The organism is Enhygromyxa salina (assembly GCF_002994615.1).
Lineage (GTDB): Bacteria > Myxococcota_A > Polyangia > Nannocystales > Nannocystaceae > Plesiocystis > Plesiocystis salina_A.
In genome coordinates, this window is sequence record NZ_PVNK01000005.1 from 113,854 (window position 1) to 169,040 (window position 55,187).

Sequence of the window (55,187 nt, forward strand, 5' to 3'; positions counted from 1 at the left end):
GGGCGCCCCTCGACGCCGTGGGCCATCTCGACTCGATCGCTGAGCGCGGGGATCAGGTAGCTGCTCAGCTGGTGGAGGGCGAGCAGGCGCGAGAGATCGAGGGCCGGCTCGGCTTCGAGGCCGGCGAGGGGCGCGAGGACCTGGGTCGAGGGGCTCGGCTCGCCGCGCCAACGCGGCAGGAACACTTGGCTCGGCACAGCGTCGACTCGACGCGCGCGCTGGTCGAAGAAGCTCGCCCACCAAAGCGGGCTGGCCGGATCACGATCGAGGGCGTCGTCGAGCAAACCGACGCCGAGCTTCGCGGGGGCCGCCGGATCGGGCGCGGCGGCGCGATCGACCGCGCGCGCGCGCCAGCGAGCCTCGGTCATGAACCAGGGGTAACCAGCGAAGAGCTCGTCGCTGCCCTCCCCGCTCAGCACGACCTTGACGCCCCGCTCGCGGACGTGACGCGCGAGCAAGTAGCGGGCGACCGCGTGAGCGTTGACGGGCGGAAACTCGAGCGCGCGGATCGTCTGAGGGAGCGCCGCCGCGAGCTCCTCGCTCCCGACCCGGACCAGGTCGAGCTCGAGGTCGAGGCTGCGCGCGTGCGCCTGCGCGAGCGCGGACTCATCGTGGCTCGGATCATCGAAGGCGAGGGTGAACGCGGGCAGGTCCCGCTCGCGTCGGGCGAGGGCCGCGACGAGGGCCGAGTCGAGGCCGCCCGAGAACAGCAGGCCGATCGGCGCGTCGGCCCGGAGGCGACGGCTCACGGCGCGTTCGAGCTGCTCGCGTAAGTCCTGGGGTTCGGGCGGCTGGCGCCGGCTCCGAGCCTGACTCGGGCGCGCGCCCGGCCCCGCCAACCACCGCCAAAACACCCTGCGGCGGCGCTGCCCGAGCTCCCAGCTGTGCACGGTCGCGGGCGCCAGCGACTCGACGCCCTCGAACGCGCACGCGCTGCCCGAGTACGCGCCCAGGAAGTGGCCGGACAAAAAGCGCGCGCGCAGCCGGGGCTCGTCGACGAGGGGCAGCAGCGCCTTGGCCTCGGACGCGAGCGCGACCGAGCGATCGGGGCCCTCGAGCACGAACAGCGGCCGGACCCCGACCCGATCCCGCGCCGCGATCAGTCGCTCGCGCCGGGCATCCCACACGATGACCGCGAAGTCGCCGTCGAGCTCGTCGACGAACTCGAGGCCGCGCTCTTCGTAGAGGTGGGCGATGAGCTCGGCGTCGCAGCGCGTGCGCAGCTGATGACCCCGCCCGCGCAGCTCATCCCCGAGCTCGAGGTGATCGTAGAGCTCACCGTTGACGACGACCGCCACGCTGCGGTCTTCGTTGAAGTAAGGCTGCGGCCCGGCCGAGGGGTCCACGATCGCTAGCCGCGTGGCGATCAGCCCGAGGCGGCCGCGATCGAGGATCGCGTGACCGCGCTCGTCGGGCCCGCGGTGATCCAAGGCGGCGCCGAGCTGCTCCAGCTGCTCGGTGACGATCGAGGGCCCACGCGGGCGCCACAGCGCGACGACGCCACACATGCTCAGAGCTCGACCGTCTGCCCGTCGACGCGGCGGACCCGGCGACACCCGAGCCGCAGCCCGGCGCCGCGATCGCAGCGCCCGTCGTCGAGGCTGAAGCGGTAGTCGTGCCACGGGCAGCGCAGGCGGCCCTCGCCGTCGAGCTCGGCCCGGTGCAGCGGGCCGCCCATGTGCGGGCAGACGAGCTCGTGAACAAACAGCTCGCCGTCGCGCTCGACGAGGCCGAGGCGCCGCTGGCCGTCCTCGACGGTGTTGGCGTCGAGGATGCGCAGGCGACCGCCAGCCGCAGGCCGCCACGGCTCGAGGCGATCGGCCGCGAGCATGTCCGTGATCATGGCCTGGTCCTCGTCCCACAGCCGCGCGTAGAGCTTGAGGTAGCCTCGGCCCTTGAGCCTCGCGACCGTCTCGGTCTCGGCGGGTGCCCAAAACTCGACCTCGATGTCCGTCTGCTCGTGGGCGCGGGCCTCGCTCGCGGGGACCGGCGAGAGCTGGGTGAGGATGTACGCGCCCGCGCTCACGCCTTCGAGGGTCCGGGTGACATAGCGCAGCCGCTCGCGGTCGACGCTCAGCTCGAGGACCATGGTCTTGGCCAGGCTCGCGGGCGCGATCGTCACGCACGCGCGCCACCAATCGCGGCCGGCCTCGAGCAGCTCGATCGCGGCGAACGAGCTGCGGTGGACCCACGGCAGGTGGGCGTGATCCAAGACGTTGCGCCAGACCCCGTCGACGCTCGAGTCGAGGCGGCGGCGATAGCTCGCGAGCATGCGCAGGTGCTCGGGTCGCGCGGGCCAGTCATGCCGGGGCGGTCCGGCGGGAAGTTGGGGCTCGGTCATGCGTCGCCGCGGAGGTCGAGGTGAGGGTCGAGGTGAGGGTCGGGGTCGGGCTGTGCGAACGCGCGCTGGACCAGGGCGACGAAGGCCGCCTCGGCCTCGAACCATATCGCGTGGCCCGAGGGCAACTCGGCGAAGGTGGCCGCGGGCGCGGCGTCGGCCAGGCGCCTGACCTCGCTGGCGGGGAACAGCCAGTCCTGATCCCCCGCGATGACCGTGTGCAGCGCGGTCATCGTGGGGACCGACGCGCGGAGGTCATGGCTCGCGAGGCGCGCGAGCTGGGCTGCCCACTGGGGCCGCGAGGTCGAGAGCTGGCCGAGGTGCATGGCGAGGGTCGCAAACACCCCTGGCCGATGGAGAAAGCCGGGGCTGAACAACATCGGGACCATGCCCTCGATCAGGGTGCGCTCGTCGATCGCCGCGTCGAGCACGCCCTGCACCAGCCGAAACAAAGCGCGCTCGCGGGCCCGAAAGTGCGCGCAGGTCACGGCCACGACCGCTCGCCGGACCCGCGCAGGATGACGCGCGAGCAGCTGCAGGGCCCAGGCGCCACCGAAGGACCAGCCGAGCAGATCGAAGCGCTCGAAGCCCTGGCTGAGCGCGCACGCTTCGAGCCAGGCGACGAGCTCGTCCCAGCCGATCGACGAGCTCGCGCTCGCGCCGGGCCCGGTCGGCGTGACCGCCAGCAGCGGCCTCGGCCCGGCGATCGCCTCGAGCAAGCGACGGCTGCTCTCGAGCCGCGACGGGAGGCCGAGCAGGACCACGAGCGGCACGTGCCCGGGCTGACCCGGGAGCCGAAGATGGGGCAATTCGAGGGTCACGCGGAGTCGCTTCGAGTTGGGCTCGGGCCCGCGAGCGTGACCACGCCCCGGACCCAGGTTTGGGCGCCGTCGAGGGTCCCGACCGAGAGCTCGAATTGTTGGAGATGCATGACCCGACGAGCGCGAAGGACCCGAAACACTGGCGCGCGGATCGTGGCCTCCGGCGCGTAGACCAGGCGCTCGTAGGCCGCGACGTACACGGGCTTGGCCTCGGCCTGGGTCTGGGCGCGAAAGCACAGCCCGGCCGCCTGGGCGGCGCCGTCGAGCAGCTCGGTCCAGTGCCACGAGGGCCGCTCGACGGCGCTGAAGATGCCGCCGTCGACCAAGTTGGCGCCCGCGCTGACGGACATCCGATCGACGAAGAGCGCCGCCGGACCGTGACGCAGCGACGCGCGAACGTGGGCGGGCTCGCACAGCGGCCCTCGGGCAGGCCGCGGATCGGGGATCTCGATCGGCGCGAGCGCGGGGCCGACCCCGTGGCGGATGTCGATCGTCGCGGCCTCGAGGATCCTGGCCCGGCTGCGATCAGGCTTGCGAGGATCTCGGCTGACGCGCACGAGGGCGGGACCCGGAGCCGCGTGTTCGTGGCCTTCGGGACGCAGCGGCGCTCGGAGGGCGGCGCGTCGGATCTGGGCGACGGGCCCGGCGAGGCGGCGCGCGGCCTCGACCGCGAGGCCGATCAGGTACGCGCCGGGGACCAGCGGGTCCCCCTCGAAGTGGTCGCGGCAAAGATGGGCCGTGATCGCGGGCGGGACCTCGAGCTCGACGCTCGGCCGTCCGCTCGCGCTGGTCGTGTCGACGTGGGTGAGACCGGCGAACAGGCTTCCCACCCGCGAGGTCTGCTGCTTGAGCGACACGTATGCCTATGATAACAGCGAGCCCTGTCGAGTCACGGCCCACGAGCTGCCCGCGAGCGTGATGTCCTCGTGACGGGTATCGGCGCATGGACCCCGTTCGGCGTCGGCTGGGACGCGCTGTGGGCTGCACTGATCGAGGGCCGCACGGCCTTCGCCCCCGTCGGTGAGGGCTTTGGTCCCGACCCGACGCTGCTCGCCGGGCGGATCAGCGACTGGAAACCATTTCGGGCCGAGTTCCCCGAGGTCCGCCCGCCCCTGCCGATCCCGGTCACCCGACTCGCGCTCGTCGCGGCGAGGCGCGCGTGCGAGGCCGCGGGCCTCGCAAAGATCGACGCGGAGCACGAGCGGCTCGGCTTTGGCGTGATGCTCAATCGCAACCGCGGACCGGCGCAAGTCGTGGCCAAGATCATGAAGCCCGTCCTCGCCAAGGGCGTGCGCAAGACCAGCCCCTTGCTGTTCTCGCAGAGCGTGGCCAACGCTCCGCTCGGTGCGGTCGCCACGGCCCTCGGGCTGCGTGGTCCTCACCTGCTGACCATGGGCGGCGGCGCGATCATGACCGCCCACGACGCGATCCAGCGCGGCGACGCGCCGGGCGTCCTCGTCGGCGGCTTCGAAGAGCTGGTCTCGGAGCTGTTCACCGCCGACCTCGACAACGGCGTGATCGAGGGCATCCGCAGCCTCGATCAGCTCGGCCGCGGCCCGGTCATGTCGGAGGGCTGCGTGTGCGTCTTGCTCGAGTCCCGGGCCAGCGCCGAGGCCCGGGGCGCTCGAGCCCTCGCAAGGCTGGCGAGCGTCGAGCGCGGCCTGTCCCTCGCGAGCCGAGCGGAGCCCGCCGAGCGCGAGCAAAACACAGACGGCCGCGGCGAGCGCGGCTGGGATCCGCTCTCGCGCTGGGGCGCGCCCGATCCCGACGGCTTCGCTCGCCTCGCCGCGCGCGCGCTCGCTCGCGCTGGCGTCGAGCCAAAGACGATCGGCTACCACGCTGGCAACGGCGCGGCGGTGCCAGCGTTCGCGTCGGCCGAGCAGCGCATGCGGGCGACCCTCGGGCTCGACGGGCTCGGCCCCGCCGGGCGAGTGGGCTCGCTCAAGGCGCTGCTCGGCGAGGGCATGGGCATGGGGGCGATCGCCAACCTCGCGTGGGCCGCGACGATGGTCGCCCGCGGCGAGATCACCCACTCGACCCGCTCGGGGCCCACCAAAGATCCTGTGCCCGGCGCCGGCGCGTCGGCCCTCGGCCTCGCGCACAATGTCCTCGTCACCCACCTCGACGCTCACGCCAGCCAATTCGCTGCGCTAGTGTCGCCAGCCTCATGAGCACCCAAGTCGCCCTCGTCACAGGAGCGTCGCGCGGCATCGGCCGCGCGATCGCGTTGGGCCTGGCCCGGCGCGGCCTCCACGTTGCGATCAACTACCGGTCCCGGCGTGAGGCGGCCGAGGCCGTCGAGGCCGAGCTCGCGGCCGAAGGCCTGGCCTGCTCCCTGTGGGAGGCCGACGTCTCCGACAAGGCGGCGACCAAGCAGATGATCGCCGGCATCAAGGCCAAGCTCGGTCGCCTCGACGTGCTGGTCAACAACGCGGGCGTGCTCCACGAGGGGCTGTTCTTCTTCACGCCGATCGACAAGTTCTGGGAGATCATGCAGGTCAACCTCGGCGGCGTCGTCAACTGCTCGCGCTACGCGATCCCGATGCTCGGTCGGCACAAGGCCGGGCGGATCATCAACATGGCCTCGATCGCGGCGATGCACGGGAGCGCGGGCCTGTCGGCCTACGCGAGCTCGAAGGGCGCCGTGATCAGCCTGTCCAAGGTCCTCGCCCGCGAGCTCGCCAAGTCCGGGGTCACCGTCAACGTCGTCGCGCCCGGCCTCGTCGCCAGCGACATGACCGACTCCCTCGCCAGCCCCGAAGCCCACGCGCGCTCGGTCGCGATGCAGCCGGTCGCCCGCATGGGTGAGCCCGATGAGATCGCGCGCCTCGTCGTGTTCCTGGCCTGCGACGCCCCCGGCTACCTCACGGGCGAGGTCATCCGTGTCGACGGTGGCTCGATGATCAGCTGAGGTGAGCATGGGCGTGGGCATCTGTGGACTCTCGGTCTGGACCTGCTTTGGCCGCGGCCCCGCGGCGCTGAGCGAGGCCATGGCCCAGTCGGACCGGCGCTTCGAGCAGGTCGCGGTCGCGGCCGACATCGAAGACCCATGGTTCAAGACCAAGCGCGGCATGCAGCTGCCGATCCCGGCCTCGATCGTGTCGTCGTGGCGTGGCCGCGAGCTGCCCGTCACGCCCTTTGACTGGCCGGCCCAGTTTGCGATCGAGACCGCCCTCGACGCGGTCGTCGACGCGGGGCGGGTCACGCAGCGCTACCCCAGCGAGCGCATCGCCGTGTGCAACGGGACCTCGCACGGCTCGAACCACGGCCTGCTCGAGTACCTGCGCCAGACCCAGGCCGGCGAGCCAAACGACCCGAGCCTGCTGCTGGATCTGCCCTCGATCATCGCGGCCAGGATCGCCCAAGTCGTCGGCGCGAGCGGCCCGAGCCTGACCTTCAACACCGCCTGCTCGGCGGGCCTCAACGCGATCGGTCAGGGCCTGCGCCTGATCGAGTCGGGCCGAGCGGACTGCGTGATCGCCGGGGGCCACGACACCTTCTCACTGCTCAGCTTCGCCGGCTTCACCAGCCTCAAGGCGCTCGACCCTCGCGGCGCGCGCCCCTTCGACCTCGAGCGCGACGGCCTCTCGCTCGGCGACGGCGCGGCCTATGTCGTGCTCGAGCGCGAAGCCGCGATCCGAGCGCGCGGCGCCCGAGCGCGGGCATGGATCGGCGGCTACGGCTACCTCGGCGAGGCCTACCACCCAACGGCGCCCGACCCCGAGGGCCGCGGCGTCGAGCTCGCGATGCGTCGGGCCCTGGCCGAGGTCTCGGGCCCCGAGCGCCTGGCCCTGGTCTCGGCCCACGGCACCGGCACGCCCGCCAACGACGAGGCCGAGCTGCGCGCGATCGATCGCGTCGCCGAGGCGATCGGCGTGACCGAGCCCGTCGACGTGGTCTCGCTCAAGTCCCAGACCGGTCATAGCCTCGGGGCCGCAGGCGCGGTCCAGTCGGTGGCCGCAATCTTGAACATGGAGCGCGGCCTGGTGCCCGCCAACATCACCCTCGACCAGCCCGTCGCGCACGGGCCCAAGCTGCGCCTGCCGACCCAGCCTGCAGCCCGCGAGATCCCCGTCGCCGTCTGCAACGGCCTCGGATTTGGTGGCAGCGTCGCCGCCCTCGCCCTCGTCCACCCGGAGCATCAGCCATGAACCAACCAACCGACGCCGTCGCCACACGCATCTCCGCGATCATCATCGAGCGCCTCGAGCTCGAGGACTTCACCGTCGAGGACTTTCCGCGCGACGCGATCTTGTTCGCGCCCGACACCGAGGGCGGCCTCGACCTCGACTCGATCGCCTCACTCGAGATCGTCTCGGCCCTCGCAGACGAGTACGACCTCGACTTCGATGAGATCGCGCGCGAGGACTTCATGAGCGTCGAGACCCTGGCCGCCTACATCATCCGCGAGCTCGCCGCGCTCGGGAGGCAGCCAAATTGAGGGTCGAGATGCTCGGCCACGCCAACCTCCTGATCCGCACGGACGGGGGCGCGGTGCTGTTCGACCCGCTGTTTCACGACGAGCATCACGAGGGCGTCTACGACGTCTATCCTCCGCGTCGCGTCGACATCCAGGCGCTGCCGGACTTCGACGTGGTCGTGCTCTCGCACGCCCACGCGGACCACTTTGATCTGCCGAGCATCTCGCTGCTGCCGCGCCGGATCCCCGTGCTCGTGCCCGCGGACCCCGACATGATCGCGTGCTTGCGTGGGCTCGGCTTCGCGCAGGTCGTGCCGGTCGAGGACCTCGAGCCCGTGACGATCGGCGAGCTCGAGCTCGTGCCCACGCCCGCGAGCGCCGGCGCCCGCGAGCACGGCTTCTTGGTTCGCCACGGCGGCGTCACGGTGTGGAACATGGTCGACACCTTCCCGAGCCTCAGCGCGATCGACGGGGTGCTGCGCGCGTTCGGAGCGATCGACGTGTTGCTCGCGCCGTGGCAGCCGCTCCACGACACCGGCGTATCGAGCGGGATCGGGCCGCAATTTCCCCATCGGATGTACAGCCGGATCTTGGCCATGATCGGGCGCATCAACCCGAGGGTGCTGGTCCCCGGCGCGTGTGGGTTTTGGGCGATCGGTGTCGCCGCGTGGACCAACGCTGCGCTGTTTCCGCTGACGCGCGAGCGCTTCGTCTCGGACCTCGCGGGCCTCGATCCCGACCTGGCACAGCGCGTCTTGACCCTCGAGCCCGGGGACGCGATTACCGCCTCGCCACGAGGGATTTCACACGAGCAAGGCTTGCTCAACTACGTCTCGACCACCCGCGACTACGACTGGCGAGATCGGGCGTTTCGGCCGCTCGATCTCCTCGGGCCCCCGCTCCAAGAGCACCGCGGCGAGACCGCGTCCGTCGGCGAGTGCGAGGCGGCGATTCAGAGCCTGTTCGAAGACGTGCTGCCCGAGTTCATCGCCGAGAACTCGGGCGCGTTCTCGCTCCATCAGCGCTGGCAGCTCGTCCGACAGTACGAGGTCGTGTTCGACGCAGGTGAGCGTCGCTACTGGACCACCCGCTTCGAAGATGGGGGCCTGGTGGCTGCACCCGGAGAGGACCCCCTGCGGACTGCCTATACTGTTATTAGTGCAGGTCTACTGATTGGGTTGATTGCTGGATCCGTGTCGTGGGAGTACGCGGAGATGAGCGGGGAGCTGCGGCGCTTCGACTTCAGCTACATCGTCGACGAACGCGGTCTGCACGTCCCCCAGCTTGGCCTCGCGGACCCGCTCGCGGCGCTGTTGGGCTCTCAGTCAAGCCTCGAGCAGTTTCGCGCCAACAAAATCGAAGCGCTCGACGGTGAATATCGCGAGGCACTCGCCAAGATGGGCATCGATCCCGACGAGCTATTGGCGTCTCCCGACGACGTGCCGCGCTCGCGCACTCCATTGATTGATCCGACCGCAATCGCGGCATCTGTCATGGAACGAATCAACATTGTCCCGAAAGACCTTGACACCAAAAAATCCGAGGGGTACGGTTCGGCAGGGAAATCCGCGCAAGATGAAAAACTCGACCCGTCGTAATTTGTTGGCCAAGCTTGGCGTGGGGGCAGCTGCCGCCGCCGCGCTCGCCGTCTCTGGGACCTCCTCCACCGCGAACGCCGGGGCCGTCCCGATCAACCCCAAGCGCGTCGTCGAGATGCAGGTCGAGGGCACCAAGCTGCAGGTCGCCGTCCGCATCGACCCCAAGCAGGGCGGCTTCGTGATGCAGGCCTCCCCCCTCGAGGGCGAGCCCAAGCTCGGTCTCACCAAGACCGGCCACACGCTGAACCTCGGCGTGTCGGTCAAAAATAATGGCGTGTCGATCGCCGGCCTCGACGCGGTGCTCAACCGGGCCGCGTCCGCGAACAGCGGGCGCTGCTGGTTCGACGACGTCGACGTCGCCGTCAAGATGTAGTCCGTTGGGTGTTTTGGGCCGCTCGCTCAAGCTCCACCCGCACTTCGAGCGCGTGCCAGGTTCTCCTCGGCACGCGTTCTTGCGATCCGAGCCGGACCAGATCCTCGAGCTCACGCCAGACGCGCTGGTGGTCCTCGAGCGCTTCGCTACGCCGGCGCGGGTCGATGAGGTGTTGCCCGGCGCATCCGCCGAAATGCTGGCGTTCATCGAGACCCTGGTCGAGCTCGAGCTGCTCGTCGGCCCCGAGCTTCAGCCTCCGCCCTACGGCTGGGAGGCCCCGCTGCAGCCGATGTTTCGCTTGCCCGTGTGGCCCAACGTGCTGCCTGGTTCCTCGCCACCCATCGTCGTGCTCGGCGCGCGCTTCGACGACGCGACCTCCAGCGCCTACCCGCGCGGAGCCAGGGATGGACCCACAGCCCTGCGCCGAGCCGGGAGCAGCTTTCCCCTGCGCGTCCGTGTCGGGGTCGAGGCGGCTGGCTTGCCCCACGTCGAGCTCGGTGAGCGCATGTTGGTCGGGGCCGTGATGGCGGACGCCGGCGATCTCGTCACCGATCCGGGCTGCGCGTGGCCGGTGTTCGCGGCGGCCCTCGAGGCGCGGATGCGGCTGCTCGGCGAGCGCGCTCGCTGCTTGCTGCTCGGCGGCGATCACAGCGTGACCCTGCCGGCGCTGCGGGCTCTGGCCGAGGTCCACCCCGGCGGGTTTGGCGTGCTGCACTTCGACGCGCACGGCGACCTCGGGCCAGTCGACGAGCCGGCCACGGTCACGCACGCCAACGTCATGCGGCACGCGCTCGCGCTGCCGCAGGTCGCCAAGTTGGTTCAAGTGGGTGTGCGTGGGTTCCAGGCCCTGCCCCCAGAGCGTGACGCCTACCGCCGCTTCACGGCCGCCGACGTCGAGCGCGACCCCGAGTCGATCGTCGCCGCCGTCGACCCGCAGCTGCCGTGGTACGTCAGCGTCGATGTCGACGTGCTCGACCCCTCGGTCGCGCCCGGCACCGGCGCGCCCGAGCCCGACGGCCTGCGCTTGCGCCAGCTGCGAGAGGCGCTGCGGGCCTGCCTGCTCGGGCGTCGCGTCGTCGGAGCCGATCTCGTCGAGTGTCACGACCAGCCAGGGGATCGCCTGACCGGCCGGGTCGGCGCGCAGATCGTGCTCGAGCTCGCAGATCTCATGGACCGGGGTCGACCATGAGCGAGGCCGATCCGAACCATTCGAGCCCCGGATTCGAGGCCCGCCGTCGGGTCGAGACCTTGCGCGCGATCTATCCTTTGCTGTCCGAGCTCGACATCGGGCGGCCCGAGGCCCTCCACCTCGCCGCACGGGTCGCGTCGTGGCCCCGCCTCCTGATGAGCCGGTGGATGGACGCCGGGACCTGGCCCAAGATCGAGTGCCTCGGCGCCGAGCACCTCCACGCCGCCCGCGCGGAGGGCCGCGGCGTGATCGTCGTCCCCGCCCACTTCGGCGGCTATCACTGGACCTCGCTGGCCTTGCTCCACGCGGGCGTCCCGGTCTCGCTGCTCGTCGACGCCCGCAACCAGGCCTTCCTCAACTCCGACGTCGCCCAGCGCATGTTGCCGATGTACATGGACGCCGGGACCTTCGACGCCCACGGGCTCGGGGCCTTCGAGACCATCGACAGCGAGGACGCGATGTCGCTGTGGCGGCTGCGCAAGGCCGTCGTGGCCGGTCGCGCCGCCGTCATGTTCATCGACGGCAACAGCGGCATCGACGGACGGCTCGTCGCCAAGGGCTCGGTGCGCGCGAGCTTGTTCGGCCGCGACGTGTGGGTCCGGCCAGGGATCGCGGCCCTCGCCCAGGCGACCGGCGCGGCCATCGTCCCGGTCGTCACGCACTTCGATCAGCGCACAGACACGGCCCGCTTCACCTTTGAGGCCCCCGTTGAAGCGGCGGCAGGGCTGACGCGCAAACAGGCCCGGGCCGAGCTGATGCGCACGCTCTTTGCCTGGCTCGAAGCCCAGATCCTCGCCCGGCCCGAGCAGTGGGAAGAGTGGTGGCTGCTGACCAAATGGTGGGTCGAGCCGCCTGGCCCAGCGTCCCCGTCGGGCTCGGGACTGGGCTCGGATCGGCCCGCGTCGATCCGCCTGCCAGCGCTCGCGGGCCGGCGACTGCAGGTCGCGCGACCGAGCCTGTGGCGGGTGACGGTCGAGGGCAGCGAGGCCGTCGTCGATCTCGAGCACGACCTCGCGCTGACGGCCGAGCCCGCGCTGCTCGATCTGTTCGGCGCGGCCGAGCGCGGCGACAAGGTCTTGGCCTGGGTCCGCGACCAAGACGACAACGACAGCGCCAAGCGAGCGCTGGCGTCGGCCCTGGACCTGGGCCTGATCCGCTACCAGTAGCAGGCACCGCGGCGATCGGAGCGACACCTTCATGACCACAGACCTCTTGAACGACGGCGTCTACTACCAGCTCTACCGCCAATCCGAGCGCGGGCGCTGGAACATGTCGGACATCCCCTTTGATGAGATCGACGACAGCTTGGTCAACGACTTCTGGCTCGCGATGGTCCGCGAGATCGCCCGCTCGGAGCTGACGACCTTCGACGCCGTTCGTCAGTTCTTCGAGCTCGGGTTCGTGGACGACCCGGACTTTGGCCAGTGGCTCGCTACATGGTTCTTCGAGGAGACCCGCCACCCACAGGCGCTGATGCAGTGGCTAGACCATTTTGGCGTCAAATTCGAGCCGGCGTTCATGACCGAGGGGCGCCAGACCTTTCCGTTCATGAAGGCTCGGATGGGCACGCTGACCATGAACATCATCTCGGAGATGATGGCCTCGTTCGGCTACGGCAACCTGGCCAAGTACGCGCCCGAGCCGGTCTTGGCCACGATCGCCCGCTTGCTCGCCCGCGATGAGGCCCGCCACGCCACACACTTCTTGGCCTACGCCAAGCGTCACCTCGAGCGCGCCTCGGACAAGGACGCCGAGCGCAAGATCGCCGTGCAGGTCCTGTTCGTGTGGCGCTATGGGCGGAAGAAGGTTCAGCACCCGATCGGGATGTTGGTCTCGGAGTTTGAGGATCATCCGGACTTCAAAGCGGTCTACGACCGGATGGGCTTCGATGATGAGAAGCTGCTTGGTGGGATCTGCCGGGTGATCGAGAACCTCGTTGAGCTCCCGCTCTCGACGAAAGCCGAGGTCAGCGCTGCGCTGCGCAAGCTCTCGCGAGGGTCAAAAGAAGCGAGCTCCTCGAGCTAGCAGCCCGGGGTGCAATACCTCGCGCCGCCTCGCTTGGCCTTTTCGCCGAGGGCTTTGTCGCCAAAACTTGCAGTACGCCCGGTACAGCCGCGTTTTGGCTTCGCGCCCTCGGCGAAAATTCCGGCGCGAGGCGACACGATGCATTGCACCCCGGGCTGCTAGGCTAGTCCTAAATCAAGCGCTGAATTCAAAAAGCTGAATGATTTAGGGGTGAGCGGAGGGGACTTCGCCGCCGCAGCGAGGGGCCTTATTGAAAGGCCCCTTGAAGGCTAGGGCGCCGGCTGCATCTGCGCCGGGCTGAGCGCCCCCTCGCTGAAGCGCAGCTCATCGATGATCCCGTTGAAGCCGCCGAAGCCCGAAGGCACCCCGCCAATCTGAATGAACTGAAGGTTCGGATCGAGAAAGCCAATGACCAGCGGGTCCACGGCGTCGAGGAGGTGATCAACGTAGAGCCGCACCCCCTGGCCGTCGAAGGTCATCGCGACGTGATGCCATTGATTGTCGGCCAGACCGCTGCCTCCGACCAGCCCCGTCGCCTCGTTGGCGGTCGTCCACACCACCCGCCCGCTCTCTTGCGGGGCGACGGAGTACTCGATGTAGGCCGTCAGGTTCGGCTTCGCGGTGGTGTCGCTCTCGTCGCCGTAGTAGACCAGGAACTGCCGCGGTAGGGTCACCTCCGAGACGAACAGATAGAACTCGATGGTGAACGCCGTACGCCCGGCGAGCACCGCGAGCGGCACGATCACGCGATCGAGCTTGTCGAAGCTCAAGCCCTCGCCAACGATCGCCGGCGCGGTTGACTGCGCGTTGCCCATTGCGGCGTGGTAGTCGTTGCCCGTGTCATCGAAGATGGTGGGCACCGCGATGTCATCGAAGCTGTAGTGGGCGATCGCCGTGTCGGGGATCATCCCGCCGGTCGTCTCGGTCTCCGTGTCGGTCACGTCGGTCGAGCCCGACTCGCTGTCGCCCGACTCGGTCTCGCCCGACTCGCTGTCGCCCGACTCGCCGTCGCCTGACTCGCCGTCGCCCGACTCGCCGCTGCCCGTGCCATCTGAAGTCGAGGCCCCGGTCTCGCGCGTGCTTTCCTCGTCCGAGCCGTCTTGATCCGCGACGCCCGTATCGACCGGAACGCACATGCCCGCGAGCTGCTCGGACGACAGGGCGCCATACTTGAGCCCGCTGAAGCAGTCGTCACTGGGGAACGCGCAGCCCCCCGCGATGCAGAGGCCGGCGCCGCACTGGCTCTCGTCGATGCACACGAAGCTCGTCGGCACCGAGCAGGCCGGCGCGCTCGGGCCCACGAGCGCGAGGGCGAGCAAGCCCAGGACCGGGGCCACGCGCCGGGTCATGGCCAGCTCCCGATCGTCAGCGCCACGCCGACTCGATCTCGACTCAGGACTGGCGCGAACGCGACGGGTCGCTGCTGCCTCGACCGCTTCATGCGGACGATGCCGACGATCAACGTCGTCAGGCCAGCGGCCGCGATCGCGCCGCCGCTGGCGTACAAGGCCACCGATCCGCGGCCCCGACCGGTGCGCGGATCATAGGCGGCTTCAAACTCGGGGTAGGTCTGAGCCCCGCGCGCGCGGCCGTCGGCGACCGCGGCTCCGATCAGCAGCCCCCCCGCGATCACCGTCATCCCGACGCCGACGCCAACGAGCGCCCCGCCGCCCTTGGCCGCCGCCGGGTCGTGGCCGGGATCCTGGCTGGGCGCCGGGCCGGAGCCCTCACTGGGCGCCGTCGTGGGCTCGACTGGCTCGGGCTCGCTCGCCGCCGGCTCGGGTTGGGCGATCTCCAGCTCGCCCCTGACCTGAAAGCGCAAGGTCTGGACCGCCTCGCGTTGGCTGGCCGAGAGCTCGCCCTCGAGCAGGCGCTCGTAGAGCTTCAGCGCCTCGGTGTAGTGCTCGGCGAGGCGTTCGGCTTGGGCCCAGGCGAACAGCGTGTCGACCTGGGGATCCAAGGCGTAGGCGATCGCGAACTCGCTCGCGGCCGCTGCGTAGTCTTCGCGCGCGTAGAGCTCGGCGGCCGCCTCAAAGTGCGCCCTCGCGTCCTCGGGCGCGGCCGGGGCCGCCCACGCCGAGGTCAGCGGTACGCAGGTCACGACAGCGATCGTCAGCAAGGAGATGAGGGGGCGACGCGGCATGGTCAGTCAGGGAGCGCCAACGAGTTCTTGTTCCAATTGGTCTTGGGCTTGGGCTTGGCCTTGGCCTTGGTTGGCTTCTTCTGGGGGGTGCGGCGCTTGTTGGGGGTCGGTTTGGGCTCGGCGAGCGCGGGCTCGGGCTCCTCCCCTGCCCCGCTGGCCGCCGCAGCATCGGCGGCGTCCTCGACGGGAGCCGGCGAAGCTGCCGGGCTGGGGTCCGCTCGCGGCGGAGGGGCTGCGCTCGGCGCTGCAGACACGGCTGGCGTGGGGGTCACAGGCTCGGGGTCGGACGCCTCGCTCCCCGCGACCTTCCACAGCCCCGCGACGACCAACGCACCCGCCACCGCACCACCGACCCACGGCCACGCCTGCCGACGGCGCGGGCCGGGCTCGGGCTCGGGCTCGGGCTCATTGTTGTCGACGGGCCGCGCGGGCGCGGGCGCGGGCGCGGGCGCGGGCGCGGGAGCTGGCTCCGGCTCCGGCTCCGGCTCCGGCGTGCACACGGAGACGCGCGTGGGCGCGTCGAGCTCGTCGTCGATCACGCCGGTCTCTGGGTCGGGATCGGGCTCCCAGTTGTTCGTGAACACCTCGGAGTCCGTGATCTCGCGCGGGACCGACTCGAGCTCGACGCGCTCCGTTTCGAGCTCCTCGGCGAACAGCCCGGCGATGCGCTCGGCGATCCGCGAGCCCGACACGACCAGCTGGAGGTCGAGCGCGAACAGCTCGAGCGCGCGCTGGAGCTCGAAGGCGTCGGCGTAGCGCCGCTCGCGGTCCCGGGCCAGGGCCCGAAGCACGATCGCCTCGAGCGCGGGCGGGTAGTCTTTGCGCACGCTCGACGGCGGCGGGGCCGGTGCACGCGTGATCTGACGGATGGTCTCCATCGGGCTGTCGCGGCGGTACAGCCGGCGCAGCGTGGTCAGCTCCCACAGCATCACGCCGAGGGAGAACACGTCGCTGCGCCCATCGAGCGCCACCTTGCAGTCGATCTGCTCGGGCGACATGTAGGGCAGCTTGCCCTTGAGCACGCCCACGGCCGTGCTCTCGCGGCCCTCGAGCTTGGCCTTCGCAACCCCAAAGTCGAGCAGCTTGGCCACGCCAGCGTAGGTCACGACCACGTTCGCCGGGGTCACGTCACGGTGGACGATCGCCAGCTCGCGGCCGGCCTCGTCCCGGGCGGTGTGGGCGTAGTGCAGCCCGGCCGCCACGCCGATGCACACGCCGACCGCGAGATCCAGCGGCGGCTCCCCGCCCAGCGCTTCGAGGCGCTTGACGACGGCGCGCAGATCCGGGCCGTGGACGTACTCCATCGCGTAGTAGACCCGCTCATCGGTCTCGCCGATGTCGAACACCTGCGCGATGTTGGGATGACTCAGGCGCGCGGCCAGGCGCGCCTCATCCAGGAACATCCGGACGAAGCTGGGATCCTCGCACAGATGCGGCAGCAAGCGCTTGAGGACGACTTGCTTGGTGAAGCCATGCGCCGCCTCGAGCTGGGCGAGGAAGATCTCCGCCATGCCACCGACAGCGAGCTTGCGGATGATCCGATAGCCGCCGACGCGACTGTGTGCGGACTCGGCCACCACGTCCACGCTATCCGATGCCGCGCCGAGTTTCACGGGATTCGGAGAAATCCACGCGGGGCCGCAGCGCAATTCACGCCTGGCGAGTCGAACAACCGAACGGGCTGCTAGAACACCCCTGGCAGCATCCGCCAGCGAACGCGCCGACGGTACTCCGCCCACGCCGGGCCATACTTACGCGCGCAGCGTTCGTCATCCCGCAGCGAGCGGTGAACCAACAGGATCGCCAAGAACATCGGATAGAACCACGGCAACAGGCGCTCGGTCCCGACCGGCAGGGTCCAGGCCAGCGCGAGCCCGAGCTCGGGCAGGTAGTGGAAGTGCCGGGCGACCCCCCACCAGCCCGAGACCAACAGCTGGTTTTGGCGCGGCTGGCCGTCGGCGGGCACGTAGGTCGCGACGATGATCTCGGGCTTTCGCCCCCAGATCTTGGTCTCGCCCCCGGTCGCCCGGACGCGCTGACGCTGCTCGTCGGCCGCGTAGTTGACCCGGATCGCAAGCAGCCCGAACGCGGTGATGGCCAGGGCGACGGCCGGCGACAGCGCGATCGGGTGGTTCACGAGGTAGAGCCCCGCGATCGTGTAGACGATCGGCAGCCACGCGCACACGCCCCAGCAGATGTAGAAGCCAAAGCGGTCGTGCATGATGTCGAGGGAGTTGAAGTAGCCGCCCTCCCACAAGAAGAACTTGAACACGTAGACGACCTGCAGCCCGACGCAGACCGCCATCGAGGTGCTCAGGTGACCGTGGAGCTCGACCTGGGCCGCGGCGTAGCTGAGCACGATGATGCTCCAGCCCATCATCGCGAAGCGACAGTTGAACAGCTGCTTGAGCTCGACGCCGAGCAGCCGCGGGTGCAGCTCCGTGCCCCAATAAAAGTCCCACAAGAGGTTGCCGGTCCCGCCCGCGTCGCTCGTCGACGGGGCGCGCAGGCCCTTGACGTAGAGCCACGCGCACAACACCAGGGCCAGCAAGCTCGAGGTCACCAGCAGCGCGCCGAAGTGGTGGTAGACCGCCGCGCCCGAGAACAGCCCGAGCGGGCCGGTCGCCGCGAACCACGCGACGTGGGTGATCACGAAGGCCGCGATGCCGTTGAGGCGGTAGGTGGGTCGGTTGCCCCGCGGCGTCACGGGCCCGAGGTGGCGCTTGCCCGGCAGCCCGCGCAAGAGCAGGAGCTGAAAGCCCAGCCACCCGAGGAGCATCGCGAGCGCGGTCCAGCTCGGCTCGGGGATGTGGCCGAGGAGCTCCCTCGCCGGGCTGCGCGCGGCCAACACGATGCTGCCGTCGTAGAAGGTCATCACGACCCACAGCAGCGCGGCCACGGGCGGGGTCGAGATGACCAGCAGCAGCGGCACGAGCGAGGTCGTCAGCCAGCTACCGTTGCCTGCGAGCCAGTCGCCCAGGCCCCATTCATTCCTCGATTCATCACGCACGCCCCGCACAGTCCACGCTCGACCATGACCTCGGCAATCGACGGGGCGTCGCACGGTGACGGGCGTCACCGTCGCCCCTCGGGCGCGACAATCGCCCCTTCGCGGGCGCGTGTGGCCGCTCAGCGCCCATTGACCCTGAGCGTAGGTCGTCCCAGGCCCGCAGACCCGGGCTCGGGGCGCGAAAAGCTTGCTCCGTGTCACACCCCGCGCGGGCGCGTCATCGCCCCACGAAGATCACCATGACCAGGCCCTGGTCGGCCCCGGCCTGGGCGACGCCGACCCCAACCCTGGCGTCGGCGGCCAGCGCTGCCCACAGATCGAGCGCGAGCAGATCCTCGAAGCTCCCCGCCCCAACCTGGTGCTGCTCGAGCGCCCCGAGCCCGAGCGAGGACAGCTGCTCGCGCAGCTCATCGTCGTCGAGCCCGGGCCCGAGGCCCGCGGCCCCGTCGGCCCGGCGCTGGGCCAGCTTGTTCATCTTTGCGTCCCACCGAAGCGCGGGCAGGCCCGCGGCCTCGCGCTGATCGTCGACCCGATCGCGCAGCGCCGAGCTCGGCTTGCTCGGCACGTCGGCGCCGGCCTTGGCGTAGAAATTTTGGGTCAGGAACACCGGCCGCGGCGCGTCGGCGGCCGTCGACTCGGGCTCGCCAAAGACCACGCCGATCCCGACGTGGGTCACGTCGGCCGCGACGAGGTTGGCGCGGTGGCCGGGGCTGTTCATCAGGCTCTCGTGGATGCCCTTGGGCCCGTAGCCCCGCGCGACGTTCTCGCGCACGACGGTCCCAACGATCCCCGCGCGTGAGAAGCGGGCGCTGGCGTCCCCGGTCTTGGGTGAGACGTGGCCGACGAAGCCGTTGGCCGCCATGTCCTCGCTGTGGGCCTTGGCGACCATGGCCGCGCCCTCGTCCCACGCGAGGATCGGCAGGCCCCGGGCCTCGCGGAGCTCGTTGAGCAGATCGAAGTTGCTGCGCACGATGTCGGCGCTGGTGACCTGCGGCCCGAGGCGCTCGTAGCCAAAGCGGATCTCGCTCGGTCGCTCGACGCCACAAAACACCCGGAAGTTGGCCACGACCTCGGGCCCGAGCTTGCCGTCGGCGAGGACCTCGACCTGGTAGGCGCCGTCTCCGGCGTCGCAGGGGACCACCGCCTGGATCGAGCCGTCGCTCCCGACCACGGAGGGCAGCCGCGCCCAGCCGCCCTTGGGGTCGACCCGCTCGATCCGCGGCTTGGCGCGCCTGCCCAGGAGCTTGCCGCGGACCTCGATCTGAGCGCCGCCGCCGACGGTCACGGGGATCGGCTCGAGCTCGATCGCCCGCTCGACGAGCGCGACCATCATCCGGGTCCTGGCCCCGCCCTCGACGGCCTCGACGCCCACGCCGACGCGCCAGCGGCCCTTGCCGAGGGCGCTGAGGACCTCGTCGACGAGCGCGTCGAGGGCCTCCTGGCAGTCGGGCTTGGCCGCGCGGTCGCAGCCGTGATCGCTGCCTTGGAGCTCGACGACGACGACCGCGGGCTGGGGGTCGGGGACGCCGTGCCAGGCCAGCAGCGCGTCGAGCAGCGTCGGGGGCATGTCGAAGCGGCTGGGGCTGGCGAGGGCGAGGTCGCCGACCATGGCCGAGAGCGCGGGGTCGTGGGTCAGGTCGCCGCGAAACCCGTCCTCGATCGCGCTGAGGATCGCCTGCTCGACCTCGCTGAGCGGGTGCGCCCGATCGACGCCGTAGGTCTGGGCCGGGCTGCCGCTCGCGTGGGCGACGGCCTCGATCTCGCGGATGTGCCGGGTGTTGCCCTGGCTCGGGCTCGGGGCCGCGGTCGGGGTGTGGGGGCCGCCGTCGCACCCGAGCGCGGCACAGATCAGCAAGGCCAGGCTCGCGCCCGCGAGCCGCCACGGGCGAGGACGCCGCGTCACGACCCCGCCCCCGGCTCGACCAAGATCAGCTCGGCCGCGTTGCCCCAGGCGTGAAAATCAGGCTCGAGGGTCGGGCTGAGGGCGAGGCCAACCTGGCGCTTGCGATCGGGCTTGTCGAGGCGAAACACGTTGATGCGCAGCTCCTGTCCGGGCGCGGGGGGGCAGCTGACCGTGGTCTCGGCGCACAGCTCGGCCCACGAAAACGCGAGCTCGACGGTCCAGCCCCGATCGCCGCCACGGCGCTCGAGCTCGCCGTCGAGGGCCACGGCGCTGCGCCAGCCGCCGTTCCAGGCCTCGTCGCCCGCGCGATACTTGGGGAAGCGCGCGTCGAATTTGACGTTGCGGGCCGAGACCTGGTGCTCGAGGTAGCGGGCGCCGGAATTGTCGCCCGCGATGAAGACCTCGAAGGCCTCGTCACGGTAGAGCGGCTGATCGCGCTCGCGATGCTTGGCGTAGAGGTCGGGATCGGGCAGCGAGCCCGCGACGTAGAGGTGGGCCTCATCCCACGCGAACCACACCTCGCTCGGGCCGCCGAGCCGCGCGTCGAGCTCGGTGCTCGGCTCGCCCGTGCGGCTGTGCACGAGCCGCGCGGGTCGGCCGGCCCAGGCGGGCTCGTCGAGCACGCCGTCGAGGGTGATCGCGTCGGGCGAGGACAGGCCGAGGGCCTCGACCCGCGTGGGCCGGGGCTCGACGGGGACCAGGCCCAGGATCAAGCGCCCGCCCGGCGAGCGGGTCTGGTCCGAGAGCATCTCGGAGCGCGGACCCTCGACGGCCGAGAGGAGCGTGCGCCCGCGGCTGAGCTCGAGCGCGACCACGGCCCACTCGGCGTGCCACCTGGGCCCCGGCGGCGGGAGCTCGAAGCGCTGCGGGCCGTCGTCTTCGATCGTGATCTCGACCCACTCGCTGCGTGGATCCGCGGGCTGGCCAGGCATGTCGTGGGCGACCTCCTGGCGGGCCGCGCCGCGCGGGGGCAGGAGGCCGAGCTTGCCCTTCGCGCCGCGCAGACCGGTGGTCTCGAACTCGACGATCACGGCCTGGCCCGAAGCTCCGATCCGCGCGGGGATCAGCGGCGTCGGGCCGATCCGGCGCCCGTCGATGGTCGCGAGCGGCAGCGCGATCTCGCCCAAGAAGCGCTCGCCCTCGCCCTCGTCTTCGAAGGGCTCGACGACCTCCGCGCGCCGATCAGGCGGCGCAGCGTCGGCCCCGGCGCAGGCCCCCAGCCACGGGCAGACCCACGAACACAGCATGCAGGCGTGGATCTGGCGACGCAGCAAAGGAGCACCTCAGAAGCGAAACACGACGCCGCCCGCAGGCGTCGGCCTGCGCGCCGCGCCCGTGGCGGTGTCTTGGCTGTCCTCGACCGCAGACGCGACCGCGATCCCGACGATCGCCCCCGCCGAAGCCACGATCGCCCCGAGCGTGACCCAAAAGTACCACTTCTTGACGATCGGCTCGGGCGCGGGCGTGTCGACGACCTCGGGCGGGGGCGGCAGCTTCGGGGCCAGGGCCGCGAGGCGATCGGCGCGCTCACGGTCGAGGCGCTCGCGGTGCGAGGACTCGGGCTCGTCGGCCCGGGTCCCCCGCGACGCGGCCTCGAGCTCGGCGATCTTGGCTCGAATTTCCTCGCGCTCGTCGGCGCCCTCGGGCAGGGCCTCGAGCGCCTGGCCGTAGGCTCGCTTGGCGTTGGCGTAGTCGCCGAGCGCCTCCCAGACCTCGGCCTCGAGCTGGAAGTTGGCCGCGCTGGGCTCGGCCTCGCTGCGGGCGAGCGCGAGCTCGCGAGCCGTCGTCAGATCGCCGTCTTCGAGGGCCGCGCGGATCAGCGCCGCGTCCGGGGCCGACTCGGGCGCGGGCGCCTCGGACAATTCCTGGCGCGGCGCCTCGACCTCGGCAGGCGCGGCGTGGATCGTCGTCGGCGCCATCGAGCCGAGCGCCAACGCTACGGCCCCCGCGCACACGCGATGTCCGGTCCTGTTGCGCACGAGCCTAGTCATACACGTCGTCTTTGATGGTGGGCAGCTCCGGATCTGGTTTTGTGTCGGGCGGCGGAGGATCGGGCGTGCTCGGTGGGGGATCTGCCGGGGCCGGCTCGGGCTCCGCCGGGCTCGGCTCGGTCTTCTTGGGCTTGGGCTTCGGCTTCGGCTTCGGCTTGGCCCCGGAGCCGCGCTTGGAGCGCGAGCCCTCTGAGCTGCGTGAGTCGCCCGCAGGCGGCTTGGCCTCCGTCTCATCGGCGGGCGCCGCTTCGGACGGCGCGAGCTCGGGAGCTTCGGGGCTGAGCGCGACCGGGTCTTCCACGTCCGGCGTCGGCGTCGGCGTGGGCGTGGGCGTGGGCGTGGATGCGGGCGAGTCGACCGGCTCCGCGAGCACCGCTGAGTTCGCGGCCCCCTTCTCATCGGCACCTGGGCCTCGGTCTTCACCCGACACCCACAGGCCCGCCGCAGCTGCGCTCCCGAGCAGGACCACCGCGCCGATGGCGATCGCCACGCGCCGCCCCGCTAGCGAACGCCCCCTCGCCACCGCGGGCTCGGGCCGGAGTTCGTTCGGGGTCGCGGCCGCGGTGTGTCCGATCGCCCTGCCTTCGCGGCCCCCCGTGGCGACGCTGCTGCCCGTGGCGAAGCTGTCCATCAAAGGCGGCGCCGTCGGCCGCTCGGCGACCGGCTGCCCTCCCCCACCCTCGGCCAACACCTGGGTGTCTTCGCCCGGACCCGAGGCGCCATCGCGCAGGCCCGTGACGACCCGCGCGAGCGTCGACTGGTGGCGCGAACGCAGCGATCGCAGCGTGGCGGCGAGGCCCTCGGCCGAGGGGCGCGCGGCCGGATCCTTGGCGAGCAAGGTCATGCACAAGCTGGCGACCTCGTCGGGGATCGGCCGCTCGGGCGCGGCCTGACGCGGGTCGAGGGGCTCGTCGTGGACGTGGCGGGCGAGGATCCCCATGAAGCTCTCGGCCACGAAGGGCACGTTGCCGGTCAGCATCTCGTAGAGGATCACGCCGACGCTGTAGAGATCGGCGGCGGGGGTCAGCTGCGCGCCCATGACCCGCTCGGGCGCGAGGTAGTAGGGCGTGCCCAGGAGCGAGCCCTGCTGGGTCACGAAGCCCTGGCACTCGGCGGTGATCTTGGCGAGGCCGAAGTCGAGGATCTTGATCTGCGCCGGGCCGAGCGCTGGGTCGCCGCGGCCTCGCTCGCTCGCGCGGGTCGGATCCGGCGCGCAGCAAAACACGTTGGCTGGCTTGATGTCGCGGTGGATCACGCTGGCTCGGTGGGCGGCCGCGAGCCCCTCGCACAGCTGCGCGAGCAGCTCGAGGCCGACGTCGAGGGTCGCGCCCCGGTCCATCCACGCCTCGAGGCTCTCGCCGTCGAGCAGCTCCATGACCATGTAGGTCTGCTGTCCGCCCGGGCCCGCGTGGCTGGCGAAGTCCACGACCGTGACGATCTGCGGCGTGCCGACGCGGCTGGCCGCGAGCGCCTCTTGTTGGAAGCGCGCGAGGTTCTCGGCCTCGCGCGCCGCGTCGCGCCGCAGCAGCTTGAGCGCCACCCGACGCTGGAGCACGGTGTGCTCGGCCTCGTAGACCCGACCCATGCCGCCCTCGCCGAGCAAGCGCACGACCCGGTAGCGCTCGCCGACCCTCGCGCCGGGCTCGAGCGCGGGATCGGGATCGGTACGATCCTCGCTGCCGAAGCGAAAGGGTCGAGTCGCGCGCCCGCCTCCGCCCTCCGCGATCTGGGTCGGGCGATCGCGCTCGGTGACGGCCCGCCGAAACCGCGGCCCGCTGACCGAGGCAGGCGCCTGCTCCGGCTGCTTCGGCATCCACGCGGCCGTTCCCGAGCCCGACACGGGAGCCACGTTAGCACTGTCGCCGGGCCCTCGCCGATCCCGGGTCAAATACGCTACAACTCCGGGCCGTGTCCAAGAGTGCCCGAAAGCTCGACGCCCTCGCGGCCCTGCTCGAGCGCACCGGCGGCGATCCCAAGCGGATCGAGGCCGTGCGCCGCGCCCAAAACTTCCGCCGATCGTGGGTCGACCTCGCCGAGATCCTCGTCCAGGTCCGGACCCACAACCTGTACGAGAAGTGGGGCTACAGCGATCTGTACGCCTACGCCCAAGACGAGCTCACGCTCAAGCGCGGGACCGTGGACAAGCTGACGATCAGCTACAACACCCTCGAGCGCCACGCCCCCCACGTGCTCGAGCGTGACGGCGTCGCGACCACGATCCCGTCCTACGATTCGCTCGACTACTACCACCGCACGGTCGGCGAGCTCGAGGCCGTGGCCCCGCCCACCGAAGAGGCCGCCAACGAGGATCCCGAGCTCCCGCGGCGCCGCGGCCGGGTCCCGCAGCTGCCCGGGCCGGAGCTGCGCCAGGAGCTCGAGGACGCGGTCTTCAACGAGGGCCAGGCCCTCGGCGAGCTGCGCCGCCGCTTCGACCCCCACTTCTTCCCCAAGCCCAAGGGCGCCGACGAGCTCGACCGGCTCAAGAAGGCCAGCTCGACCGCGCGCAAGCTCGCCGAGCTCCTCACCGAGATCGACGGGCTGCCCGACACCCAGGTCCGCAAGCTCGAGGCCGAGCTCGGCAAGCTCCGCACGAAGCTCGACGAGCTCGCCGCGCCGATGAAGGAGCAGGTCCTCGCGGCCACGACCCGCGCCAACAAGCGCGCGCTCAAGGCCCGGGCCAAGCTCGCCGAGCAGCTCGCGGGCGAGGCCAGCGAGTCGGCCCCGCCAAAGGCCAGCGCCAAGACGGCCAAGAAGCGCAAGAGCTCGTAAAGGGGGTCGCGGCCGCGGGCTCGGACCGCGGCGCGCTCACGGCCCGCGCGCGAGCTTCAGCCAGTCACGGAGCTGGGGGTCGTCGCGCTCGCGGGCCGCGTCGGCGGACAGCGCCATGATCGCCTCGGCGACCTCACCGAGCCGAGGCACCACCGCGAACGCGGCCGCGCGCACGCGAGGCTCGGGGTCGCGCTCGATGATCGCAAGCAGCGGGGCCCGGAGCTGGCCCGCGTCCTCGCCGTGGTCCAGGAGGCGCTCGAGCGCGCCGAGCCGATCCGCGGGCTCGGGGCTCGCCAGCGCCCGGCCGAGCGCCGTCCGGCGTCGCGCGGTCCAGGGTTGATCGCTCCCGACGGCCACCCGATCGAAGGGCAGCGCCAGCGAGACGCCATCGATGTCGAGGCCGAACAAGCTCGGCAGCCCCTCGCCGAGGCCCTGCGCGCGCTCGCGGAGCTCGGCGCCCAGCGCCCGACCGGCGCCGAGATCGGGCTCATCGCCCGCGTCGACGAGCTCGAGCCCGAGCTCGCGCAAGCTCCGACCCGGCGAGGAGCCGGGGGCCAGCAACAGCTCCACGCATCCACGCAGCGCCTCAATCTCCCCGCGCAGGCGCAGGCGCAGCACGAAGGCCGCGTCGGGCCGGTCGAGCAGGAGCCCGAGCCGTTCGGGCGTCGCCTGGCCAACGCTGAGGTCGGCGATCTGCCCGTGGTCGCGGACCACGTAGGGCCGACCGAGGCGCGAATCCTGGGCCAGGATCACCCGGGGACCGAGGCGGTCACGCAGGGCCCGCGCGCGCCTCCGCAGGGTCTTGCGCTCGGGTCGAGCGACCCCGCCCCGATCGAGGCGCATCCGGATCGCAAGCCACTCGCCGAGCAGATCGCCCTCGGCCTGGAGCCGGTCCGCGATCACGGGGATCTCGGCCAGCTGATCGGGATCCCACACGATGACGACAATAGCTCAGCGCGGCGAGGCTATGCGAGACTCCGCCCATGCGCCGCTCGAGCCTTGCATTGCCATCTGTGCTCCTCCTCGCCCTCAGCGTTGGTTTGGGCCCGGCCGGATGCAGCGATGACGCGCCCGCCGAGGACACCAGCGGCGAGACCGGCGACGGCGACGGCGACACGGGCGACGGCGACTCCGGCGACAGCGAGACCGGCGACGGCGACGGCGACGGCGACGGCGACCCCGGCGACGGCGACGGCGACGGCGACTTCCCGGGCACGCCACCCGAGAACTTCTGCCCCGGCGACCCCGACGGCAACTGCGACGAGGTCCCCGACGCGCCCCTGCGAGCTGGCACCGCCGTCGTCGATCTGGTCCCCGAGTGCTTCGAGAGCTGGACCGACGTGGCCCAAAACGGCGACTTCGACGAGGGCGAGGACGACTTCCTCGACTGCGGCTGCGACCGCCTGTGCCCGATGGACCCGGGCTACGTCGCGCCCGACGAGGGCGAGAACGACGGCGTGTTCCAGGCCATCTACATGGCGGGGTTCCAGAACAACCGCCCGGCCACCGGCGTGCGCGACGACAGCGTCGGGCTCGTCGGCGAGGGCGACGGAATTTGGTGCAAGGCCGTCGTCCTCGACCAGGGCAACACCCGGGTCGCGATCGTCACCCTCGACACGATCGGCTACTTCTACGACGAGGTCGTGGCGATCCGCGAGACCCTCGGCGACCAGGACATCGACTGGCTCGTCGTCCACTCGATCCACAACCATGAGGGCCCCGACACCATGGGCCTGTGGGGCGAGAGCATGTTCAGCGGCGGCTTCGACCCCGACTACCGCGCCCAGATCCGCCTGGCCGTGGCGAGCGCGGTGACCGACGCGGTCGCCGATCTCGAGGAGGTCGCAACCTTGACCGTCGGCCGCGGCGACGCCTCGACCGCCCACCAGGGCGACCCAGCCAAGGGCATCCGCAACGTCAGCAACGACACCCGCGCCCCCTTCATCGTCGACGAGGCCGTCGACGTGCTCAACTTCAAGAACGGCGAGGGCGAGTCAATCGTCACGCTGATCAACTTCGCCAGCCACCCCGAGTCGCTCGCCAGCGAGCAGACCCTGCTGACGGCCGACTACGTCCACGCCCTGCGCAAGACCGTCGAGCAGGGCTCGCAGTGGCAGGCCGCGCCCGCCACGGCCGGGCTCGGCGGCGAGGCGATCTTCATCAGCGGCGCGCTCGGCGGGATGATGACCCCGCTGCGGATCTCGACGACCACGCCCGACGGCGACACCTGGAACACCGGTGAGTTCGAGAAGGCCGACGCGATCGGCCAGCTGCTCGGCGAGATCGCAATCGACGCGATCCACAACGGCGAGGTCATCGAGAACCCGCGGCTCGAGTTCGCCAGCCAGACCTACCTGGCCGAGGTCATCAACGACGGGTTCAAGCTCCTGTTCATGCAGAGCATCTTCGACCGCGAGGTCATCGAGAGGGACAACAAGATGTACGTCCGGACCGAGATGGGCGCGCTCGAGCTCGGCCCGGTCCGGATGCTCACGATCCCCGGCGAGCTCCTGCCCGAGCTCGCCGTCGGCGGCTACGACGGCTCGCAGATGTTCACGACCGAGGTCGAGCTCATCGAGCCCGACAACCCCAACCCGCCCGACCTCGACGCCGCGCCCGAGGGCCCCTACCTCAAGGAGCGGATGGCCGCCGACTACACCTGGCTGATCGGCCTCGGCAACGACGAGCTCGGCTACATCGTGCCCAAGTACAACTTCGAGCTCGGCGACCTGCCCTACCTCAGCGAGGCCGAGGGCGACCACTACGAAGAGACCAACTCCCTCGGCCCGCACATGGCCGACTTCGTGAACGACAACGGCGACTCGCTGATCGAATTCATCGACTGGCTCTGACACGCTGACGTCGTCGGCGAGCTCCCGGCCAAGCGGCTCGAGTTTCGTGGCTGGGACCGCTCTTGGCGACGGGCTCCCCGTGGCCGCCGAGCTCGTCGCGACGAGCTGGCGGCGGCCTTGGTGGTTGCGAGGCGACCCGACCGCCGCGCCTCACCACGGCAGGCGCGAGCCGTCCTGGTGCCAGAACCCGCCGCTGGTCTCGAGCGTGAGCGCGTCGATGCGGGCGATCAAGCCCCGGGCCGACTCCTGGGCCGTGATGTGCCCGGTCCCGCCGGTCATCTCGGTCTGGACCCAGCCCGGGTGAAGCAGCGCCACCGCGACCCCCTCGGGTCGCAGGTCATGAGCCAGCGAGACCCCGGCCATGTTCACCGCGGCCTTGGACATCCGGTAGCCGTAGCTGCCGCCCGAGCTGTTGTCGGCGAGCGAGCCCATCCGACTGGTCACGATCGCGATCTTCGAGCCCGAGCCGAGGCGAGCGCGCAGACTCGAGACGACCCGCAGCGGCCCCATGGCGTTGACCTCGAACTGCCTGCGAATCGCGTCGAAGTCGAGGGCGTCGAGGGTCGAGGGCTGGAGGATGCCCGCGTTGTTGATCAGCACGTCGATCGACAGGTCGCCGAGGCGGCGATCGAGCTCCGCGAGGCTCTCGCCGTCGGTCACGTCGATCCCAGCTTCGACGCGCACGCCGAGCTCGTCGAGGGCCGAATTCGATCGCCGACAGGTCGCGATGACCTCGTCTGTGCGCGCGCTCAGTTGCCGCGCGAGCTCGAGACCGATCCCGCGGCTGGCTCCGGTGATGAGGATGGTGGCCATGGCCACGGAGGGTACACTCGCGACCCCCGATGCCGGACTCCTACGACAGCGTCCCCTACACGAGCTTCGCCTACGGCTACACACACCCCGACGCGCTGGGTGTGCTCGGGCGGCTGTTCGGCCTCGCGCCCGCGCCGCCGACCGCCTGTCGGGTGCTCGAGCTCGGCTGCGCGACCGGCGGCAACCTGATCCCGATGGCCGAGCTCCTGCCCGACAGCGAGTTCGTCGGCATCGATCGATCGCGGGTCCAGGTCGATCGCGGGCGCGCGCTGATCGGCGAGCTCGGCCTGACCAACGTCCGGCTCGAGCACGGCGACATCCTCCGCGTCGACCCCCAGACGATCGGCAGCTTCGACTACGTGGTCTGCCACGGCGTGCTCAGCTGGGTCCCGCGCCAGGTCCAAGATCGCCTGCTCGGGTTGACCGCCGCGGTCCTGCGCCCGCGCGGGCTCGCCTTCATCAGCTACAACGTCTACCCGGGCTGGCACATGCGCGAGGTCGTCCGCGACATGATGCTCTTTCACCTGCGCCGCTTCGAGGGCCCGCAAAAGCAGCTCGAGCAGGCCCGGGGGCTCGTCGACTTCGTGGCCAGCTCGGTCAAGCAGCGCGCGGCCGAGGACGATCCCTACGCGCTGCTCTTGGCCAAGGAGCTCGACACGATCAAGGGCATGTCGGACGCCTACCTGTTTCACGAGCACCTCGAGCGCGACAACTCGCCGCTGTACTTTCACGAGTTCATCGACCGCCTCCGCGGGGTCCCGCTGCGCTACGTCTGCGACACGGATCTGCACCTCATGGTCGCGCGCGACATGCCCGACGAGGTCCGCGAGACCCTCGCCCGGGTCGCCGATGATCAGGTCAGCATGGAGCAGTACCTCGACTTCGTGCGCAACCGGCAATTCCGCACGAGCGTGCTGTGTCGGACCGAGGCCGCGCCGGTCCGGCGGATCGAGCCCGGGCGGGTCGAGTCGCTGCGCTTCACCTTGCCCGGCGGGCCAACGAGCACGCCGGCCTCGCTCGAGCCCGGCGTCGAGCTTGGGTTTTTGAGCGCCTCGGGGGCGCGGATCAGCTCCCCCGAGCCGCTGACCAAGGCCGCGCTGATCGAGCTCGGCGAGCGCTGGCCGGCGACGCTCGACTTCGACACCCTGCTCGAGGCCGCGGCCGCCCGCGTGCGCGAGGCCGGCGTCGCGCCCAACGGCGACGGCGGCGACAACGGCGAGCCCGAGCCCGAGCCCGACCGCGAGCGCCTCGCCGCCGACCTCATCGAGTGTCTGCTGCGCAAGGCCGTGCTCGCGCGGGTCTGGGAGCCGCCGCTCGCGACCGAGCTCGGCGACAAGCCCCGAGTCAGCGCGTTCAACCGGATCGCCGCCGATCGCGAGGGCTGGGTCGCGACGCTGCACCACAACCGCAGCAAGCTCGCCGCCCCGCTCCAGCGCCTCGTCCCGCTCCTCGATGGGACCCGCGACCGCGCCCAGCTGATCGCCGAGGTCACGGCCCTGGTCAACACCAAGCAGATGAGCATTCGAACCCAGGACGGCGCGCCGATCGAAGACGGGCCCGAGCTCGAGGCCGCGTGCGCCGAGTTTCTCGACGAGCAGCTCGCCAAGCTGCTCGATCTCCCCGTCTTGCTCAGCTGAGCGCGGCCCGATCGAGGCGCCGACGGAGCCCGCGCCAACCTCACGATGGCTCGGCGCCCTCGATCTTCGCCCCGTCCGGACCGAAGGCCTGGATCGGATACTCACTCTCCCGGTCTGCATCGAAGACAATGACAGCACACCGTGGGTCACCCTCTTGGTTCACGGCGACGAGCCGCGCGCCGGGGTCCGACGCGGGCGGGGGTACTGGCACCGCGCCGATGTGTCGGAGCAGCTCGTGGAGCGCGCGCTTGTTGTGTGAACAAAAGTCATGAAGCGCCGCGACCGCTTCGTCGAAGGTCTTGGGGCTCCACGTGAAGGTCGCCATCGACGGAGCATACACGAGCCCCCGGGCCCGGCCTCGCGCCTACTGGGGGAAGACCACGGCGTTGAGCCCACCGCCGGTCATGTCTGAGTAGGTGTAGTGATTGCCCGGGATCGCGAGGAGCTCCTTGTCGTAGCTCTCGGGGTCGATCTTCCAGGCCCAGCCGTCCTGGTCGACCATCCACACGAAGCCCTCGGCGTCGATGCTGACGCCGACCGGGGTCGAGCACTGATCGTCGAACTCGGGCGGCGTATGGATCCGGATGAGCTGCTTGGTCTGGCGGTCGACCTGCGCGAGCCCGCACGGGGCGTTCATGGCGATCCAGGCGTTGCCGAGGCGATCGCTTGCGACCCCCCGGTTGCAGCCCTCGGTCCCGGGGATCGTGGTGAAGGTGTCGGTCTCGGGCTCGAGCACGGTCACCGGGCCGCCGCAGCCGGCGAACCATACCTTGCCCTCGGGGTCGACGGTCATGCCGTAGGCCTGGGTCTGCTCGGGCACGACCCAGCGTTCGACGCTCAGCTCCTTGGTGTCGAGGCGAAACGCGTCGCCGCGCAGGGCCGTGAACCACACGCCGCCGTGACCGTCGTAGGCGGCGCCATAGGGCGGGTAGTCGGCCCAGCCCCGATCCCAGTCTTGGATGTCGACGACCTCTTCGATCGCGCCGTCGCTGGGGTTGAGCCGCGCCATGTGGACCTCGTTGGCGAGGCTGCCGTGCCAGCCGACCCAGATCTTGGGGTTTGAGTAGGCGCAGGTGTTGGGGTCGAGATCGCCCGGATCAAAGGTCATCCCGCGCGGCCCCGACTCGATCCCCGGCCCGACGTCTGGGAGCGCGGTCGACCACAGCACGCACTCGTCGTCGCCCCAGTCGAGCAGGTCGTCGGGGCCCTGCGAGGTGGTGATCGTGTCGTCGACGTTCTCGTCGATGCAGTCGCCCGGGTGCGCGGCGACCAGCGTGACGCTGCCCGACGCGCGGTTGCCAACGAGGGCGAAGCGACCGTCGAGGCTCACGGTCGTGCGCGAGGGGCTGTGCTCGACGTTGGCGGGGCCCGTGCGATAGCGGGCGAGCTCGGTCACCGACTGGGTGTCGATCTTCGACACGCTGCCCTGATCGGTGTTTGCGACCCACAGGTAGCTGAAGTCGACCGCGGAGCCACCGCTTGCGCAGGGATCACCGTCGCCGCCCCCGTCGTCGTTGGGGCTCTCGTCCCCGCCCGTCTCCGCGCCGTCGCCCGCGCTCGCGCTCGCGCTGCTGCCCTGACCCGAGGTGTTCAGCGCTCCCGCGGTCTGCGACCCGCCCGCGTGGGGGAGCTCGAGTTCGGGCTCACCACACGCCGTCACCAACACGCAGGAGAGACCGAGGACCACCAACGTGATCCGACCATCGAGGTCCATACAAAGCAGGATACCCGAGGCGAGGGCCGACGCCACGCTCGATCTTTCAACCAACGCCGACGAAGATCGTCACTCGCCACCGCAATTTGCGTCACTCACCTTCCTCGAAGATGAGCTCCTTAGTTTTGAGCCAACCACGCTTGCACCGCAGCTAGCTCGCGAGCCGACTTTGGACCGAGGGCGGCATAGGCGGCCCGCGCGAGCTCGGCGAGCTCGCGCGCCCGCGCGCGGTCTCGCCGAGACGCGCCCGCCACGACCCGGGCCAGGGCGAAGCGAGTCTTGGCCAGGTTGGACGCGTCGCCCTCGCTGGCCCCGGTGGCGTAGATCGCCAGCGCGCGCTCGAGCGAGGCCCGGGCCTCGGCCTCGTCGCCGCGCGCGAGCAGCACGAGCCCGCGATCGGTCAGGGCGTCCGCGACCGAGGGGTGCCTCGACCCGAGCGAGCGCTCGTAGATCGCCAGCGCGCGCTCGTCATGGGCGAGGGCCTGGTCGAGCTCGCCCTCGCGCTCGGCCAGGCGAGCGAGGCTCGCGAGGGTGTCGGCGACCAGGGTGTGCTCGGGACCGAGCGCCTGCTCGCGGATCGCCAGCGCCCGCGTGTGGTAGTCGCGCGCGTCCTCGTAGCGACCCTGCTCGAGCGCGACGCGGCCGAGGTGGTTGAGCGAGTAGGAGGTCTGGGGGTGGGCCGGGCCGAGGGCCTGGGTCCAGATCGCCAGCGCGCGCTCGTGGTACCCGCGGGCCCGCTCGAAGTCGCCCTCGGCGTGGGCGAGGACGCCGAGGTTGTTGAGCGATCCGGCGACCTTGGGGTGGTCGGCGCCGAAGGCTCGCTCGCGGATCGTCAGGGCCTGCTCCCACTGCTCGCGGGCGCCGGGGTAGTCGCCCTCGCCGTAGGCGACGGCCCCGAGGTTGTTGAGGAACAGCGCCTCGGCCTCGTCGGTCCCGGCCGCGCGCGCGAGCGGCTTGGCGTGGATCGCCCAGCGCCGGCCGTCTTCGTGCCGCGCGAGCCGATAGCCGACGACGAACACCAGCGAGGCCGAGGCCTCGGCCGCCTCGGCGGTCATCCGCAGCCCGCCCGCGAGCTCGTAGGCCTCGACCAGCGCGGCCTCGGACGCCTCGAAGTCCCCGGCCCGGCGCTGGAGGATGCCCTCGCGCAGGCGCGCGCGGGCCAGGAGTCGATCGTGCTCGAGCGTGATCGCGGCGCGGGTCACCGCGGCCGTCAGCGCGAGGCCGTCGCGGTAGTTGCCGGCCTTCTCGAGCGCCTCGGCCTCGGCGAGCTGCTGCTCGAGCGCGGCGACCCGCGCGACGAGGTGCGCGTCCTCGGGCGGCGGCGCGTCGATCGCGAGGGCCGCGACGTCGGTGCAGCGCTCGAGTCGAGGCAGGTCGGCGACCATCTCGACCGCGCGCGCGACCGTGGTCGCGTCGGCCGCGGCGAGCACGTCGATCGTCGCGCGGAGGTGCGAGAGCCGCTGGTCGAGGCAGGCCACGCGCAGGCGCAGCTCCTCGCTCGACTGCTGGGCGCGGCGCCGGGCCTCGCAGACCTCGGCCCGCGCCGCCTGCCACCGCTGGGCGTAGTCGTCGAGGCCGCGCTCGGCTCGCTGCCACGCGTCCGCGGCGTAGCTGAGCTCGCTGCGCTCGAAGCGGGCCCCGAGCTCGGCCCGGCGCGCGTCGTTCCAGACCGCGCCGAGCTCCGCGTCGACGCCCTCGCACATCCGCGCGTCCTCGACCGCGACCGCTGCCGCCCAGACGCCGCCGATCAGCGCAGCGCTCAGCCCGACCGCCGCCCACACGCGCCGACGCCGACGCTTTGGGCCCTCGGCCAGGGTGTCGAGCAGGTCCTGCATCGACGGCCAGCGGGCGTAGGCCTGGTCCGAGAGCCCGCGCAAGATCACCGCGCGCAGCCACGCCGGGACCCCCGAGCCGCGCGGGGCCGGGCTGATCCGACCCTCGCGGACCGCCCGGATCAGCTCGGCGAGGGTCCGCCCCGGGAAGGGTCGCTCCTCGTAGAGCGCCTCGTAGAGCGTCACACAAAACGCGAACTGATCGCTGCGGGCGTCCGCGGACTGGCCCTCGAACAGCTCCCGGGCCATGTAGCCCGGCGTGCCCATGACCGTCCCGGTCTGGGTCAGCGCGCCGTCCTTGGCCTGCATCTCGCTGAGGACCTCGAGCTCGGGGCTCGAGCTCGCGGGCGCGACACCTTGGTCGTGGATCTCGGCCCGAGCGAGGCCGAAGTCCATGACCCGCACGCGACCGTCGCCGTGGATCATCACGTTGTCGGGCTTGAAGTCGCGGTGGACGAGTCCGGCCCCGTGAGCGGCCGCGAGCCCGCGCCCGGCTTCGGACGTGACCCGCAGCAGCTCCCGCCACGAGCGCGGCTCCGAGTCCACCCAGTCGCGCAGGGTCTGGCCCTCGACGAACTCCATGGCCAAGAACAGCTGGCCCGCGTGGACGCCGACGTCGTAGACCCCGACGACGTTGCGATGGTTGAGCTTGGCCAGGGCCTGGGCCTCACGCTGGAGCCGGGCCCGGGCCGGAGCCTGGTCATGCTTGCGCGCCTTGAGCAGCTTGATCGCGACCTTGCGATCGAGCTCGGGATCGTGGGCCGCAAAGACCACGCCCATGGTCCCCTCGCCGAGCTTGTCCAACACGACGTAGCGACCGATGTGGGCGCCTTGCTCGACGAGCGGAGCGGTGACCGGCGCGCGGGCGTCGGGCGCGGGTTTCCCCTTCAACCCCACCGAGGTGGAGTCGCTCAGGGTCTCCCGCCGCTCGTCCGACATGCGTCGAAGATACTATCCGCCCCGGCGAGCTCGCGGGGATATCGCTAGCCCCGGGGGGCCAAAGCCAAGCCCACCACCAAACACCTCGAGATCTGCGACGCGAGCTGCCCCGCGCGCGGCGCTGTGACGCCAGCCAAACCAGGCCGCTACCAGCTCAGCTCGACCGCCGCGAGTCGTCGCGCGGTCAGGCTCGGCACGTACGAGAGGGTCTGACCCGGGACCAGGCGCAGGGTCTCGAAGCGCTCGGCGATGACCTCGAGCGCGACCCGCCCCTCGAGCCGAGCGAGCGGCGCCCCGACGCAAAAGTGCGGGCCCTGCCCGAAGGCGAGGTGAGGCGTCGGGCGGCCGAGCTCGAAGCGCAGCGGATCGGAGAAGCGGTCGCCGTCGTGGTTGGCCGAGATGTAGGCGATCTGAACGAGCTGCCCCGCGCGGATCGTGACGCCGCCGATCTCGACGTCCTCCTTGGCCGTCCGGTACATCGAGTGGATCGGCGACGCGCTGCGCAGGACCTCTTCGATGAGCTTCGGCGCGATCGAGGTGTCGGCCTTCAGCGCCGCGAACAGCTCGGGATCTCGGCCCAGCTCCACGCCCGCGGCGGCGAGCATGCCGGCGGTCGTCTCGTAGCCAGCGAACACGATCTGGTTGAGCATGTTGACGAGCTCGGCCGGGCTCAGCGCGGGGTCCTCGTCGGCGCCCTGGACGATCACCGAGAGCGCGTCGTCGCGGGGATCGCTGCGCCGCAGATCGGCGGCCTCGGTGAGGTAGCGCTGGAAGGCCACGAACTCGCGGGTGTGGCCGACCAGCTCCTCCAGCGAGCCGGCGCCGGCGAAGAAGGCCCCCGTCTCGATGGTCCAGTTGTTGACCCGCGCGAGGTCCTCGCGCGGAAGCCCGAGCAGATCGACGATGAAGCTGCCGGGCAGCGGCACGGCGAACTGGCCGACGAACTCGACGTGGCCCGCGTCGATGAACTGGTCGACGAGCTTGTTGGCGAGCTCGCGCAGCGCGGGCTCGAAGCCCTTGATGCGGCGCAGCGACAGGGCCTCGCTGGCCAGCGCACGGACCCGCGTGTGCAGGGGAGGATCGCTGTCGACGAGGCACGCCGTCTGCAAGAAGCCGCCCGCGAGGACCTCGAGAACCTCCGGCGCAGGTCTGAACGACACCGGCGAGATCGAGTTGCGCGACGAGAAGCGATCGGCGTCGCGGGCGATGGCGCGGACATCGTCGTAGCGGGTCACGACCCAGAGGTTGAGCTTCTCGCTCCAATAAATCGGCTCCTCGGCGCGCGCTCGCGCATACAGCGGGCGCGGATCGTCGAGCATTGGTGAGACGCAGGGATCGTGCAGGCGTCCACAGCGTGGGGCTTCACCGGAGTCATCCATCCCCTTTGTTCTGCCATGGTGGACGATCACGGCGCCAGGATGAGGCCCTGGCACGCTCGCAGGATCCTGGCGTCCGCGAGCGCAGCGGAGCTCCACCCGCCGCTCACATCGCCCCTGCTTGCTCGCACCCCCCTCGCCGCGGGCGTCTTCCGGATATCTCGGGGCTCAGCCGCCGAGGGTCCACTTGCGAGTGACCTTCGCGTCACCGCCATCGCTCGGCTGCGGCCAGCCGCCTGTGGGCACGGCCTTGCGCACGCAAGTCTGCAGCGCGTCCGAGCCGCCCGTGACCGAGATCCCATTCGTGCGGCCGTTCCACTTGATGTTGAGGCTCAGCTGGAGCGCGACCGGGCCCTTGGTCCCCGCCTTCGCAGCCTCGGCCCAGCACACCGTGAGCGCCTCGTCGACGGCGGCGAGACGCGAGGAGACTGCGCTGCTCGAGACCTTGCCGCTGACCTGCGTGGCCGTGGCCTCGACCTTGGTGCTCGTCGAGGACGGCGTTGGCGTTGGCTCGACTGGGGGCTGATCGGACGGCGGCGTCGAGTCGGGGTTCGGCGTGGACGCCGGATCGGCCGACGGGGTGCCTTCGGGTGTGCCCGCGATCCCGAACACCTTCTCGGGCTCGGGCGCGGCAGGCTCGACCTCGGGCGCAGCCGGCTCGGGCTCCTCGACCTCCGGCTCGTCCTCGACGGCCTCGTCCTCGGCCTCGCTGCGGATCCCTGCAAACCACTCGGAGATCGGCTCGGACCAGTACCACAGCGCCCACCCGCCGCCGCCGAGCAGCGCCGCGAGCACGATCATGATCGCCACGAAGCGACGCCCGCCGCGACCGACCTCGAGCGGCCGCGGCGGACGCTCGCGCTCGATCAGCGAGTCCGACGCGCCTACAAATTCGTTCGTGAACGACGGTCGGTCACCGCGTCGCTCATGAACGTCTCCGATCTCCGAGTTGAAGGTTTCCGGGGCCACTGCCCACGACCTTAGCACTCCCGACTCGTGACGCTCACGGCACCGCGAGCGGCGCGCAGATCGAGGTCCCAGCCCGACCACACGAACCGTCGCCTCGGCGTTGACGAGCTCGAGCGCCTTGGCCTCGCCCTCGCGCGCGTCGAAAAAGTCGAGGCGCGAGACCTCGCGGCGCTCGCCGCCGATCGGAGCGCACAGCTCGAGGCAGGTGTTGGTCATGCAGTCCATCAGCTCGATCGGCAGCTGCCCGCCGCCCCCGTCGGTGCGCTCCCCAGCATCGAGCGCGCGCTCGAAGGGCTCCGCGCAGACCGGATCGTCGAGGCGCTCCTGGTACAGCGGCGCGCGGCTGCTGCTAACCTACGCCGCAGTGCGAGCCGCAGCGATCCCCGAGATGGCCGTCCACGTCCACACCCTGGACAACGGCCTGAGCGTGTACCTGAGTGAAAACCACGAGGAGCCCTGGATCTCTTGCCGCGTGGCGATCCGGGCTGGCGCTGCGCAGGAGCCGGCCGAGTCCACGGGCCTCGCCCATTACCTCGAGCACATGCTGGCCAACAAGGGCACCCGCTCGCTCGGAACCCGCGACGCGGCCGCGGAGCAGCCCCACCTCGACCGCCTCCGCGAGCTCTACGAGCGCCTGCGCGAGACCGAGGGCCACGCCCGCGCCGAGCTCCTCGCGCGGATCGACGACGAGAACCAGGCCGCCAACCGCTGGGCGATCGCCAACGAGCTCAAGCAGGTCTACGGGTTGCTCGGCGCCCGTGGGCTCAACGCGTTCACCTCCCACGACCGCACGGTCTACGTCGTCGACGTGCCCAGCAACCGCCTCGACGCCTGGGCCCGGCTCGAGGGCAACCGCTTCGCCGAGCCGGTGTTTCGCGGGTTCCCGACCGAGCTCGAGACGATCATCGAAGAGAAGAATCGCGCCCTCGACAACGCCGGGCGGGTGCTCTCGATGGCGGCCAACTCGCTGATCTGGGCCGGCCACCCCTACGCCCGCGACGTCCTCGGCGAGGTCGAGCACCTCCTCGCGCCCTCGATCGCGGCGACCGAGCGCTTCTTCTCGACCTGGTACGTGCCCAACAACATGGCGGTGATCCTGGCCGGCGATCTCGATCCCGCGCGGGCGCTCGAGCTCGTCGAGGCTCACTTCGGCGAGCTCCGGCGGGCCGAGCTGCCCCCGCGCGAGGCCCCTGCCCTGGCGCCGCTCGGCGGTGAGCAGCGCGCGGGCGTCGTCCACCGCGGCGACGAGGAGGTCCGCCTGGTCTGGCGAACGGTCGCGCGCGAGCACGAGGACGCCGAGGCCCTGATGCTCGCCGACATGATGCTCGACAACAGCTCGACCGGGCTGCTCGACACCCGGCTCGAGCAGCGCCAGCTGGTCCGCAGCGCGGGCGCGTTCCCGAGCCAGCGGATCCAGGGCGGGACCGAGACCGTGTGGGGCCGGCCGCGCGTCGACCAGGGCCTCGACGAGGTCGAGGCCCTGCTCCGCGAGCAGGTCGAGGCCCTGCGCGCGGGCGAGTTCAGCCAGGCCGACCTCAACGATCTGATCGCCAACTTCGAGGTCGGCGAGCTGCGCAAGCTCGAGAGCAACGGCGCGCGCGCGGCCGTGATGCTCGACGCCTTCACCCACCAGCGCGAGTGGGACAAGGTCCGAACCCGGCTCGCGCGCCTCGCCGCGATCGATCGTGAGCAGGTCGTCGAGACCGCCCGGCGCTGGCTCGGCGACGAGCTCGTCGTCGTTCAGCGCAGCGAGGGCGAGCCCCCGGTCAGCAAGATCCCCGTGTTCGGGCTCAGCGAGCTCGAGCTCGACGCCGACTCCCACTCGCAGCTGTTCACGGAGGTCCTGAGCCTGCCGAGCCCGGCGCTGGAGCTCCAGGTCCTGCGCGTCGGCGAGCACGTCGAGCGGACCCAGACCCGGGCCGGGCTGCTCTACCGCGGGCAAAACCCCAACAACGATCTGTTCCAGCTGACCCTGCGCGTGGCCACGGGCAGCGCCCACGATCCGATCATCGGCAAGGCCCTGGCGCTGTGGGCTCGGGCCGGGGTCGGCGCGCTCGATCTCGAGGGCTACCGCCGCGCGCTGTTTCACGCGGCCGCGGCCGTGTCGCTCGACTCCCGCCGCCAGCAGTGCACGTTGACCATGGCCGGACGCGCGCCGGTTCTGGCCGAGATCTTCGGGCTCGTGCGCGAGCGCCTCCGCGCGCCCGTGATCAGCGAGACCGATCGGGCGCGCTGGGCCGAGGACCTCGTCGGCAAGCGCAAGCAGCGACGCGAGACGACCGAGTTCAAATTCACGACCCTCAAGCAGTGGGCGCTGCGCGGGCCAAAGAGCCCCTACCTGGCCGAAGCGCTGACCAACGAGCAAGTCCTCGGGCTCGAGCTCGACGCGCTCCGGGCCGCCCCCGCCAAGCTGCTCGAGCACGAGCGCGTGGTCGTCTACAGCGGACCGCACGAGCAGGCCGAGCTCGTCGAGCTGCTCGGCCTCGACGCGGCGCCGATCCCCGTCCCCGACTACCAGCCGCTGCAGTTCGAAGCTCGGCCCGAGCACGAGCTGCGCGTGCTCGTGTGCCACCACGAGGCCGCCCAGACCAAGCTCGGTCTGTTTGCGCCGAGCGAGGGCTACGACCCGGCTCGCGCGGCCCTGTACCGGTTGTTTCACGAGTACGTCGGCGGCGCGGCCGGGCTCGTGTTTCAGGAGATCCGCGAGTCTCGGGGCCTGGCCTACGCGGCCCACGGCGGCCACGGGGCGGGGGCGCGCGCTGGGGATCAAAACCTGATCTGGGCGAGCCTGGCCTCGCGCCCCGATCGCGCCGCCGAGGCTGCGGCGGTGTTGCTCGGGCTGCTGCGCGAGTTCCCCGTTCAGGCCCAGCGCTTCGAGCGAGCGCGCGGCTCGGCGATCGAGCGCCTGCTCGGCAGTCGCGTGCGCTTTCGGGGCTACGGCTTCGCGGCCGAGAGCTGGCGCCTGCGGGGCCTGAAGGCGGACCCGCGGCCCGACATCCTCGCGGCCCTCGAGGCGCTGACGATCGACGACCTGCGCGCCTTCGTTCGCCCCCTCGCCAGCGCCGGGCTCGCCATGGTCGTCGTCGGCGACACGGCGCGGATGGACATGGCCGCGCTCGCGCAGCTCGGCGCGCTCGAGCTGCGCGAGCTCGACGAGCTCGTGGTCTACTGAGGCCGCAGAGCCCTGTCCGCGCGCAGGTGTCCGACGAGGCCCATCGCCCCACTACGGCGGGGGTGCGGGGGTGCGGGGGTGCGTGAGTACTCACCGAGACCGGCCCAGGCGGGTCCTGCCCCTGACTTCGTGCGCGAGCGTGGGCTCGGGACCGACGCGCTCGACCGCGCTGTGCTCGCGCCATCGAGCGGAGCTGCAACTCATGGTCTACTGCCCCCCGCGCCATGCACGTCGACCGCTCTCGCTTCTTGTTCCTGACCGCCTCGCTCGCCGCGGCGGCCTGCAACCAACCGCGACCCGCCACCGGCCCCGACACTGGCGACGCCGAACCGGCTCGGTCCGGCGATCGATCGAGTGACAGCGCCGAGCAGGGCGAGCCCGAGCCCGGCGACCCCGCGGTCTGGCTGGAGATCGAGCCCGGGACCGAAGATGGCCAAGCCGCGACCAAGGGCGCGGACTGTGACAACAGCGCGGGCCGGCCCGGGGGCTGCACGCTGTCGCCGCCGGGCAGTCACTGCGAGAGCTTCCAGTCGACCATGCAGGTGTGCGACTCCTTCTCCAGGTTCATGCAGCCGCGCGCAGCCGAGGCCGCCGTCGCCTGCCTCCAGGCGGCGAGCGGCACCCGCCAGATCTGTGACTTGCGGATCTGGGACCAGTGCACGAGCGCCGGGCTCCAGGCGACCTGCATCGAAGCGGAGACCCAGTCCAAGTGCAACGTGATCAGCGACACCTGCGGCGGGAGCCTCAGCCGCTTCACCTGCCAGCAGGCGCTCTCAGCCGTCCAGCCCCAGCACATCCGGCGCCTGGCCAACTGCGTCGAAGAGCACTGCGAGGTCTCGTTTTGCGTCACGGACCTCAGCTGGATTTGAGCCCCTCGGAGCCACGGGGGCCCTCGCTGTGAACCCCTACCCTCCGCCCCCGAGCTGGGCCGCCGAGATCGCCAGCGTCGGCGTGACCGGGACCAACGGCAAGAGCTCGACCACCCGCTTCGTCGCGGCCGGCCTCGGCGTCGGGACGCCCGGGCCCGTCGGCCGCGTGACCACGGTCGCCGCGGCGATCGGCGATCAAGCGGGTCCGCCGCCCGCGGATCATCAGGGCTTCCTCGCGCTCATGCAGAGGCTGCGCGAGCGCGGGGGTCGGCGCGCGGCGATCGAGGCGACCTCGGCCGCGCTCGGGCTGGGCTTCTCCCGGGCCTGGCCCTTTCACGTCGGCGTGTTCACCAACCTCGGCCACGATCATCAGCGGACCCACGGATCCTTCGAGCACTACCTGGCCTCGAAGGCCCAGCTCTTCGTCGCCCTCGCCGACGGGGGCGCGGCCGTGCTCAACGCCCAAGATCCGGCCTCGAGCCTGATCGCCGAGGTCCTCCCGGCCAGCGTGCGCGCGCTGTGGTTCGCGGGGCCAAGCGAGGCACGAGACCGCGCCGTGGATCTGCGAGTCCTCCGCGCGACGCCGAGCTGGGCCGGGCTCGAGCTCGAGCTCGAAGCCTCCGCCAGCCTCGGCCCGATCCCGGCGGCGCTGTGCCTCCGCGCGCTCCCAGCCTTCCAGGCTCCGAACGCCGCGGCCGCCCTGCTCGCCTGCGTCGCCCTCGGCATCCCCGGCCCCGACGCTGCCAACGCGATCGCCGAGTGCGAGCCCCCCCGGGGTCGCTTCGAGGCGCTCAACCCCAACGACGACGCGCGGCCCCGGGTCGTGGTCGACTACGCCCACACGCCCGAGGCGCTCACCGCCGCGCTGGCCAGCGCGCGGAGGCTGTGCCGGGGGCGCGTGGTCCTCGTGGTTGGAGCCGGCGGTGACACCGACGCGAGCAAGCGCCGGCCCCTCGGCGCCGCGGCCTCGGCCGCCGACCTCGTGTGGCTGACCAACGACAACCCTCGCCACGAGGACCCCCGAGCGATCGTCGACGAGCTCCGCCTCGGCCTCGGCGAGGTCGAGGATCGCGTCGAGCTCGATCGCGGCGCGGCGGTGGCCCGCGCGATCGCGGCCGCGGTCCCGGGCGACCTCGTGCTGATCGCCGGCAAGGGCCACGAAGAGGTCCAGGAGATCGGCCCCGCCCGCCTGCCCTCCAGCGATCACGCCCTGGCCCTCGCCGCGCTCGAAAATTGGGCCAAGGCCCGGCCCTGACCAAGACTGGGGCTTGTCGACGGTGTCACGATCGGCCTACTGTTGGTCCTCGTGGCTCGACCGACGATCGTTGCGCTCGGCGACAGCCTGACCCAGGGTTTTCAGCACGGCGCCGCGCATCGCCTCGACTGGTCGTTCCCGTCGATCCTCGCCCGCGGCCTCGGACTCGAGGTCCCGCGCGATCATCGGGTCCCGGCCTTTGGCGGACCCGGCTACCCCTTCAACCTCGAGCACATGCTCCGCCACGTCAGCGTCGAGCTCGGCGAGGGCGTCGCGCTCAACCAAAGGCTCCTGCGCCTGCCCAAGCTCCTCGCCGCCTACCTCGACCACATCGAGGACTTCTACGAGCGCGGCCCAGGCTCGACCCCCGAGGCCCACGACGTCCACTACCACAACCTCGCGAGCTGGGGCTTCACCGTCAACGAGGCCCTGACGCTGACCGCGAGGACCTGCGCGGCCTTCGTCGAGCGTGACGAGGGCCTGATCCAAGATGACCTGTTCGGCATGCCCTCGGCGCCGATGTACCGGGCGGCGCAGCGCGTGCTCAACCCCGCCGCGAACCCGGCCCGCGACGACGCGACGATGCTCGACAACCTCCGGGCCCTCGCGCGCGACGAGCCCATCGACATCCTGCTGCTGTGGCTCGGGGCCAACGACTGCCTCGGGACCGTCATGCACATGAAGATCCAGGACATGCCGGCCAGCTACACCGGCACCGATCCCTTCGCGCGGCGCGACTTCAACCTGACCTCCAAAGATCAATTCCGCCGGGACTACGAGCAGCTCCTCGACGAGGTCGCGGCGATCCTCGACCCCAACCCCGGGCGCGGGCAGGTCTACGTCGCGACCGTCCCCCACGTCACGATCCCGCCGATCACCAACGGCCTCGGCGCGATGCAGGGCGAGTACTTCGAGCGTTACGCCCGCTTCTTTCGCAACGACGAGAACTACAGCTCGCTCACCTCACGGGTGCTCGAGCGCGACGACGCGATCCGCATCGACCGCCGCGTCGACGACTTCAACGACGCGATCCGCTCGCTGACCGCGGCCCGGGGCTGGCGGATCGTCGACACCGCGCAGATGCTCGATCAGCTCTCGATCAAGCGTAACGCCTGCCAGGCCGACCCCGGCGAGCCGCTGCGCGACTACCTCGCGGCGCGGGCCAAGCTCAGCGGTCACGACCACACGAAGCACCCCCTGCTCGCGCTCGACCCGGTGCCCTCGATCGCCGCCTACGAGGTCAGGGCCGATCCCCTCGGTACCCACCAACGCAGCGCGGGCGGCCTGTTCAGCCTCGACCACGTCCACCCGAGCACGATCGGCTACGGGCTCGCGGCCGAGCGCTTCCTCGAGGAGATCCAGGCCAACAACCCGGGCGACGCCGCGATCGGGGCGGCCCGGATCGACTGGGACGCGGTCTTGCTTCACGACACCCTCGAGCAGGCGCCGCCGGTCTTGTGGGACGATCTGATGCGCAACGCCGAGGGCTACGCGTGGGTCTGGGAGCTGATCTCGGCATCCTTCGCCCGGCACGTGATCTGAGCGCGGGCCCCCTCGCTCACCGCTTTGGGTGCGCGCGCAGCCACGCCTCGACCCTGGCGAGCGCCTCGGCCTCGGCGTCCCCGGCCTCGCTGTAGTCGGCCGCGGCCGCCAGCGCGAGCTCGCGCGCGCGGCGATGCGCCGCCGCGCCCGGGTCGAGCTCGACGAGCACCTGCGCGAGCGAGAACGCGTTCTTGGCTCGCTGGGCCGGGAGCCGCGAGCCCTGATCGCGGACCGCGAGGGCCCGCTCGAGGGTCTCCTGCGCCTGCTCGTGGCGCCCGAGCAGGCGCTCGACCTCGCCGATGTTGCCGAGCGAGACGGCGATGAGGGCGTGGTCGGGACCGAGCGCGGCCTCCTTGATCTCGAGCCCCCTGCGGTTGGACTCGAGCGCGTCCTCGTAGGCGCCGCGTCGGCGCTGCGCTCGAGCTGACCGAGCTCGTCGAGCTCGGCGATCGAGGGCGCCGACCCGTCACCGCGGGCGAGCCCGAAGTCCATGACCAACACCCGGCCGTCGCGACTGACCATGACGTTGTCGGGCTTGAAGTCGCGATGGACCAGGCCCTTGGCGTGGGCCGCGACCAGACCCCGGCCCGCGGCCTCGAACACCGCGAGGATCTCGGCCTGGGTTCGCCGCTTTGACTCGAGCCACGCGCCGACGGTCTCGCCGTCGACGAACTCCATGACGATGAAGGGCGCGCCCTCGAACTCGCCGATCTCGTAGACCTGGACGACGTTCGGATGCGACAGCCGGGCCATCGCCTGGGCCTCGCGCAGCAGCCTCGGCTCGCTGTGGGCGTCGGACCGGAGCAGCTTGACGGCGACCTTGCGGTCGAGGGTCTCGTCGTAGCCAGCGTAGACCACCCCCATGCCGCCCTCGCCGACGCAGCGCAGCAGCACGTAGTGATCGATCCGCGTCAGCTGGAGATCGGCGCCACCGACCCCGCTGGGGTCGTCGATGGCCCCGGGGGCCAGCCCGGGCAGGGTCTCGTGTTCGCCGTAGGCGTCGTCGGAGGTGTGCACCGGTTCGACCAGGCGAGGCTGCGATCAGCGCTCCATCAGCTTGGCCAGGGTCGCGCGGACCAGGGCGTCGAGGTCGGCGGACTTGGCCGCGTCACCGAGCTCGTCGAGGACCTGCCCGAGCGCCTTGTCGACGGGCTTGAGCTTCCAGCCGAGCGACAAGAGCACGTCGCGCGCGGCGACCCCGAGCTCGCCCGCGTCGGCGCTCGGGAGCTCGGCCTGGACCGGCGCGGCGCCGCTCTCGACCCGCATGAGCTCGAGCAAGGTCACGACCTTGTCGCCGAGGGTCAGCACGATCTGCTCGGCGGTCTTCTTGCCGATGCCGGGGATCTTGACCAGCTTCGCGCTCTCGCCCGCGGCGATGCACTCGACGAGCTCGCGGACCGGGAACCCACCGAGGACCGCGACGGCGTTGCGCGGCCCGACCTTGGGCACCGAGGTCAGCATCCGAAACAGCTGCTTCTCGCGCTCGCTCGCGAACCCGAACAGCTGGATCGCGTCCTCGCGCACGTTGGTGTGGACCCACAGCTCGACCGCCTCGCCCTCGCCGGGGATCCCGGCCAGGGTCTGGATCGAGACGTGGAGCTCCCAGCCGACCCCCTGGGCCTCGACGATGGCGACCCCGCGCGCCGGGTCGCGGCGCACGACCTTGCCGCGCAGCCAGCCGATCATCGTGAGCCTCGCCTTCGTCGCCGGGCCAGCTGCCTGCGCAGGTCTGCGCGGCGGTCACGCTCGATGTTGGGCAGGCGGCTGGCCTGGACGTGACAGATCGCGATCGCGAGCGCGTCGGCGGCGTCCGCCTTGGGCGTGGTCCCGAGCCGACACAGGAGCCGGACCCGCGCCTGAACCTCGACCTTGGTCGCCCGCCCCCGACCGACGACCGCGCGCTTGATCATCGCGGGCGCGTACTCGCTGACCGCGAGGCCGTGCTCGAGCGCGACGAGCTTGAGCGCGCCGCGAGCCTCGGCCAGCTTGAGCGCGCTCGCGGCGTTGATGCCGTGAAAGGCGCGCTCGATCGCGAGCCCGGCCGGGCGAAATTCCTCGATGATCTCGCGCAGCGAGGTCGCTAGCTCGAGCAGCCGCGCGCTCAGCTCATCCCGGGCCGGGACCGCGAGCACGCCGCACTCGACGTAGTCGAAGCGGCCCGGGTTGGGCACGTCGAGGATCGCGTAGCCGACCACCCGGGTCCCGGGATCGACCCCGAGCACGCGGCCCGAGACTGCTGGCTGCGCGTCTACGGCTCCGACACCCGCCATGTCAGAGCCCGTGTGCTTCCATGATCTCGTCGGGCAGCTCGGCGTTGCAGTAGACCTTTTGAACGTCATCCTGATCGTCGAGCTTGGCCCACAGCCGGGCGACCGCCTCGGCGCCGCCGCCCTCGAGCGGGAAGGTGTTCTCGGGCCGGGTGACCCACTGGATCTCGGCGCTCTCGGGCTCGAGCTGCGCGAGCGCGCTCTCGACATCGGAGAAGCTCGAGGTCTCGCAGGTCACGACCCAGACCTCGTCCTCATCTTGAACGTCCTCGGCTCCGGCCTCGAGGCACAGCTCCATCAGCGCGTTCTCGTCGATCTTCTCTTTGGCGACCATGACCACGCCCTTGTGGTCGAACATCCAGGTCGCCGAGCCGGTCGAGCCCATCTCGCCGCCGTTCTTGCCGAAGATGTGGCGCAGCTCCGGGACCGTGCGCTTGCGGTTGTCGGTCAGGACCTCGAGCACGAACGCGGTGCCCTCGGGCCCGCGGCCCTCGTAGAGCACCTCTTCGAAGCTCACGCCCTCGAGCTCACCGAGGCCCTTTTTGATCGCCCGCTCCTGGTTGTCCTTGGGCATGTTCGCGGACCGGGCCGCGTTGAGGGCCGTGCGCAGGCGCGGGTTGCCGTCGGGGTCGCCCCCGCCCTCCTTGGCCGCAACCATGATCTCGCGGGCGATCTTGGTGAACACCTTGCCACGCGCAGCGTCGGTCGCCCCCTTCTTGCGCTTGATCGTGGACCATTTGCTGTGCCCCGACATGGGCGCTGGCATACCACGAGCACCTACCGGAGGTCGACGAGCTCGGTGGTCCCGCGCCGCGCGTCGAGCACAGCCAGGGTCCGCTCCGCGAGCCCGGTCCAGCGCCGCGCGGCGTCAGCCCGACGGATCGCCCGCTCGATCGCGCGAGGATCGCCGACGATCACACACAGCCGCCGCGCCCGAGTGATCGCCGTGTACAGCAGGTTGCGGCGCAGCATCACGTGGTGCTCGGTCAGCATCGGGATCAGCACGGCCGGGAATTCGCTGCCCTGGCTCTTGTGGATCGAGATCGCGTAGGCCAGGCGCAGGGCCCCGAGCTCGCGGCGCTCGTAGGTTGCGAAGTGGCCCTCGTAGCTGACCGTCAGCGTGCCCGCGTTGGCGACGATGCGCTCGACCACGCCGATGTCGCCGTTGAACACGTTGCGCTCGTAGTCGTTGCGGATCTGCATGACCCGATCCCCGAGCCGAAAGACCCGCCCGCCCGCGCCGCTCGGGCCCGGGGCCTCGAGGCCCTCGCAGTCCCCGGTGTAGGCCTGCTGAAGCGCGAGGTTGAACGCCTCGGTCCCGGCCCGGCCCTTGTGCATCGGGCACAGCACCTGGATCTCGCCGACGCGATCGAAGCCGTAGGCGGCGGGGATCCGCTCGGCCGCCATCTCGACGATCTTCGCGTGGGTCCGCTCGGCGTCGGCGGCCCGGAGCACGTAGAACTCACCAGCCTTGCCGCGGCTGGACTCGTCGGGCTCGAGGACCTCGCCGTGGAGCACTCGGTGAGCGTTGGCGATGATCGTCGAGCCCTCCTCCTGGCGGAAGATCTGATCGAGGCGCACGACGGGGATCGGCGAGTCTCCAGTCGCGGCCCGGATCAGATCTCGGAGCACGTTGCCGGGCCCGACCGAGGGCAGCTGATCGGCGTCGCCGACCAGGAGCAGGCGGTTTTGTGGGCTCAAGGCGGTGACCAGGGCCTCGGCGAGCTCGAGGTCGAGCATCGAGCTCTCGTCGACCACGACGAGGCCGTCGGGCAAGGGGTTGTTGGCGCAGTAGACGAACTCCCCGGTGTCGGGCCGAACCTCGAGCAGGCGGTGGACGGTGCTCGCCGACTCGCCAGTCGTCTGCTCGAGGCGCTTGGCCGCGCGACCAGTGGGCGCGGCCAACAACAGCGCCGACCCGGCCCGCTTCGCTACCTCGATCACGTTGGCGACCACGGTGCTCTTGCCCGTGCCCGGGCCGCCGGTCAGGATCACGACGCCGCAGCCGGCGATCGCCTCGACCGCGCGGCGCTGGCCGTCGGACAGGTGCTCGGGCAAGTCGCCGACCTCCCACTCCTCGCGCGTGACCAGGGCCAGCTCGAGCAGGCTCTCGACCAGGTTGTCCTCGGCCTCGTCGAAGCGGCGCAGGAAGTAGATCTCGTCGGGTTCGCTGCCCGGCGGGCGCAGCCGCGGAACCAGCGCCCCCTCATCGACCAGGCGATCGATCCCGAGCTCGAGCAGCGCGGCCGGGAGGCGCAGGATGCGGCGCGCGTCCTCGAGCAGAACCCCCGGCGGCAGCGCGCAGTGGCCGTCGCTCTGGGCCTTCTCCAGGGTGTAGAGCAGGCCCGCGTCGACGCGCTCGTGGCCCTCGAGATCGATGCCCAGCGCCCGGGCGATCTTGTCGGCGGTCAAAAAGCCGATGCCGTGGACCTCGCGGGCGAGCTTGTAGGGGTGGTGCTCGAGCATGGCCATGGCCTGCTCGCCGTAGCGCTTGTGCAGGGCCTCGCCGAGCCGCGGCGAGACCTCGAGCTCGAGCAGGCGGTTCTCGAGCTCGGCCATCGGGCCCTGGCGCTGCTCGTGGTGCTCGGTGATGTTGGCGAGGGTCTTGGCGCCGAGGCCGGCGACCTCGAGCAAGCGCTTGGGCTGACGCTCGAGCACCTCGAGCGTGTCGGTGCCAAAGCGCTTGACGATGCGCTCGGCCATCACGTCCTTGATGCCAGGGTAGGTCTTGAGCCGGGCGACGATCTGCGTGGCGGTCGTCGGGCGGCGCAGCTTGAGGGCCTCGAACGCAAACTGGCGCCCGTGCGTCGGGTGGACGACCCAGCGACCGTGGGCGCTGAAGTCGGCGCCCTCCTCGATCCCCGCGCAGCGACCGACCACGGACACGAGGCCAGGCTCACCGGGAATCTTGGCCCGCAACACCGTCCATCGTGTCTCCGGCGCGTGGAACACCGTGCGCTCGACGACGCCCTCGAGCAGCTCTAGATCGCCGGCGGCCGGCTTGGCCTCGCGCTCGGGCATGGGCCTAGCATCATCGATGCTCCGGCTGGCAGCAAACGATGACACTGGGGGCCACAGGTTGATCGCGCGCGGGCCCCCCGGCATCTTCTACCTGCCCCCAGGGGCGAAAGCGCACCTCGCGCATTTTTCAATCTCGGGCCATACTTGCCTTGCGTGCAAGGGTGAGATGCGATGATGAGCCTGCAAAACAATCAAGTTGAATCGGCTCCCGAGGACCGAGACATGACACCCAAGCGTGGATCCGTGCTCATCGTCGACGACAGCCCGATCGTCCTCGAGATCGTGCGCGAGATCCTCGAGGAGCGCGGCTTCGAGGTCGAGACCACCGACGCACCGCTCGAGTGCACCGAGCTGGTCGAGAAGATCAGACCTGACGTGCTCGTGCTCGACATCGGGATGCCCGAGCTCGATGGTCCCTCGCTCCTGTCGATCATTCGCCGCAATCACATCCACGACTGCCCCGTGTTGCTGTACAGCGACTGCTCGAGGCCAGAGCTGATCCAGACGATCCGGGCCTCGGGCGCCGACGGTGGCGCGGTCAAGAACCCCGGCTGCACCGAGCTCCTGTCCGTGCTCGAGAGCCTGCTCCCGGCCTTTTAGCTCTCACCGCGCGCCAGGGGTCGAGCGGCCCTGGGGCTGCGCGCGCCAGCGGCTCGGGAGATCGCAGCCATCGCGGCCCGAGACGACGCTGCGGCCTCCGTGGGAGGCGGCGCTGGTGTCGATCCAGTTGCCGTAGCTGGCGAGCGCGGCCGGGCCCTGCTCGGTCATGGCCCACAGCGTCAGGGGCTCGCCAGCGTTCTTGAGCCCGCTCTCGCCGAGGCTGGCGTCGACGCGCACGATCCTCGTCCCGGGCGCAGGCGCGGGGTCTTCGGGGTTGCTCGGGCTCCAGCCGCTCGCGACCACGATCGCGAGCTCGTCCGGCGCGAGGGTCAGGCTCGGCAGCGGATCGCCGGACGGCTCGTCGCCCGCGAGCCAGGCCTCGCGGAGCTCGGCGAGCGCGACGTCGGCGAGGTAGAGGCCGTCGAGCGCGGCGCCCTCGGGGCCGGCGAGGAGCTCGACGAACTCGGCGTCGGGCTCCGGGCCGCTGGGGTTGGCGAGGAGCTCGGTGATCCGGATCCGCGGCAGCGCGGGGTCGAAGCTCGGCCCGGCGGGGAGCTCGTCCTGCGTCGCCGAAAAATTGTTGGCGAGATCGCGCAGCTCGAGCGCCCACGCGATCGGCTCGTCGGGCGCGAGCGCGAGGTCGAGCTCGAGGCCGATCCAGCCGGAGTGATCGATCGCCGCGCGAGCCTGGGCTTCGCCGACGACGAGCGTGGCCTCGACCGGCTCGCCCGCGTCGATCCACAGCGCGAGGCAGCGGCCGCGGAGTTTGGCGACGAGCTCGGCCGCGGGCGGTGTCAGGTCCGAGCCCGCGCCAGCCTCGAACCATGTCTCGCGTGAGGCCGAAGCCAGCCGCGCTCGACGACCCGCGCGATCGACCAGGCTCCCGCTCGCGGGCCGATAGCGAACATCGGGCTCGAGCGCCCGGGCGGGCCGCCAACGCAGGCAAGTGCCGGGGACCCACCCGGGGCAATCGACGGGATCGACCAGCTCGATCGCTGCGCCGCCGTCTCGCGCCTCGAGCTCGAGGGTCGCGCCGGGCTGGGGCACCGGGACTGGCGGCCACAGCTCGGTCTCGACGTGGGCCAGGTTGGTCGCAACGCCGAGCTGGCCCGGACCCGGGACGACCAGGCCCGGCTCCGGACCCGCGCTGCCCCGACCGGCGGTCACGAAGTCCCGCTGCCACACGAGCGCACGATCGTGCTCGTCGACCAAGGGCGCCCCCGCCCGATCGCGCACCGCCGGACCGATCGAGAGCGTGTGACGACGGTGAGCCGCGAGCGGCCGACGCGCGCGCACGACGAGGCGCGTATCGCCCTCGCTGAGCTCGTAGTCGAGCGCGACCGCGTGGGGCTCGCTGGCGTCGAATTCCCCCCGCTCGATCGCCCCGAGCTCACTCGACGACAGCGACTGGACCTGGCAGCGCCCGCGCTCGCAGCTGCCCTCGTCACACACGGGCGTCGGCGTGCAGCGCTGCTCGAGCAGCTCCCAGGCGACGAGCACGACGCTGCCCGGGTGAACCGTGGCCGGATCGATCGCCTCGCTGAACTCGACGATCAGCTCGGGCGCGACGGAGACCTCGACGCTGCGCGGGCCCGCGAGAGAGCTGTGGACGATCCGCGGCCCGTCGAGGTCGACCTCCACAGGCGGCAGACACCCACCGAGGGACACGAGAACGACGAGGGCGATCCGAACACGCAGGGAGTGCACGCCCTGTCATCGGCCCGCGCGTGGACGAGTTGCAGGCGGATCCCATTTTTTTTCCGCTCCTGCCCGTGTCGATCGGCGCTCGCGTGTGCCCGATCCTGCCTCGCCGGTCTGGCTCTCGACTGTGTCTCGAACATGACGCTCTCGTGTCGGCCCGGTGACAAGCCGCGATCGGCCCCGCATCACTCACACCAGGCCAACGACAGGGAGCGCCGCGATCTCCGATGCCCCGGCTCCATGTCTGGAGGCCGCTTGTGCAACATTCGCGCAACAAGCGTGACATTGCCGGCGCTGCGGCGTGACATTCAGGCCTTCTGCAGTCAAACCGACACCACACTGTTACGAAGATGTCATCAATGCTGAGTAGCGTCCGCCGTGTCTGGAGCCGGACCCGGTGAGCCTCCCAATCCTGCCCTTGGTGTCCCTGCTGCTCGTTGGTCCCCCTTCGACCCAGCTTGGAGCCGAGCCTGGCCCCTCCGACGCAAACGCGCCGGGGCAAGACGCGCCCTCGAGCGAGGTCGCGCCAGCCGACGCTCCCCCCGCCGAGGCGCCGCCGGAGCGCGATCCGCAGGACGACGCGGCCCCCGATCGGGAGACCGAGCAGGACGCAGAGGTCTCGCCCCTCGTGCCCCGCTCGCAGATCGAGTTTCTCAGCGGGCACCCGGTCGATCTCGAGCGCGTGCAATTCCGTCCTGGCAAGGGCCTGACGATCGCGAGCAAGAGCGGCAAGTTCTCGCTCACGACCGGCCTGCGCGTCCAGCTGCTCTACACGATGGCCAACGACCACGCGGCGGACACCGAGCCCCCGGTCAGCCACTCCCTCCAGGTCCGCCGCGCGCGGCTGGTCTTCGCCGGGCACATGTTCGGCGAGCACAACCGCTTCAAGGCCGAGCTGTCGTTCTCGCCCAAGGACACAGGGCTCGAGGACGGCGCGGCCCGCTACACGATCCTCCGCGACTTCTACCTCGAGTTCGACCACCTCCGAGATCTGACCCTCCGGGTCGGTCAGTACAAGCTGCCCTACAGCCAGCAGCGCGTGATCTCGTCCGGCAAGCTGCAGCTCGTCGATCGCTCGATCGTCGGCTCGGAGTTCGACTTCGATCGCGACATCGGCCTCGATCTGAGGTCCGAGGACTTCCTCGGCCTCGACCGGCTCCGCTACTACCTCGGCGCTTACCTCGGCGGCGGTCGCGACAACTTTGCGGCCGAGCCGATCACCCGAGGCGGCGGGCTCGTCTACATCGCGCGCGTCGAGGTCATGCCCTTCGGGAGCTTCAAGGACTACCGCGAGGGAGACTTCGTCAGGATCAAGCAGCCGCGGCTGTCACTCGGGGCGGCCTACTCGTTCATGGACGACGCCATCTTCATGCGCGGGACCAAGGGCAGCGTCCCGACCGACGGCGGCACGACGAACTACCACAACGCCACGGCGAGCATGGTCTTGCACATCGTCGGGCTGTCGATCTCCAGTGAATTTTTCTGGCGACGCGGCGTCCGTCGCCCCGGCGACGCCGAGATCGAGGACGAGCTGGGCGACCTGGTCCCCGCGCCGATCGAGGCGCCGCGCGACGGCCTCGGCTGGTACGTCCAAAGCGGCTTCATGATCCCCCACGCGCCGGTCGAGCTCGCCGCCCGCTACAGCGAAGTCCGGGCGATCGGCGATGACACCCAGACCTCGATGAGCGATCGCCACGCGCTCGGCGGCGGCCCGAGCTGGTACATCGGAGGCCACGCGTTCAAGCTCCAGGCCGACTACTTTCGAATCTGGACCGACGACATCGGCCAGGGCATCGACCAGCTCCGCGTCCAGGCCCAGATCTCGTTCTGACGGCGCCTGCCCTCAGTCGAGGCCCCCCTGCTCGCGCGTGGTCCTGCTCGCGGCTCGCGGCTCAGGCACGGCCGCGCTGAGCCTCAGGGCGCGTCGGCTTCGGGAGCCTTGGGCGAGACCTTGCGGAGCCGGACCCAAAAACACGATCCCCGGGGCTCGCGGGGATCAACGCCGACGTCGCCGCCCATGGCTTCGGTCAGGTTCTTGACGATCGCGAGGCCGAGGCCGGTCCCGCCCATGTGCCGCGAGCGACCGGGGTCGACGCGATAGAAGCGCTCGAACACCCGGCTGCGATGGTCGGGTCCGATCCCAGGGCCCTCGTCGCGGACCTCGATCCGCACCGCCGTGTCCTGCTCGACCGCGACGAGATCGACGACGCCACCTTCGGGCCCATACTTGACCGCGTTCTCGACCAGGTTGACCAGGACCTGCTCGAGCGCCCGCGCGTCGCCGTGGACCTGGAGCTCCGGCGCGATGTCGACGCCAAAGACCACCTCTCGACGGCGGCAGGACTCGCTGACCGAGCGACTGACCGAGCGCGCGACCGCGGTCAGCGACAGAGCGTCGAGCTCCATCTTGTACTTGCCAGCCTCGATCCGCGAGATGTCGAGCAGATCGGAGATCAGCTGACCGAGCCGCTCCGCGTTGCGGCTGACCGCGTCGAGGAAGCGCCGGGCCGCCGCCGGCTCGTCGATCGCGCCGAGCAGCAGCGTCTCGGCGTTGGCCTGGATGATGCTGACCGGCGTGCGCAGCTCGTGCGACACGTTGGCGACGAAGTCGCGGCGCACGGTCTCGAGCCGACGGATCTCGGTCACGTCGTGCATGACCAAGACGGCGCCACCAGACTCACCCTGGGGCGTGGCCCGAACCATCAGCTGACGCAGCGAGCCCGCCGACTCGAGCTCGATGTCGATGCTGCGCGACTCGCCGCGCAGGGCGTGATCGAGGGCCTCGGACAGCTGGGGGATGCGGACGGCCTCGAGCAACAGGCGCCCGCTGACCTCGGTCGTGATCGACAGCATCTCCCGGGCCGAGCGGTTCAGCGCGATGATCCGCCGCTTCTTGTCGATCGCGAGCACGGCCTCGTCCATCGAGTGGATCACCGCCTCGAACAGATCGCGCTCGCGCGCCAGCTGCTTGACCGTACGCTCGAGCTCCTCGGACACGCGGGTGAGCGACCCCGCCATCCCGCCGAACTCGTCGCCGCCCTTGACCGACGAGCGCCGCTCTTTGTCGCCATCCGCCACGGCCCGCGTCGACTCCACGAGCTCGCGAAATTTGCCGTACATCACGCGCGAAGCGACCAGCCCCGCCCCGATCGCCATGGCCAGGGACAGCAACCCGCCAAACACCAAGATCAGGCGCATCTGCGCGAACGAGTCGTCGAGGGCCTCGAGCCGGGTCGCCACCCGCACGAAGGCAGGCCCCGCGCCGTCGCCCGGAACCTCCAAGGCGATCGCGCAGTAGAGCATCTCGGTCCCGAGGGTGTCGCTGTAGCGACGCGCGAGCCCGCAGGCCTCGGGGCCCGCCTCCAGGACCTCGGGTCGATCGCCATGATTCGCGACCTGCGAGACCTCGGCCAGGCCCAGGCTCGAGTCGCCGAGGACCACGCCATCGGCTCCGATGATCGTGACCCGAACCGCCATCGTCTCACCGAGTCGATCGGCGATCGGATCGATGCTCTCCGACGACAGCGCGACCGACCCATGGACGAAGCCCCACTCAACGAGCTCGGCCACGGTCTGGGCGTTGCGGGACAGCTCGTCTTCGACCCGCTGGTCCTCGGCGGCGCGGAGCTTCCACTGCAAGTAGACGCCCGCGGCGAGGTCGACCGCGACGACGATCATCACGGTCACGATCAAGAACTTGGCCCGGACCCCGAGATTCACGCTCACGTTGTCTCCCGCTTTGTCGCTCGCGTCGAGCGCTCACGCTCGCCCGCTCGGGCCCACGAGCTCGACCTGGGCGCCGAGCTCGCCGAGCTCGCCGAGCTCCTCGCGCGGACCCGTGGAGTGAACTCCAGCGAGTCGAGCGACGCTGCCCCTCTTCAACGCTCAGGATCCTGAGCGACGGCCGCGATCACGCGCTAGCAGCCCGGTCACGACGGAAAAAATCCGAGGCCGCGACAGGGCGTCAATGACGCCTTTACGCCCCCAGAGCGGCTCCGTAGCCCAATTTGGACTGTGTGACGTTCGTGCAAACACTCGACCACGAGGT

Annotated in this window: 44 protein-coding genes and 2 pseudogenes (1 of these 46 running past the window's edge); 18 read left to right on the forward strand and 28 right to left on the reverse strand. The window is 71.0% G+C overall.

What is annotated here, in order from left to right:
- The 4 genes in view from asnB to ENSA5_RS00780 are tightly spaced (at most 2 nt apart) and all read right to left on the reverse strand, a layout consistent with a single transcriptional unit that may run on beyond the window.
- Nucleotides 1-1,508: the 5' portion of an asparagine synthase (glutamine-hydrolyzing) gene (gene asnB, locus ENSA5_RS00765; RefSeq protein WP_106389629.1), read on the reverse strand. 391 nt of this gene lie to the left of the window's left edge; the window shows 1,508 of its 1,899 coding nt (coding positions 1-1,508); it begins with the start codon at nucleotides 1,506-1,508; its stop codon lies beyond the left edge, outside the window.
- Between the two features lie 2 nt (nucleotides 1,509-1,510).
- On the reverse strand, nucleotides 1,511-2,341 hold the full coding sequence (locus ENSA5_RS00770) for a Rieske (2Fe-2S) protein (protein WP_181197117.1): 831 nt from the start codon (nucleotides 2,339-2,341) through the stop codon (nucleotides 1,511-1,513).
- Nucleotides 2,338-3,159: an alpha/beta fold hydrolase gene (locus ENSA5_RS00775; protein WP_106389631.1), complete on the reverse strand. Its 822-nt coding sequence runs from the start codon at nucleotides 3,157-3,159 to the stop codon at nucleotides 2,338-2,340. The genes ENSA5_RS00770 and ENSA5_RS00775 overlap by 4 nt, the downstream gene beginning before the upstream one ends.
- The gene (locus tag ENSA5_RS00780) at nucleotides 3,156-4,016 is read right to left on the reverse strand and encodes a hypothetical protein (RefSeq protein WP_106389632.1); all 861 of its coding nucleotides are present in this window, start codon (nucleotides 4,014-4,016) and stop codon (nucleotides 3,156-3,158) included. The genes ENSA5_RS00775 and ENSA5_RS00780 overlap by 4 nt, the downstream gene beginning before the upstream one ends.
- Nucleotides 4,017-4,085: 69 nt before the next feature.
- On the opposite strand from ENSA5_RS00780, the gene ENSA5_RS00785 reads away from it, so the two are divergent.
- From ENSA5_RS00785 to ENSA5_RS00825, 9 genes are all read left to right on the forward strand, one after another.
- Nucleotides 4,086-5,330: a beta-ketoacyl synthase N-terminal-like domain-containing protein gene (locus ENSA5_RS00785; protein ID WP_106389633.1), complete on the forward strand. Its 1,245-nt coding sequence runs from the start codon at nucleotides 4,086-4,088 to the stop codon at nucleotides 5,328-5,330.
- The gene (locus ENSA5_RS00790; protein ID WP_106389634.1) at nucleotides 5,327-6,070 is read left to right on the forward strand and encodes a 3-oxoacyl-ACP reductase family protein; all 744 of its coding nucleotides are present in this window, start codon (nucleotides 5,327-5,329) and stop codon (nucleotides 6,068-6,070) included. The genes ENSA5_RS00785 and ENSA5_RS00790 overlap by 4 nt, the downstream gene beginning before the upstream one ends.
- 7 nt (nucleotides 6,071-6,077) lie before the next feature.
- Complete coding sequence (locus ENSA5_RS00795; RefSeq protein WP_258182690.1) at nucleotides 6,078-7,310, forward strand: beta-ketoacyl synthase N-terminal-like domain-containing protein; 1,233 nt, start codon at nucleotides 6,078-6,080, stop codon at nucleotides 7,308-7,310.
- On the forward strand, nucleotides 7,307-7,600 hold the full coding sequence (locus ENSA5_RS00800) for an acyl carrier protein (protein ID WP_106389636.1): 294 nt from the start codon (nucleotides 7,307-7,309) through the stop codon (nucleotides 7,598-7,600). Before ENSA5_RS00795 ends, ENSA5_RS00800 begins: the two co-directional genes overlap by 4 nt.
- Before the next feature lie 8 nt (nucleotides 7,601-7,608).
- Complete coding sequence (locus ENSA5_RS00805) at nucleotides 7,609-9,177, forward strand: MBL fold metallo-hydrolase (protein ID WP_146155177.1); 1,569 nt, start codon at nucleotides 7,609-7,611, stop codon at nucleotides 9,175-9,177.
- The gene (locus tag ENSA5_RS00810) at nucleotides 9,155-9,550 is read left to right on the forward strand and encodes a hypothetical protein (protein WP_146155178.1); all 396 of its coding nucleotides are present in this window, start codon (nucleotides 9,155-9,157) and stop codon (nucleotides 9,548-9,550) included. The genes ENSA5_RS00805 and ENSA5_RS00810 overlap by 23 nt, the downstream gene beginning before the upstream one ends.
- Before the next feature lie 79 nt (nucleotides 9,551-9,629).
- On the forward strand, nucleotides 9,630-10,739 hold the full coding sequence (locus tag ENSA5_RS00815) for an arginase family protein (protein ID WP_181197119.1): 1,110 nt from the start codon (nucleotides 9,630-9,632) through the stop codon (nucleotides 10,737-10,739).
- Nucleotides 10,736-11,905 (forward strand): LpxL/LpxP family acyltransferase, encoded by a 1,170-nt coding sequence (locus tag ENSA5_RS00820; RefSeq protein WP_106389640.1) that lies wholly within the window; start codon nucleotides 10,736-10,738, stop codon nucleotides 11,903-11,905. Before ENSA5_RS00815 ends, ENSA5_RS00820 begins: the two co-directional genes overlap by 4 nt.
- A gap of 31 nt (nucleotides 11,906-11,936) precedes the next feature.
- A complete protein-coding gene (locus ENSA5_RS00825) occupies nucleotides 11,937-12,764 on the forward strand; it encodes an acyl-ACP desaturase (RefSeq protein WP_106389641.1) in 828 nt (275 codons plus the stop codon).
- Between the two features lie 269 nt (nucleotides 12,765-13,033).
- Here ENSA5_RS00825 and ENSA5_RS00830 read toward each other — a convergent pair whose 3' ends face one another.
- The 8 genes from ENSA5_RS00830 to ENSA5_RS00865 all read right to left on the reverse strand — a co-directional run bounded on the left by ENSA5_RS00830 (nucleotide 13,034) and on the right by ENSA5_RS00865 (nucleotide 23,651).
- Entirely contained in the window at nucleotides 13,034-14,113 is a 1,080-nt protein-coding gene (locus tag ENSA5_RS00830; protein ID WP_106389642.1) for a LamG-like jellyroll fold domain-containing protein, read from the reverse strand.
- Nucleotides 14,110-14,907: a hypothetical protein gene (locus tag ENSA5_RS00835; protein WP_106389643.1), complete on the reverse strand. Its 798-nt coding sequence runs from the start codon at nucleotides 14,905-14,907 to the stop codon at nucleotides 14,110-14,112. Before ENSA5_RS00835 ends, ENSA5_RS00830 begins: the two co-directional genes overlap by 4 nt.
- Before the next feature lie 2 nt (nucleotides 14,908-14,909).
- Nucleotides 14,910-16,484 (reverse strand): serine/threonine-protein kinase, encoded by a 1,575-nt coding sequence (locus ENSA5_RS00840; RefSeq protein ID WP_146155179.1) that lies wholly within the window; start codon nucleotides 16,482-16,484, stop codon nucleotides 14,910-14,912.
- 107 nt (nucleotides 16,485-16,591) lie between these two features.
- Nucleotides 16,592-17,917: a phosphatidylethanolamine N-methyltransferase family domain-containing protein gene (locus tag ENSA5_RS00845; protein WP_146155180.1), complete on the reverse strand. Its 1,326-nt coding sequence runs from the start codon at nucleotides 17,915-17,917 to the stop codon at nucleotides 16,592-16,594.
- A gap of 217 nt (nucleotides 17,918-18,134) precedes the next feature.
- On the reverse strand, nucleotides 18,135-19,820 hold the full coding sequence (locus ENSA5_RS00850) for a CAP domain-containing protein (RefSeq protein WP_146155181.1): 1,686 nt from the start codon (nucleotides 19,818-19,820) through the stop codon (nucleotides 18,135-18,137).
- On the reverse strand, nucleotides 19,817-21,094 hold the full coding sequence (locus ENSA5_RS00855; protein ID WP_106389647.1) for a carbohydrate-binding family 9-like protein: 1,278 nt from the start codon (nucleotides 21,092-21,094) through the stop codon (nucleotides 19,817-19,819). The genes ENSA5_RS00850 and ENSA5_RS00855 overlap by 4 nt, the downstream gene beginning before the upstream one ends.
- A 9-nt stretch (nucleotides 21,095-21,103) precedes the next feature.
- Nucleotides 21,104-21,739: a YfgM family protein gene (locus ENSA5_RS00860; RefSeq protein ID WP_181197121.1), complete on the reverse strand. Its 636-nt coding sequence runs from the start codon at nucleotides 21,737-21,739 to the stop codon at nucleotides 21,104-21,106.
- Nucleotides 21,740-21,803: 64 nt separating this feature from the next.
- On the reverse strand, nucleotides 21,804-23,651 hold the full coding sequence (locus ENSA5_RS00865) for a serine/threonine-protein kinase (RefSeq protein ID WP_146155183.1): 1,848 nt from the start codon (nucleotides 23,649-23,651) through the stop codon (nucleotides 21,804-21,806).
- Nucleotides 23,652-23,719: 68 nt separating this feature from the next.
- On the opposite strand from ENSA5_RS00865, the gene ENSA5_RS00870 reads away from it, so the two are divergent.
- Nucleotides 23,720-24,580: a hypothetical protein gene (locus ENSA5_RS00870; protein WP_106389650.1), complete on the forward strand. Its 861-nt coding sequence runs from the start codon at nucleotides 23,720-23,722 to the stop codon at nucleotides 24,578-24,580.
- A 36-nt stretch (nucleotides 24,581-24,616) separates the two neighbouring features.
- On the opposite strand, the gene ENSA5_RS00875 is transcribed toward ENSA5_RS00870, so the two are convergent.
- Entirely contained in the window at nucleotides 24,617-25,516 is a 900-nt protein-coding gene (locus ENSA5_RS00875; protein ID WP_106389651.1) for a hypothetical protein, read from the reverse strand.
- 77 nt (nucleotides 25,517-25,593) lie between these two features.
- On the opposite strand from ENSA5_RS00875, the gene ENSA5_RS00885 reads away from it, so the two are divergent.
- Nucleotides 25,594-27,432: a hypothetical protein gene (locus ENSA5_RS00885; RefSeq protein ID WP_181197122.1), complete on the forward strand. Its 1,839-nt coding sequence runs from the start codon at nucleotides 25,594-25,596 to the stop codon at nucleotides 27,430-27,432.
- Between the two features lie 150 nt (nucleotides 27,433-27,582).
- Here ENSA5_RS00885 and ENSA5_RS00890 read toward each other — a convergent pair whose 3' ends face one another.
- Nucleotides 27,583-28,245, reverse strand: a complete 663-nt coding sequence (locus ENSA5_RS00890; RefSeq protein ID WP_106389654.1) for an SDR family oxidoreductase — start codon at nucleotides 28,243-28,245, stop codon at nucleotides 27,583-27,585.
- A 29-nt stretch (nucleotides 28,246-28,274) separates the two neighbouring features.
- Here ENSA5_RS00890 and ENSA5_RS00895 point away from each other — a divergent pair, with 29 nt between their 5' ends.
- Nucleotides 28,275-29,882: a class I SAM-dependent methyltransferase gene (locus ENSA5_RS00895; RefSeq protein WP_106389655.1), complete on the forward strand. Its 1,608-nt coding sequence runs from the start codon at nucleotides 28,275-28,277 to the stop codon at nucleotides 29,880-29,882.
- Nucleotides 29,883-29,922: 40 nt separating this feature from the next.
- Here the strand turns inward: ENSA5_RS00895 and ENSA5_RS00900 are convergent, their stop codons facing one another.
- The 5 genes from ENSA5_RS00900 to ENSA5_RS00920 all read right to left on the reverse strand — a co-directional run bounded on the left by ENSA5_RS00900 (nucleotide 29,923) and on the right by ENSA5_RS00920 (nucleotide 36,928).
- Nucleotides 29,923-30,207: a hypothetical protein gene (locus ENSA5_RS00900; protein WP_106389656.1), complete on the reverse strand. Its 285-nt coding sequence runs from the start codon at nucleotides 30,205-30,207 to the stop codon at nucleotides 29,923-29,925.
- A 39-nt stretch (nucleotides 30,208-30,246) separates the two neighbouring features.
- Entirely contained in the window at nucleotides 30,247-31,596 is a 1,350-nt protein-coding gene (locus ENSA5_RS00905; RefSeq protein ID WP_106389657.1) for an NHL repeat-containing protein, read from the reverse strand.
- 119 nt (nucleotides 31,597-31,715) lie between these two features.
- Entirely contained in the window at nucleotides 31,716-34,367 is a 2,652-nt protein-coding gene (locus ENSA5_RS00910) for a serine/threonine-protein kinase (protein WP_106389658.1), read from the reverse strand.
- Nucleotides 34,368-34,513: 146 nt separating this feature from the next.
- Nucleotides 34,514-35,746 (reverse strand): cytochrome P450, encoded by a 1,233-nt coding sequence (locus ENSA5_RS00915; protein ID WP_106389659.1) that lies wholly within the window; start codon nucleotides 35,744-35,746, stop codon nucleotides 34,514-34,516.
- Between the two features lie 165 nt (nucleotides 35,747-35,911).
- Complete coding sequence (locus tag ENSA5_RS00920) at nucleotides 35,912-36,928, reverse strand: hypothetical protein (protein ID WP_106389660.1); 1,017 nt, start codon at nucleotides 36,926-36,928, stop codon at nucleotides 35,912-35,914.
- 148 nt (nucleotides 36,929-37,076) lie between these two features.
- On the opposite strand from ENSA5_RS00920, the gene ENSA5_RS00925 reads away from it, so the two are divergent.
- The 4 genes from ENSA5_RS00925 to ENSA5_RS00940 all read left to right on the forward strand — a co-directional run bounded on the left by ENSA5_RS00925 (nucleotide 37,077) and on the right by ENSA5_RS00940 (nucleotide 43,550).
- A complete protein-coding gene (locus ENSA5_RS00925; RefSeq protein ID WP_181197124.1) occupies nucleotides 37,077-39,884 on the forward strand; it encodes a M16 family metallopeptidase in 2,808 nt (935 codons plus the stop codon).
- Nucleotides 39,885-40,108: 224 nt separating this feature from the next.
- Nucleotides 40,109-40,753 (forward strand): hypothetical protein, encoded by a 645-nt coding sequence (locus ENSA5_RS00930; protein WP_106389662.1) that lies wholly within the window; start codon nucleotides 40,109-40,111, stop codon nucleotides 40,751-40,753.
- A 28-nt stretch (nucleotides 40,754-40,781) separates the two neighbouring features.
- Nucleotides 40,782-42,008, forward strand: coding sequence for a Mur ligase family protein (locus tag ENSA5_RS00935; protein ID WP_106389663.1), 1,227 nt, complete (start codon nucleotides 40,782-40,784; stop codon nucleotides 42,006-42,008).
- 51 nt (nucleotides 42,009-42,059) lie between these two features.
- Nucleotides 42,060-43,550 carry an SGNH/GDSL hydrolase family protein gene (locus ENSA5_RS00940; protein ID WP_181197126.1) on the forward strand — a complete coding sequence of 497 codons (1,491 nt, stop codon included), beginning with the start codon at nucleotides 42,060-42,062 and terminating at the stop codon, nucleotides 43,548-43,550.
- A gap of 16 nt (nucleotides 43,551-43,566) precedes the next feature.
- On the opposite strand, the pseudogene ENSA5_RS39640 reads toward ENSA5_RS00940, so the two are convergent.
- From ENSA5_RS39640 to recD2, 6 genes and pseudogenes are all read right to left on the reverse strand, one after another.
- Nucleotides 43,567-43,914 (reverse strand): annotated as a pseudogene (locus tag ENSA5_RS39640) (tetratricopeptide repeat protein); the annotation flags it as partial.
- A 119-nt stretch (nucleotides 43,915-44,033) separates the two neighbouring features.
- Nucleotides 44,034-44,567 (reverse strand): annotated as a pseudogene (locus ENSA5_RS00950) (serine/threonine-protein kinase); the annotation flags it as partial.
- Nucleotides 44,568-44,591: 24 nt separating this feature from the next.
- A complete protein-coding gene (gene ruvA, locus ENSA5_RS00955; protein WP_106389665.1) occupies nucleotides 44,592-45,236 on the reverse strand; it encodes a Holliday junction branch migration protein RuvA in 645 nt (214 codons plus the stop codon).
- A complete protein-coding gene (gene ruvC / locus ENSA5_RS00960; RefSeq protein WP_181197128.1) occupies nucleotides 45,233-45,820 on the reverse strand; it encodes a crossover junction endodeoxyribonuclease RuvC in 588 nt (195 codons plus the stop codon). Before ruvC ends, ruvA begins: the two co-directional genes overlap by 4 nt.
- Nucleotide 45,821: 1 nt before the next feature.
- Nucleotides 45,822-46,571 carry a YebC/PmpR family DNA-binding transcriptional regulator gene (locus ENSA5_RS00965; protein ID WP_106389667.1) on the reverse strand — a complete coding sequence of 250 codons (750 nt, stop codon included), beginning with the start codon at nucleotides 46,569-46,571 and terminating at the stop codon, nucleotides 45,822-45,824.
- 23 nt (nucleotides 46,572-46,594) lie between these two features.
- A complete protein-coding gene (gene recD2 / locus ENSA5_RS00970) occupies nucleotides 46,595-48,838 on the reverse strand; it encodes an SF1B family DNA helicase RecD2 (RefSeq protein WP_181197130.1) in 2,244 nt (747 codons plus the stop codon).
- 222 nt (nucleotides 48,839-49,060) lie between these two features.
- On the opposite strand from recD2, the gene ENSA5_RS00975 reads away from it, so the two are divergent.
- On the forward strand, nucleotides 49,061-49,438 hold the full coding sequence (locus ENSA5_RS00975; RefSeq protein WP_181197132.1) for a response regulator: 378 nt from the start codon (nucleotides 49,061-49,063) through the stop codon (nucleotides 49,436-49,438).
- Nucleotides 49,439-49,441: 3 nt separating this feature from the next.
- Here the strand turns inward: ENSA5_RS00975 and ENSA5_RS00980 are convergent, their stop codons facing one another.
- A complete protein-coding gene (locus ENSA5_RS00980; protein ID WP_146155184.1) occupies nucleotides 49,442-51,145 on the reverse strand; it encodes a serine/threonine-protein kinase in 1,704 nt (567 codons plus the stop codon).
- 391 nt (nucleotides 51,146-51,536) lie between these two features.
- On the opposite strand from ENSA5_RS00980, the gene ENSA5_RS00985 reads away from it, so the two are divergent.
- Nucleotides 51,537-52,970: a porin gene (locus tag ENSA5_RS00985; RefSeq protein WP_106389671.1), complete on the forward strand. Its 1,434-nt coding sequence runs from the start codon at nucleotides 51,537-51,539 to the stop codon at nucleotides 52,968-52,970.
- An 83-nt stretch (nucleotides 52,971-53,053) separates the two neighbouring features.
- Here the strand turns inward: ENSA5_RS00985 and ENSA5_RS00990 are convergent, their stop codons facing one another.
- Together ENSA5_RS00990 and ENSA5_RS39050 are read right to left on the reverse strand one after the other, a co-directional pair.
- Nucleotides 53,054-54,865 (reverse strand): sensor histidine kinase, encoded by a 1,812-nt coding sequence (locus ENSA5_RS00990; RefSeq protein WP_146155185.1) that lies wholly within the window; start codon nucleotides 54,863-54,865, stop codon nucleotides 53,054-53,056.
- Between the two features lie 33 nt (nucleotides 54,866-54,898).
- A complete protein-coding gene (locus ENSA5_RS39050; protein WP_258182689.1) occupies nucleotides 54,899-55,021 on the reverse strand; it encodes a hypothetical protein in 123 nt (40 codons plus the stop codon).
- Nucleotides 55,022-55,187: the final 166 nt, after the last annotated feature.

Bases quoted from the DNA above. Each gene is read 5' to 3' on its own strand.
- ENSA5_RS00770 (WP_181197117.1), bottom strand. From the start codon at position 2,341: ATGACCGAGCCCCAACTTCCCGCCGGACCGCCCCGGCATGACTGGCCC.
- ENSA5_RS00790 (WP_106389634.1), top strand. From the start codon at position 5,327: ATGAGCACCCAAGTCGCCCTCGTCACAGGAGCGTCGCGCGGCATCGGC.
- ENSA5_RS00795 (WP_258182690.1), top strand. From the start codon at position 6,078: ATGGGCGTGGGCATCTGTGGACTCTCGGTCTGGACCTGCTTTGGCCGC.
- ENSA5_RS00800 (WP_106389636.1), top strand. From the start codon at position 7,307: ATGAACCAACCAACCGACGCCGTCGCCACACGCATCTCCGCGATCATC.
- ENSA5_RS00805 (WP_146155177.1), top strand. From the start codon at position 7,609: ATGCTCGGCCACGCCAACCTCCTGATCCGCACGGACGGGGGCGCGGTG.
- ENSA5_RS00810 (WP_146155178.1), top strand. From the start codon at position 9,155: ATGAAAAACTCGACCCGTCGTAATTTGTTGGCCAAGCTTGGCGTGGGG.
- ENSA5_RS00820 (WP_106389640.1), top strand. From the start codon at position 10,736: ATGAGCGAGGCCGATCCGAACCATTCGAGCCCCGGATTCGAGGCCCGC.
- ENSA5_RS00825 (WP_106389641.1), top strand. From the start codon at position 11,937: ATGACCACAGACCTCTTGAACGACGGCGTCTACTACCAGCTCTACCGC.
- ENSA5_RS00830 (WP_106389642.1), bottom strand. From the start codon at position 14,113: ATGACCCGGCGCGTGGCCCCGGTCCTGGGCTTGCTCGCCCTCGCGCTC.
- ENSA5_RS00835 (WP_106389643.1), bottom strand. From the start codon at position 14,907: ATGCCGCGTCGCCCCCTCATCTCCTTGCTGACGATCGCTGTCGTGACC.
- ENSA5_RS00860 (WP_181197121.1), bottom strand. From the start codon at position 21,739: ATGGCGCCGACGACGATCCACGCCGCGCCTGCCGAGGTCGAGGCGCCG.
- ENSA5_RS00890 (WP_106389654.1), bottom strand. From the start codon at position 28,245: ATGGCCACCATCCTCATCACCGGAGCCAGCCGCGGGATCGGTCTCGAG.
- ENSA5_RS00895 (WP_106389655.1), top strand. From the start codon at position 28,275: ATGCCGGACTCCTACGACAGCGTCCCCTACACGAGCTTCGCCTACGGC.
- ENSA5_RS00900 (WP_106389656.1), bottom strand. From the start codon at position 30,207: ATGGCGACCTTCACGTGGAGCCCCAAGACCTTCGACGAAGCGGTCGCG.
- ENSA5_RS00905 (WP_106389657.1), bottom strand. From the start codon at position 31,596: ATGGACCTCGATGGTCGGATCACGTTGGTGGTCCTCGGTCTCTCCTGC.
- ENSA5_RS00910 (WP_106389658.1), bottom strand. From the start codon at position 34,367: ATGTCGGACGAGCGGCGGGAGACCCTGAGCGACTCCACCTCGGTGGGG.
- ENSA5_RS00915 (WP_106389659.1), bottom strand. From the start codon at position 35,746: ATGGATGACTCCGGTGAAGCCCCACGCTGTGGACGCCTGCACGATCCC.
- ENSA5_RS00920 (WP_106389660.1), bottom strand. From the start codon at position 36,928: ATGACCAACACCTGCCTCGAGCTGTGCGCTCCGATCGGCGGCGAGCGC.
- ENSA5_RS00930 (WP_106389662.1), top strand. From the start codon at position 40,109: ATGCACGTCGACCGCTCTCGCTTCTTGTTCCTGACCGCCTCGCTCGCC.
- ruvA (WP_106389665.1), bottom strand. From the start codon at position 45,236: ATGATCGGCTGGCTGCGCGGCAAGGTCGTGCGCCGCGACCCGGCGCGC.
- ruvC (WP_181197128.1), bottom strand. From the start codon at position 45,820: ATGGCGGGTGTCGGAGCCGTAGACGCGCAGCCAGCAGTCTCGGGCCGC.
- ENSA5_RS00965 (WP_106389667.1), bottom strand. From the start codon at position 46,571: ATGTCGGGGCACAGCAAATGGTCCACGATCAAGCGCAAGAAGGGGGCG.
- recD2 (WP_181197130.1), bottom strand. From the start codon at position 48,838: ATGCCCGAGCGCGAGGCCAAGCCGGCCGCCGGCGATCTAGAGCTGCTC.
- ENSA5_RS00975 (WP_181197132.1), top strand. From the start codon at position 49,061: ATGACACCCAAGCGTGGATCCGTGCTCATCGTCGACGACAGCCCGATC.